Origin of the sequence: Micromonospora sp. NPDC047812 (assembly GCF_040704175.1) — a bacterium.
In the GTDB taxonomy this organism is placed as follows: Bacteria; Actinomycetota; Actinomycetes; order Mycobacteriales; family Micromonosporaceae; genus Micromonospora.
Genome location: NZ_JBEYRY010000007.1, coordinates 1 through 55,561 on the forward strand (window position 1 = coordinate 1; position 55,561 = coordinate 55,561).

Annotated in this window: 55 protein-coding genes, 1 tRNA gene and 1 riboswitch (1 of these 57 cut by a window edge); of the genes, 38 read left to right on the forward strand and 18 right to left on the reverse strand. The window is 74.1% G+C overall.

The features are described from left to right. Positions 1–445: 445 nt before the first annotated feature. The 9 genes from fdh (at position 446) to AB0883_RS23540 (ending at position 11,022) form a co-directional block, all read left to right on the forward strand. Positions 446–3,745: a formate dehydrogenase gene (gene fdh / locus AB0883_RS23500; RefSeq protein ID WP_366643368.1), complete on the forward strand. Its 3,300-nt coding sequence runs from the start codon at positions 446–448 to the stop codon at positions 3,743–3,745. Then, complete coding sequence (locus AB0883_RS23505; RefSeq protein ID WP_366643369.1) at positions 3,735–4,850, forward strand: 4Fe-4S dicluster domain-containing protein; 1,116 nt, start codon at positions 3,735–3,737, stop codon at positions 4,848–4,850. The genes fdh and AB0883_RS23505 overlap by 11 nt, the downstream gene beginning before the upstream one ends. Next, on the forward strand, positions 4,847–6,022 hold the full coding sequence (gene nrfD / locus AB0883_RS23510) for an NrfD/PsrC family molybdoenzyme membrane anchor subunit (RefSeq protein WP_366643371.1): 1,176 nt from the start codon (positions 4,847–4,849) through the stop codon (positions 6,020–6,022). The genes AB0883_RS23505 and nrfD overlap by 4 nt, the downstream gene beginning before the upstream one ends. 45 nt (positions 6,023–6,067) lie before the next feature. Beyond that, a tRNA-Sec gene (locus AB0883_RS23515) sits at positions 6,068–6,163 on the forward strand. Between the two features lie 19 nt (positions 6,164–6,182). Further along, the gene (gene selA / locus AB0883_RS23520) at positions 6,183–7,487 is read left to right on the forward strand and encodes an L-seryl-tRNA(Sec) selenium transferase (RefSeq protein ID WP_366643585.1); all 1,305 of its coding nucleotides are present in this window, start codon (positions 6,183–6,185) and stop codon (positions 7,485–7,487) included. A 3-nt stretch (positions 7,488–7,490) separates the two neighbouring features. Beyond that, entirely contained in the window at positions 7,491–9,254 is a 1,764-nt protein-coding gene (gene selB / locus AB0883_RS23525; protein ID WP_366643372.1) for a selenocysteine-specific translation elongation factor, read from the forward strand. Positions 9,255–9,294: 40 nt separating this feature from the next. Next, on the forward strand, positions 9,295–9,492 hold the full coding sequence (locus AB0883_RS23530) for a hypothetical protein (protein WP_089000292.1): 198 nt from the start codon (positions 9,295–9,297) through the stop codon (positions 9,490–9,492). A 1-nt stretch (position 9,493) separates the two neighbouring features. Beyond that, a complete protein-coding gene (locus AB0883_RS23535; protein ID WP_366643373.1) occupies positions 9,494–10,783 on the forward strand; it encodes a hemolysin family protein in 1,290 nt (429 codons plus the stop codon). Between the two features lie 68 nt (positions 10,784–10,851). Further along, entirely contained in the window at positions 10,852–11,022 is a 171-nt protein-coding gene (locus tag AB0883_RS23540) for a hypothetical protein (protein WP_165947846.1), read from the forward strand. Positions 11,023–11,027: 5 nt separating this feature from the next. Here the strand turns inward: AB0883_RS23540 and AB0883_RS23545 are convergent, their stop codons facing one another. After that, positions 11,028–11,678 carry a hypothetical protein gene (locus AB0883_RS23545; RefSeq protein ID WP_366643374.1) on the reverse strand — a complete coding sequence of 217 codons (651 nt, stop codon included), beginning with the start codon at positions 11,676–11,678 and terminating at the stop codon, positions 11,028–11,030. Positions 11,679–11,798: 120 nt separating this feature from the next. On the opposite strand from AB0883_RS23545, the gene AB0883_RS23550 reads away from it, so the two are divergent. Then, positions 11,799–12,002 (forward strand): hypothetical protein, encoded by a 204-nt coding sequence (locus AB0883_RS23550; protein ID WP_334608178.1) that lies wholly within the window; start codon positions 11,799–11,801, stop codon positions 12,000–12,002. On the opposite strand, the gene AB0883_RS23555 is transcribed toward AB0883_RS23550, so the two are convergent. The 3 genes from AB0883_RS23555 to AB0883_RS23565 all read right to left on the reverse strand — a co-directional run bounded on the left by AB0883_RS23555 (position 11,999) and on the right by AB0883_RS23565 (position 13,692). Next, entirely contained in the window at positions 11,999–12,478 is a 480-nt protein-coding gene (locus AB0883_RS23555; RefSeq protein ID WP_366643376.1) for a hypothetical protein, read from the reverse strand. The two genes, AB0883_RS23550 and AB0883_RS23555, sit on opposite strands and share 4 nt — an antisense overlap. Continuing rightward, the gene (locus AB0883_RS23560; protein WP_101409922.1) at positions 12,475–12,687 is read right to left on the reverse strand and encodes a phosphatidylethanolamine-binding protein; all 213 of its coding nucleotides are present in this window, start codon (positions 12,685–12,687) and stop codon (positions 12,475–12,477) included. Before AB0883_RS23560 ends, AB0883_RS23555 begins: the two co-directional genes overlap by 4 nt. A gap of 123 nt (positions 12,688–12,810) precedes the next feature. Then, positions 12,811–13,692 (reverse strand): universal stress protein, encoded by an 882-nt coding sequence (locus AB0883_RS23565; protein WP_366643377.1) that lies wholly within the window; start codon positions 13,690–13,692, stop codon positions 12,811–12,813. Positions 13,693–13,811: 119 nt separating this feature from the next. Here AB0883_RS23565 and AB0883_RS23570 point away from each other — a divergent pair, with 119 nt between their 5' ends. The 15 genes from AB0883_RS23570 to AB0883_RS23640 all read left to right on the forward strand — a co-directional run bounded on the left by AB0883_RS23570 (position 13,812) and on the right by AB0883_RS23640 (position 26,527). Then, positions 13,812–14,558: an SAM-dependent methyltransferase gene (locus tag AB0883_RS23570; protein ID WP_366643379.1), complete on the forward strand. Its 747-nt coding sequence runs from the start codon at positions 13,812–13,814 to the stop codon at positions 14,556–14,558. A 330-nt stretch (positions 14,559–14,888) separates the two neighbouring features. Continuing rightward, on the forward strand, positions 14,889–16,067 hold the full coding sequence (locus tag AB0883_RS23575) for a PP2C family protein-serine/threonine phosphatase (protein WP_366643380.1): 1,179 nt from the start codon (positions 14,889–14,891) through the stop codon (positions 16,065–16,067). Positions 16,068–16,120: 53 nt separating this feature from the next. After that, complete coding sequence (locus AB0883_RS23580) at positions 16,121–16,591, forward strand: MarR family transcriptional regulator (protein ID WP_366643381.1); 471 nt, start codon at positions 16,121–16,123, stop codon at positions 16,589–16,591. A gap of 376 nt (positions 16,592–16,967) precedes the next feature. Then, entirely contained in the window at positions 16,968–17,546 is a 579-nt protein-coding gene (locus AB0883_RS23585) for a CDP-alcohol phosphatidyltransferase family protein (RefSeq protein ID WP_366643382.1), read from the forward strand. Then, positions 17,543–18,487: a DUF881 domain-containing protein gene (locus tag AB0883_RS23590; RefSeq protein WP_366643383.1), complete on the forward strand. Its 945-nt coding sequence runs from the start codon at positions 17,543–17,545 to the stop codon at positions 18,485–18,487. Before AB0883_RS23585 ends, AB0883_RS23590 begins: the two co-directional genes overlap by 4 nt. Beyond that, positions 18,484–18,816, forward strand: coding sequence for a small basic family protein (locus AB0883_RS23595; protein WP_089000302.1), 333 nt, complete (start codon positions 18,484–18,486; stop codon positions 18,814–18,816). The genes AB0883_RS23590 and AB0883_RS23595 overlap by 4 nt, the downstream gene beginning before the upstream one ends. Positions 18,817–18,826: 10 nt before the next feature. Then, the gene (locus AB0883_RS23600; protein ID WP_366643384.1) at positions 18,827–19,804 is read left to right on the forward strand and encodes a DUF881 domain-containing protein; all 978 of its coding nucleotides are present in this window, start codon (positions 18,827–18,829) and stop codon (positions 19,802–19,804) included. A gap of 55 nt (positions 19,805–19,859) precedes the next feature. Next, positions 19,860–20,240 (forward strand): glycine cleavage system protein GcvH, encoded by a 381-nt coding sequence (gene gcvH / locus AB0883_RS23605; protein WP_357873949.1) that lies wholly within the window; start codon positions 19,860–19,862, stop codon positions 20,238–20,240. Between the two features lie 214 nt (positions 20,241–20,454). Next, complete coding sequence (locus AB0883_RS23610; protein ID WP_089000305.1) at positions 20,455–20,907, forward strand: FHA domain-containing protein; 453 nt, start codon at positions 20,455–20,457, stop codon at positions 20,905–20,907. Between the two features lie 50 nt (positions 20,908–20,957). Beyond that, positions 20,958–21,659, forward strand: a complete 702-nt coding sequence (locus AB0883_RS23615; RefSeq protein ID WP_199729468.1) for a MerR family transcriptional regulator — start codon at positions 20,958–20,960, stop codon at positions 21,657–21,659. A 176-nt stretch (positions 21,660–21,835) separates the two neighbouring features. Continuing rightward, positions 21,836–22,300: a bifunctional nuclease family protein gene (locus AB0883_RS23620; protein WP_101409915.1), complete on the forward strand. Its 465-nt coding sequence runs from the start codon at positions 21,836–21,838 to the stop codon at positions 22,298–22,300. 188 nt (positions 22,301–22,488) lie between these two features. Then, a complete protein-coding gene (locus AB0883_RS23625; protein ID WP_121398360.1) occupies positions 22,489–23,073 on the forward strand; it encodes a MerR family transcriptional regulator in 585 nt (194 codons plus the stop codon). Positions 23,074–23,411: 338 nt separating this feature from the next. Beyond that, on the forward strand, positions 23,412–24,626 hold the full coding sequence (locus tag AB0883_RS23630) for a nitric oxide synthase oxygenase (protein WP_366643385.1): 1,215 nt from the start codon (positions 23,412–23,414) through the stop codon (positions 24,624–24,626). Positions 24,627–24,629: 3 nt separating this feature from the next. Continuing rightward, positions 24,630–25,901 (forward strand): globin domain-containing protein, encoded by a 1,272-nt coding sequence (locus AB0883_RS23635; RefSeq protein WP_366643387.1) that lies wholly within the window; start codon positions 24,630–24,632, stop codon positions 25,899–25,901. Then, positions 25,898–26,527 carry a hypothetical protein gene (locus AB0883_RS23640; RefSeq protein WP_366643389.1) on the forward strand — a complete coding sequence of 210 codons (630 nt, stop codon included), beginning with the start codon at positions 25,898–25,900 and terminating at the stop codon, positions 26,525–26,527. Before AB0883_RS23635 ends, AB0883_RS23640 begins: the two co-directional genes overlap by 4 nt. A gap of 25 nt (positions 26,528–26,552) precedes the next feature. On the opposite strand, the gene AB0883_RS23645 is transcribed toward AB0883_RS23640, so the two are convergent. Beyond that, on the reverse strand, positions 26,553–27,212 hold the full coding sequence (locus tag AB0883_RS23645) for an NAD(P)H-binding protein (protein ID WP_366643390.1): 660 nt from the start codon (positions 27,210–27,212) through the stop codon (positions 26,553–26,555). 116 nt (positions 27,213–27,328) lie between these two features. On the opposite strand from AB0883_RS23645, the gene AB0883_RS23650 reads away from it, so the two are divergent. Beyond that, positions 27,329–28,183, forward strand: a complete 855-nt coding sequence (locus AB0883_RS23650; protein ID WP_366643391.1) for an NAD-dependent protein deacetylase — start codon at positions 27,329–27,331, stop codon at positions 28,181–28,183. A 107-nt stretch (positions 28,184–28,290) separates the two neighbouring features. Continuing rightward, a riboswitch (glycine riboswitch) is annotated at positions 28,291–28,389 on the forward strand. Between the two features lie 74 nt (positions 28,390–28,463). Next, positions 28,464–31,310 (forward strand): aminomethyl-transferring glycine dehydrogenase, encoded by a 2,847-nt coding sequence (gcvP, locus tag AB0883_RS23655; protein WP_366643392.1) that lies wholly within the window; start codon positions 28,464–28,466, stop codon positions 31,308–31,310. A 126-nt stretch (positions 31,311–31,436) separates the two neighbouring features. Here gcvP and AB0883_RS23660 read toward each other — a convergent pair whose 3' ends face one another. Beyond that, positions 31,437–31,637 carry a DUF5999 family protein gene (locus AB0883_RS23660; protein WP_089000314.1) on the reverse strand — a complete coding sequence of 67 codons (201 nt, stop codon included), beginning with the start codon at positions 31,635–31,637 and terminating at the stop codon, positions 31,437–31,439. Between the two features lie 96 nt (positions 31,638–31,733). On the opposite strand from AB0883_RS23660, the gene AB0883_RS23665 reads away from it, so the two are divergent. The 3 genes from AB0883_RS23665 (at position 31,734) to AB0883_RS23675 (ending at position 35,538) form a co-directional block, all read left to right on the forward strand. Continuing rightward, a complete protein-coding gene (locus AB0883_RS23665; RefSeq protein ID WP_366643393.1) occupies positions 31,734–32,957 on the forward strand; it encodes a chorismate-binding protein in 1,224 nt (407 codons plus the stop codon). A gap of 142 nt (positions 32,958–33,099) precedes the next feature. Further along, positions 33,100–34,707, forward strand: a complete 1,608-nt coding sequence (locus AB0883_RS23670; protein ID WP_366643394.1) for an L-lactate permease — start codon at positions 33,100–33,102, stop codon at positions 34,705–34,707. A 174-nt stretch (positions 34,708–34,881) separates the two neighbouring features. Continuing rightward, the gene (locus AB0883_RS23675) at positions 34,882–35,538 is read left to right on the forward strand and encodes a dihydrofolate reductase family protein (RefSeq protein ID WP_366643396.1); all 657 of its coding nucleotides are present in this window, start codon (positions 34,882–34,884) and stop codon (positions 35,536–35,538) included. Between the two features lie 13 nt (positions 35,539–35,551). Here the strand turns inward: AB0883_RS23675 and pip are convergent, their stop codons facing one another. Next, positions 35,552–36,511, reverse strand: coding sequence for a prolyl aminopeptidase (gene pip, locus AB0883_RS23680; RefSeq protein WP_366643397.1), 960 nt, complete (start codon positions 36,509–36,511; stop codon positions 35,552–35,554). Between the two features lie 53 nt (positions 36,512–36,564). On the opposite strand from pip, the gene AB0883_RS23685 reads away from it, so the two are divergent. Next, positions 36,565–37,044: a helix-turn-helix domain-containing protein gene (locus AB0883_RS23685; RefSeq protein WP_366643398.1), complete on the forward strand. Its 480-nt coding sequence runs from the start codon at positions 36,565–36,567 to the stop codon at positions 37,042–37,044. A 108-nt stretch (positions 37,045–37,152) separates the two neighbouring features. Here AB0883_RS23685 and AB0883_RS23690 read toward each other — a convergent pair whose 3' ends face one another. From AB0883_RS23690 to AB0883_RS23705, 4 genes are all read right to left on the reverse strand, one after another. After that, positions 37,153–37,926 (reverse strand): SWIM zinc finger family protein, encoded by a 774-nt coding sequence (locus AB0883_RS23690; RefSeq protein WP_366643399.1) that lies wholly within the window; start codon positions 37,924–37,926, stop codon positions 37,153–37,155. Beyond that, positions 37,923–40,661: a DEAD/DEAH box helicase gene (locus tag AB0883_RS23695; RefSeq protein WP_366643401.1), complete on the reverse strand. Its 2,739-nt coding sequence runs from the start codon at positions 40,659–40,661 to the stop codon at positions 37,923–37,925. The genes AB0883_RS23690 and AB0883_RS23695 overlap by 4 nt, the downstream gene beginning before the upstream one ends. Before the next feature lie 77 nt (positions 40,662–40,738). Then, on the reverse strand, positions 40,739–41,557 hold the full coding sequence (locus tag AB0883_RS23700; RefSeq protein WP_366643402.1) for an ABC transporter permease: 819 nt from the start codon (positions 41,555–41,557) through the stop codon (positions 40,739–40,741). Beyond that, complete coding sequence (locus AB0883_RS23705) at positions 41,554–42,537, reverse strand: ATP-binding cassette domain-containing protein (protein ID WP_366643403.1); 984 nt, start codon at positions 42,535–42,537, stop codon at positions 41,554–41,556. The genes AB0883_RS23700 and AB0883_RS23705 overlap by 4 nt, the downstream gene beginning before the upstream one ends. A 73-nt stretch (positions 42,538–42,610) precedes the next feature. Between AB0883_RS23705 and AB0883_RS23710 the strand changes: the two genes are divergently transcribed. Both AB0883_RS23710 and def read left to right on the forward strand, forming a co-directional pair. Next, positions 42,611–43,399, forward strand: a complete 789-nt coding sequence (locus tag AB0883_RS23710; RefSeq protein ID WP_366643405.1) for a TetR/AcrR family transcriptional regulator — start codon at positions 42,611–42,613, stop codon at positions 43,397–43,399. Between the two features lie 10 nt (positions 43,400–43,409). Beyond that, positions 43,410–43,919: a peptide deformylase gene (gene def, locus AB0883_RS23715; protein ID WP_366643406.1), complete on the forward strand. Its 510-nt coding sequence runs from the start codon at positions 43,410–43,412 to the stop codon at positions 43,917–43,919. A 63-nt stretch (positions 43,920–43,982) separates the two neighbouring features. On the opposite strand, the gene AB0883_RS23720 is transcribed toward def, so the two are convergent. Together AB0883_RS23720 and AB0883_RS23725 are read right to left on the reverse strand one after the other, a co-directional pair. After that, positions 43,983–44,759, reverse strand: a complete 777-nt coding sequence (locus AB0883_RS23720; RefSeq protein ID WP_366643407.1) for a GNAT family N-acetyltransferase — start codon at positions 44,757–44,759, stop codon at positions 43,983–43,985. 57 nt (positions 44,760–44,816) lie between these two features. Beyond that, a complete protein-coding gene (locus AB0883_RS23725) occupies positions 44,817–45,176 on the reverse strand; it encodes a helix-turn-helix domain-containing protein (protein ID WP_366643408.1) in 360 nt (119 codons plus the stop codon). 100 nt (positions 45,177–45,276) lie between these two features. On the opposite strand from AB0883_RS23725, the gene AB0883_RS23730 reads away from it, so the two are divergent. Beyond that, positions 45,277–45,888 carry a malonic semialdehyde reductase gene (locus AB0883_RS23730; protein ID WP_366643410.1) on the forward strand — a complete coding sequence of 204 codons (612 nt, stop codon included), beginning with the start codon at positions 45,277–45,279 and terminating at the stop codon, positions 45,886–45,888. A gap of 29 nt (positions 45,889–45,917) precedes the next feature. Here the strand turns inward: AB0883_RS23730 and AB0883_RS23735 are convergent, their stop codons facing one another. After that, on the reverse strand, positions 45,918–46,697 hold the full coding sequence (locus AB0883_RS23735) for a TSUP family transporter (RefSeq protein WP_366643411.1): 780 nt from the start codon (positions 46,695–46,697) through the stop codon (positions 45,918–45,920). Between the two features lie 192 nt (positions 46,698–46,889). On the opposite strand from AB0883_RS23735, the gene AB0883_RS23740 reads away from it, so the two are divergent. Together AB0883_RS23740 and AB0883_RS23745 are read left to right on the forward strand one after the other, a co-directional pair. After that, on the forward strand, positions 46,890–47,669 hold the full coding sequence (locus tag AB0883_RS23740) for an endonuclease/exonuclease/phosphatase family protein (RefSeq protein WP_366643413.1): 780 nt from the start codon (positions 46,890–46,892) through the stop codon (positions 47,667–47,669). Positions 47,670–47,767: 98 nt separating this feature from the next. Then, complete coding sequence (locus tag AB0883_RS23745; protein WP_366643414.1) at positions 47,768–49,348, forward strand: NAD(P)-binding domain-containing protein; 1,581 nt, start codon at positions 47,768–47,770, stop codon at positions 49,346–49,348. A gap of 28 nt (positions 49,349–49,376) precedes the next feature. Here the strand turns inward: AB0883_RS23745 and AB0883_RS23750 are convergent, their stop codons facing one another. Next, positions 49,377–50,522, reverse strand: coding sequence for a glutamate--cysteine ligase (locus AB0883_RS23750; RefSeq protein ID WP_366643586.1), 1,146 nt, complete (start codon positions 50,520–50,522; stop codon positions 49,377–49,379). A 245-nt stretch (positions 50,523–50,767) separates the two neighbouring features. Between AB0883_RS23750 and AB0883_RS23755 the strand changes: the two genes are divergently transcribed. Continuing rightward, positions 50,768–51,634, forward strand: a complete 867-nt coding sequence (locus AB0883_RS23755; RefSeq protein WP_366643415.1) for a tetrahydrofolate dehydrogenase/cyclohydrolase catalytic domain-containing protein — start codon at positions 50,768–50,770, stop codon at positions 51,632–51,634. 131 nt (positions 51,635–51,765) lie between these two features. Here the strand turns inward: AB0883_RS23755 and AB0883_RS23760 are convergent, their stop codons facing one another. After that, on the reverse strand, positions 51,766–52,776 hold the full coding sequence (locus AB0883_RS23760) for a tyrosine-type recombinase/integrase (protein WP_366643416.1): 1,011 nt from the start codon (positions 52,774–52,776) through the stop codon (positions 51,766–51,768). A gap of 60 nt (positions 52,777–52,836) precedes the next feature. Here AB0883_RS23760 and AB0883_RS23765 point away from each other — a divergent pair, with 60 nt between their 5' ends. Beyond that, positions 52,837–53,202, forward strand: coding sequence for an AAA family ATPase (locus tag AB0883_RS23765; protein WP_366643417.1), 366 nt, complete (start codon positions 52,837–52,839; stop codon positions 53,200–53,202). 290 nt (positions 53,203–53,492) lie between these two features. Here AB0883_RS23765 and AB0883_RS23770 read toward each other — a convergent pair whose 3' ends face one another. Beyond that, on the reverse strand, positions 53,493–53,876 hold the full coding sequence (locus AB0883_RS23770; protein WP_366643418.1) for a peptidase inhibitor family I36 protein: 384 nt from the start codon (positions 53,874–53,876) through the stop codon (positions 53,493–53,495). A gap of 366 nt (positions 53,877–54,242) precedes the next feature. Next, a protein-coding gene (locus tag AB0883_RS23775) for an excinuclease ABC subunit UvrA (protein ID WP_366643420.1) crosses the window boundary here: on the reverse strand, positions 54,243–55,561 show its 3' portion. It continues 1,069 nt past the right edge of the window; 1,319 of the gene's 2,388 nt are visible here — the last part of the coding sequence; its start codon lies beyond the right edge, outside the window; its stop codon occupies positions 54,243–54,245.

Below are 55,561 nucleotides of genomic sequence, written 5' to 3' on the forward strand. Positions count from 1 at the left end.
GGAACAGCTGACCCGCACAACAACTGACACAGACCTTCCACCACAAGGGGGATCGCCGGCCGGCACCGTTGACTCGGTGCCGGCCGGCGGCACATTCGCCGCGGTGGAACATCGCAGGCAGTTGGCTGGTTGAATGAGGTGTCGGTGTGTCCAGTGTCCCCGGGCCTCACCTAATTGCCTTCGCGGAATACCGTCCGGCTGGAGCCGCGTCGCGCCACTCGCCGAGAGGCGACCTGCACACCGACACCGGCGCCGCCCCCGAGCCCTCCGGGCCCGGGGGCGGCGCTGTCTTCGCCCGCCGGTCCCGCGCAGCGGCAACACGCAGCGCGGGGGAGCGGGCGGCGACCGCCGGGGTGGCGATCCGTGGCACGGGTCGCGGTCCCGCGCGGCCTGGCCTATGTTCATGTTGGCGGTGTCGGACGGGCCGGGAGAGGGGGTGCCGCGCGTGGGCCTGCGGACCTTCATCCAGGGCTGGCCGGTCTACCGGCAACTCACCGGCACCGACCCGCTGGGCCGGGGCGCCGCGGCGCAGTCCGGCCGCTCGGCGGAGTTGACCGCCCGCACCGAGACCGCCGACAGCGTGGCGCGTTCGGTCTGCCCCTACTGCGCTGTCGGCTGCGGCCAGCGCGTCTTCGTCAAGGACAACGAGGTCACCCAGATCGAGGGCGACCCCGACAGCCCGATCTCCCGGGGCCGGCTGTGCCCGAAGGGATCGGCGAGCAAGAGCCTCGTCACCAGCCCTCTGCGGCAGACGAAGGTCCGCTACCGGCGGCCCTACGCCACCGAGTGGGAGGATCTGGAGCTCGACGTCGCGCTCGACATGATCGCCGACCGGATCCTCGCCGCGCGCGCGGAGACCTGGGAGGACGTCGACGCGCAGGGCCGGCCGCTCAACCGCACGCTCGGCATCTCCAGCCTGGGCGGGGCGACGCTGGACAACGAGGAGAACTACCTCATCAAGAAGCTGTTCACGGCGATGGGGGCGCTCCAGATCGAGAACCAGGCGCGCATTTGACACTCCGCCACCGTCCCCGGTCTGGGGGCCAGCTTCGGTCGCGGTGGCGCGACGGACTTCCAGCAGGACGTCGCCAACGCTGACGTCATCGTCATCCAGGGCTCGAACATGGCCGAGGCCCACCCGGTGGGCTTTCAGTGGGTGATGGAGGCCAAGCGGCGCGGCGCCAAGGTGTTCCACGTCGATCCGCGGTTCACCCGCACCAGCGCGGTGGCCGACACGTACCTGCCGATCCGTGCGGGCTCCGACATCGCGCTGCTCGGCGGCGTGGTGCGCTACATCCTGGAGAACGAGCTGGACTTCCGGGAGTACGTGCTGGCCTACACCAACGCCGCGACGATCGTCAGCGAGCGTTTCGTCGACACCGAGGACGGCGACGGCTTCTTCTCGGGGTTCGACCCGGAGACGGCCAGCTACGTCCAGGACTCCTGGCAGTACGCGGGCCACGAGTCCGACTCCGGCAGCGGGCACACCGCGAAGGAGCGGGACACCGCCGCCGGGCTGCGCCACGAGTCGCACGGCGCCGAGGTGGGCGGGCAGGTCGAGCGGGACGAGACGTTGCAGCATCCGCGCTGCGTCTACCAGATCCTGAGGCGGCACTTCGCCCGCTACACCCCGGAGATGGTGGAGCGGGTCTGCGGCATCCCCCGGGAGAAGTTCCTGGAGCTGGCGCGGGCCTGGACGCAGAACTCGGGCCGGGAGCGCACCGGCGTGCTGATCTACTCCGTGGGGTGGACGCAGCACAGCGTCGGCGTGCAGTACATCCGTACCGGCGCGATCATCCAGCTGCTGCTGGGCAACATGGGCCGCCCCGGCGGGGGCATCCTGGCGCTGCGCGGGCACGCCAGCATCCAGGGCTCCACCGACATCCCGACGTTGTTCAACCTGCTCCCCGGCTACCTGCCGATGCCGCACCACGCCGACCACCCCACCTTCGACGAGTGGGTGGACAGCATCCGCCACCCGGGCCAGAAGGGCTTCTGGGGCAACGCCCGCGCCTACGCGGCGAGCCTGCTCAAGGCGTACTGGGGGGACGCGGCGACGCCCGAGAACGACTTCTGCTACGGGTACATGCCCCGGATGACCGGCGACCACGGGACGTACCAGCAGGTGCTGAACATGATCGACGGGAAGGTGCGGGGCTACTTCCTGCTCGGGCAGAACCCGGCGGTCGGCTCGGCGCACGGCCGGGCGCAGCGCCTGGGCATGGCGAACCTGGACTGGCTGGTGGTCCGCGACCTGTTCATGATCGAGAGCGCCACGTTCTGGCGCAACAGTCCCGAGGTCGCCACCGGCGAGATCGTGCCGGAGCAGTGCAAGACGGAGGTGTTCTTCCTGCCGGCCGCCTCGCACGTGGAGAAGGAGGGCACCTTCACCCAGACCCAGCGGCTGCTGCAGTGGCGGGAGAAGGCCGTCGACCCGCCGGGCGACGCCCGCTCCGAGCTGTGGTTCTTCTACCACCTCGGGCGCCGGCTGCGGGATAAGCTGGCCGGCTCCGACCTGCCGCGCGACCGGGCGCTGCTCGACCTGGCCTGGGACTATCCCACGCACGGCCCGCACGCCGAGCCGAGCGCCGAGGCGGTGCTGCGCGAGATCAACGGCTACGAGGTGGCGACCGGCCGCCCGCTGTCCGCGTTCGCCGAGGCCCGCGACGACGGCTCCACCGCCGTCGGCTGCTGGATCTACTCCGGGGTGTACGCCGACGGCGTCAACCAGGCGGCGCGGCGCAGGTCGCGCCACGAGCAGGACTGGGTGGCCGCCGAGTGGGGCTGGGCGTGGCCGGCGAACCGGCGCACCCTCTACAACCGGGCCTCGGCGGACCCGCAGGGCCGGCCGTGGAGCGAACGCAAACGCTACGTCTGGTGGGACCCGGACGCCGGGGAGTGGACCGGCTACGACGTGCCGGACTTCGAGCGGACCAAGCCGCCGACGTACCGGCCGCCGGAGGGCGCCTCCGGCCCGGAGGGGATCGCCGGCGACGACCCGTTCGTCATGCAGGGCGACGGCAAGGGCTGGCTGTACGCGCCCAGCGGCGTGTTGGACGGCCCGCTGCCGACGCACTACGAGCCGGCCGAGTCGCCGGTGCGCAACCCGTTCTACCGGCAGCAGGCCAACCCGACCCGCAAGGTGTACGCGCACCCGGTGAACTCGGTGAACCCGAGCCCGCCGCAGGAACACAGTCAGGTCTTCCCGTACGTGTTCACGGTCAGCCGGCTCACCGAGCACCACACGGCGGGCGGGATGAGCCGCACGGTGCGGCCCCTGGCGGAGCTGCAACCGGAGATGTTCGTCGAGGTGTCCCCGGAGTTGGCCGCGGAGGCGGGCCTGGCGCACCTGGGCTGGGCGCACCTGGTCAGCGGGCGGGCGGTCATCGAGGCGAAGGTGCTGGTCACCGACCGGCTCAGCCCGCTGCGCGTGGACGGCCGGGTGATCCACCAGGTGTGGCTGCCGTACCACTTCGGGTTCGAGGGCCTGGTGACCGGCGACTCGGCAAACGACCTGTTCGGGATCACCCTGGACCCGAACGTGCTGATCCAGGAGAGCAAGATCGGTACCTGTGACGTGCGGCCCGGTCGGCGGCCCACCGGCCCGGCCCTGCTGGACCTGGTGGCGGACTACCAGCGGCGGGCGGGCATCGTCCCCGGCCACCCGGCCCCGACGCTCACCCCGGGGGCGGTTCCCCCGCCGGCTCCCGCCGACGGCGCCGGGGAGGGCCGCGATGCTTCCTGACCCGCACAGCCTGTCCGGGCCGCTGGATCCCGCCCCGGAGGCCGGCTGGACCGACGCCCCGCCCCGGATGGGCTTCTTCACCGACACCAGCGTCTGCATCGGCTGCAAGGCGTGCGAGGTGGCCTGCAAGGAGTGGAACGACGTTCCCGGCTCGGGGCTGGACCTGCTCGGCATGTCCTACGACAACACCGGGGCGCTGACCGCGAACTCGTGGCGGCACGTCGCGTTCGTCGAGCAGCCCCGCCCGGCCGGGCACCGCAGCCCGCCGTTCGCCGGCACGCCCACGGGCGGCTCGGTCAGCGCCTCGTCGGCGGCCGTGGCCGCCGGCGTCGGTAATCCGACCGGCACCGAGCCGGGGGTGCCGCCGGGCGCGGCGGCCGCGGCCGCGCGGATGGCCGACGGTACAGGCTCGGGGACCGGCGCCGGCGGCGCGAGCGGCACCGGCACGGGCACGGCCGGCCGGACCGGCGGGCCGGAGTTCCTGGGGATGCCGGGGGCACAGCCGCCGGGGCGCGTGGGGGGCGCGGAGGGGCGCACCGACTTCCGCTGGCTGATGATGTCCGACGTCTGCAAGCACTGCACCCACGCGGCCTGCCTGGACGTCTGCCCGACCGGCTCGTTGTTCCGCACCGAGTTCGGCACGGTGGTGGTGCAGGAGGACATCTGCAACGGCTGCGGCTACTGCATCTCCGCCTGCCCGTACGGCGTCATCGACCAGCGCAAGGGCGACGGCCGGGCGTGGAAGTGCACGCTGTGCTACGACCGGATCGGCGCGGGCGGCACTCCCGCCTGCGCGCAGGCGTGTCCCACCGAGTCCATCCAGTACGGTCCCCTCGACGAGCTGCGGGAGCGGGCCGCGGCCCGCGTGGCGACCCTGCACGAGCGGGGCGTGCCGGAGGCGCGGCTCTACGGGCACGACCCGGGCGACGGGGTCGGCGGCGACGGCGCGTTCTTCCTGCTGCTCGACGAGCCCGAGGTGTACGGGCTGCCGCCGGACCCGGTGGTCACCACCCGGGACCTGCCGAAGATGTGGAAGCGGGCGGGCCTGGCCGCGCTCGCGATGGCGGCGGCGGCCGTGGCCGCGTTCGTGGGAGGTTCCTCGTGACCGCGGATCGCCCGGTCGGCGACCTGTTCCGCCGCTTCCGCGACCGCCTCGACGCCGGCACCGGGGCTGGCGGCGCGCGGCTGTCCGGCGACGGGACGGACGCGCCGGGCGTGGGCCGCCCGGCCGTGGGCGACGCCCCCGGGGCGGTCGCGCCGCGGGGCGACGCGCCCGGGCCCGGGACGTCCGCCAGCCGCGGGCGGCGGCGGGCCCGGCGTGGCGGCGAGGAGCTGGCCGTCCCGGAGGCCGAGTTCACCTCCTACTACGGCCGTCCCATCCTCAAGGCCCCGGTCTGGAAGTGGGACATCGCCGCGTACCTGTTCACCGGCGGGCTGGCCGCCGGTTCGTCGCTGCTCGCGGCGGGCGGGCAGCTCACCGGCCGGCCCGCGTTGCGCCGCGCCGGCCGGGTCGCCTCGCTGGCGGCGGTCACCGCCAGCACCGTCTTCCTCATCAAGGACCTGGGGCGGCCCGCCCGGTTCCACCACATGCTGCGGGTGGCCAAGCCCACCTCGCCCATGTCCGTGGGCACCTGGATCCTCAGCGTCTTCGGCCCGGCCGCCGGGATCGCGGCGGTGGCCGAGGGCGCGTCGTGGCTGCCCGGGCGCGGCCTGCCGGGGCTCGTCCGCCGGGTGCTGCCGCCGGTCGGGCACGCCGCCGGGCTGGCCGCCGCGGCGACCGCGCCGGCGCTGGCCACGTACACCGGGGTGCTGCTGGCCGACACGGCGGTGCCGTCCTGGCACGAGGCGTACCCGCAACTGCCGACCATCTTCGCGGGCAGCGCCCTGGCCAGCGGCGCCGGAGTGGGACTGATCGCCGCGCCCGCCGCGCAGGCCGGGCCCGCCCGCCGGATGGCGGTGGCGGGCGCGGCCCTGGAGCTGTACGGCGCGCACCGCGTGGAGACCCGCCTCGGGCTGCTCAGCGAGCCCTACCGCACCGGTCGGGCCGGTCGGCTGCTGCGCGCCGGGCGGGCCCTGACGGCGGTCGGGGTGGCCGGCGCGCTGCTGGGCCGGCGCAGCCGGGCGCTCTCCGCGCTGTCCGGGGCGGCCCTGCTGGGCGCCTCGGTGGCGACCCGGTTCGGCATCTTCGAGGGCGGCGTGGCCTCGGCGAAGGATCCGAAGTACACGGTGGTGCCGCAGCGCGAACGCCTCGACCGGCGGCGCGCCGCCGAGGGCTGACGCCCTCCCGCGCACGCCCGCCGGGCCTGTGGTTCACTGCTGCGTGGAGGCGTTCAGGCGGCTGGTGCCCCTCCCGGTCTTCAAAACCGGTGTGGTCCGGGATCCGGGCCAGGCGGGTTCGATTCCCGTCCGTCTCCGCCATGCTGCGGAAGTGAGGACCATGGGGGACGTCGCGGCCGATCCGCGCCGACGGGTGCCGCGCACCGACGCGCTGCTCGCCGACCCCCGGCTGGCCGCCGCGGCCGGCACCGTGGGACGGGAGCGGGTCAAGGCCGCCGTCCACCGCGCCCAGGAGCGCGCCCGCCGGGGCGAGATCACCCCCGAGGCGGTACGCGACGCCGCGTTGGCCGCCCTGCCCGCGCCGGCGCCCCGGGTGGTGCTCAACGCCACCGGGGTGGTGCTGCACACCAACCTGGGTCGCGCCGCGCTGTCGCCCGCCGCCGTCGCGGCGGTCGTCGCGGCCACCGGGCACACCGACGTCGAGCTGGACCTGCGCACCGGGCGGCGGGCCCGGCGCGGACGCGACGCCCTCGACGCCCTCGCGGCGGCGGTGCCCGACGCGGGCGCGGTGCACGTGGTCAACAACGGAGCCGCCGCGCTGGTGCTCGCCGCCACCGCGCTGGCCGCCGACGCCGAGATCGTCGTCAGCCGGGGCGAGCTGGTGGAGATCGGCGACGGGTTCCGCCTGCCCGACCTGCTGGAGAGCACCGGCGCCCGGCTGCGCGAGGTCGGCACCACCAACCGCAGCACGCTCGACGACTACGCCGCCGCGATCGGTCCCCGCACCGGCTTCGTGCTCAAGGTGCACCCGTCGAACTTCCAGGTCACCGGCTTCACCTCCGCCGTGCCGGTGCGGCGGCTGGCCACCCTCGGCGTCCCCGTGGTCGCCGACATCGGCTCCGGGCTGCTCGCGCCCGATGAGCTGCTGCCCGCGGAGCCGGACGCCGCCAGCACCCTGCGGGCCGGGGCGGCGCTGGTCACCGCCAGCGGCGACAAGCTGCTCGGCGGCCCGCAGGCCGGGCTGCTGCTCGGTGCCGCCGACCTCGTCGAACGGCTGCGCCGGCACCCCCTGGCCCGGGCGTTGCGGGTGGACAAGCTGACCCTCGCCGCGCTCGCCGCCACCCTCGGCGATCCGGCCACCCCCACCCGGGCCGCGCTGCACGCCGACCCGGGCGCGCTGCGGGCGCGCACCGAGCGGCTGCGCGCCGCGCTCGCCGCCGACGGGTGCGAGGCGCAGGTGGTGCCCGCCGGGGCGGTCGTCGGCGGCGGTGGAGCCCCCGGCGTCGAGCTGACCTCGTGGGCGCTCAGCCTGCCCGAGCGGTACGCGTCTCCGCTGCGCGTCGGCGACCCGCCGGTGCTGGGCCGGGTGGTACGCGGGCGGCTGCTGCTGGACCTGCGCTGCGTGCCCGCCGACGCCGACGCGGCGCTGCGCGCCGCCGTGCTGCGCGTACCCGGGGAGGGCTGAGGCGTGTTCGTGGTGGCCACCGCCGGGCACGTCGACCACGGCAAGTCGACCCTGGTCCGGGCGCTGACCGGGATGGAACCCGACCGGTGGGCCGAGGAACGCCGCCGGGGCATGACCATCGACCTCGGCTTCGCCTGGAGCACGCTGCCCTCGGGCGGGACGGTCGCGTTCGTCGACGTGCCGGGGCACGAGCGGTTCGTGCCGAACATGCTCGCCGGCGTCGGCCCGGTGCCCGCCGCGCTGGTCGTCGTCGCCGCCGACGAGGGCTGGATGCCGCAGTCGGCCGAGCACCTGGCGGCGCTGGACGCGCTCGGGGTGTCGTACGGCCTGCTGGTGGTGACCCGCGCGGACCTGGCGGATCCGGGGCCGGCGACGGCCCGCGCCCGGGCGGAGCTGGCCGCCACCTCCCTGGGCGCGGTCGACGCGGTCGCCGTCAGCGCGGTGACCGGCGCCGGCCTGCCGCAGCTGCGTGCGGCGCTGGACCGGCTGGCCGCCCGGCTGCCCGCCCCACGGGCCGACGCCCCGGTGCGGCTGTGGATCGACCGCGCCTTCACCGTGCGCGGCGCCGGCACCGTGGTGACCGGCACCCTCGGCGCCGGCCGGCTGCGGGTGGGCGACGAGCTGGAGCTCGCCGGCAGCGCGGAGGCGGTGCGGGTACGCGGCCTGCACTCCCTCGGCGTGGCCCGACCCGAGGTCGACCCGGTCGCCCGGGTGGCGGTGAACCTGCGCGGCACGCCCCGGGACCGCCTGGGGCGCGGCGACGCGCTGCTGACCCCCGGCCGGTTCCACCGCACGGACCTGCTGGACGTCCGGCTGGCCGGCGACCCGACCGGGGACCTGCCGGCCACCCTCACCCTGCACATCGGCGCGGCGGCGGTGCCGGCTCGGGTCCGGCCGCTCGGCCCGGACACGGCCCGGCTGCGGCTGGCCCGGCCGCTGCCGCTGCTGGTCGGGGACCGGGCGGTGCTGCGTGACCCGGGCCGGCACCACGTCGCCGGCGGGGTGACCGTGCTGGACGTGGCGCCGCCGCCGCTGGACCGCCGGGGCGCGGCGGCGGCCCGCGCGGCCGTGCTGGCGACGGTGGACGGCCGCCCCGATCTGGCCGGCGAGCTGCGCCGGCGGCGGCTGGCGCGCGCCGGCGACCTGATCCGCACCGGCGTCGAGGTCACCGGCCGGCCGGTCGCCGGCGACTGGCTGGCCGACCCGGAGCACTGGCGCCACCTCGGCGCCCGGCTGGTCGAGGAGGTCGCCCGGCACGCCCGGGAGCACCCGCTGGAGCCGGGCGCCCCGGTCGAGCTGCTGCGCCAGCGCCTCGACCTGCCCGAGCGGGCGCTGGTCGAGGCGCTGGTCCGGCCGCCGCTGCGGCTGCGCGCCGGCCGGGTCGGCGCGTCGGCGGTCGACGCGCTGCCGGAGCCGGTGGCCCGGGCCGTGGCCCGGGTGCGCGCCGAGTACGCCGACCGCCCGTTCCGCGCCCCCGAGGCCGAGCACCTCGCCGACCTGGGGCTAGGTCCCCGGGAGATCGGCGCGGCCGTACGGGCGGGGGCGCTGCTGCGGCTCGCCGAGAACGTGGTGCTGCTGCCCGGCGCGGCCGACGACGCCGTGCGGGTGCTGGCCGGGCTGCCCCAGCCGTTCACGCTCAGCGCCGCGCGGCGGGCGTTGGACACCACCCGCCGGGTCGCGGTGCCGCTGCTGGAGCTGCTGGACCGCCGCGGCGTCACCCGGCGGCTGCCCGACGACGCGCGGGTCGTGGTGACGGCCGGGTCCTGAAGCCGCCCCGGCGGGGCCGGCGGTCGCCTAGCGTGGCGCCATGGACCCTTCCGCGGTCTGGCGGGACAGGCAGCACAAATGGCGGATCGAGGCGTACCGGGCGCCGGACCTGCGGTTCGCGATCTTCGCCACCAACGGCACCACCGAGTCCGCGCCGCTGTGGCTGTTCGGGATGTCGGCGCTGGCCCGGTGGCTGATGACGCACAAGATCTCCCTCGACGACCTGGAGGTCGACTGACATGGGGGCGCAGTTCGGTCAGCTGGCGTTGGTGGCGGTGCTGGTGCTGGTCAACGCGGCCCTGTCGGGCAGCGAGATGGCGTTGGTGACGCTGCGCGAGGGGCAGGTGCGGCAGTTGGGCCGGCGCAGCGGGTCGGGGGAGCGGCTGGCCCGGTTGGTCCGCGACCCCAACCGGTACCTGGCGACCATCCAGCTCGGCATCACCCTCGCCGGGTTCCTCGCCTCCGCCGCCGCCGCGGTCTCCCTGGCCGAGCCGCTGGTGGGGCCGCTGGGCTTCCTGGGCGGGGCCGCGCGCGGCGTCGCGGTCGTCCTGGTCACCGTGCTGCTGACCTTCGTCACCCTGGTCGTCGGCGAACTGGCTCCCAAACGGTTGGCGATGCAGCGCGCGGAACGCTGGGGGCTGGTCAGCGCCGGCCCGCTGGACCTGCTGGCCCGGCTGTCCCGGCCGGCGGTCTGGCTGCTCAGCAAGGCCACCGACGTGGTGGTCCGGCTCGCCGGCGGGGACCCACGCGCCAGCCGGACGGAGATGACCGAGGACGAGCTGCGGGAGATCCTGGTCAGTCAGCGGGGCCTGTCCGCGCAGCAGCGGGAGATCCTCACCGGCGCGTTCGACATCGCCGGCCGGACGCTGCGGGACATCCTGGTGCCCCGGCTGGACGTGACGGTGCTCCCCGCGACGATGCCCGCCGCCGACGGGCTGCGCCGGCTCGCCGCCGCCGGCCGCTCCCGCGCCCCGGTCGTCGGGCCGGGTGGGCTCGACGAGGTGCGGGGCGTGGTGCACATCCGTGAACTCGTCGGGGCGGACGTGGCGACGGTCGCCGACCGGGCCCGTCCGCCGCTGCTGCTGCCCGGCACCCTGCCCGTCTCCGACGCGCTGCGCGAGCTGCGGCAGTGCCACCAGCAGCTCGCCCTCGTCGTCGACGAGCACGGCGGGGTCGACGGCATGATCACCTTGGAGGACCTGCTGGCGGAGGTCGTCGGGGAGCTGTACGACGAGACCGACCGGGACGTGACGGGGGTGACCCGGGAACCGGACGGCTCGCTGCTGGTGCCCGGCGACTTCCCGCTGCACGATCTGGCCGACGTCGGCGTGCGCCTGCACTTCCGGCCGTCGCGGGAGTACACGACGGTGGCCGGGCTGGTCCTGGCCGGGCTGGGGCACCTGCCGACCGGAGCGGGGGAGACCGTGCACCTGCCGGGGCTGACCGTCGAGGTGGTGGAGGTGTCCGGCCGCACGATCCGTCGGGTGCGGCTGCGCGGCTTCTCCGCCGGCCCCGACCCGGTCGGGTGACGGCGGGGTCGAACCACCACGAACGGCGCGCAGCCGGACGTACGGTCCGGTACGTGAAGGACCGAGGGATGCGGACGTTCGTCACCGTGCTGGCCGGGCTCGCGGTGATCTACTTCGGCACCACCGGCCGCAGCGAGGAGGACGGCCGCGGCGTGTCGGGCGGCCTCGTCGTGCTCGCACTGCTGGCGGCGCTGCTGGTGTGGCACCTGACGAAGCCGGGCGACAAGACGGCCAAGTAGGCCGGTCAGGTGGCGGCGGCGCGGGTGACCTCACCGGCGGACTCCTCGCCGAGGGCCACCCGGACCAGCGCCGAGGCGAGCCGGCCGAAGTCGGCCGGGTCGACCAGCCCGGCCAGCCGCTCCGCCGAGCCGGGCAGGCCGAGGCGTTTCGCGCCGGCCAGGGCGCGCCGGTCGGCGTACGGGCGCAGGTCCGGCCAGGCCACCTGGGCCTCGCGCAGGAAGATGTCGGCGCCGGTGGGGCCGATGCCGGGGAACTCCGTCAGCAGCCGGCGCAGCCCGGCCGGTTCACCGGCGGCGTCGCGGTGCAGCCGGCGCAGGTCGCCCCGCCAGCGGTCCAGGCACAGCCGGGCGCCGGTGCCGAGCATCGTCGAGGTCCGCTCGTCGTAGCGGCGGTAGTGGCCCCGGCCCAGCGCGTCGACCCGGTCCTGCCAGCTCGCCGCCTCCATCGCCTGCGGGGTCCGGTAGCCGGCGGCGAAGAGTTCGCGGGCGGCCGCCACGGCCACCCCGGCCCGGATCCGGGTGCTCAGCAGCGTGGCGAGCACCAGCAGCTGGTAGAGCGGGGCGGGCCGGTCGGCGAGCGTGATGCCCGCCTCCTCGGCGTACGTGCGGCCCCGCCGGTCCAGCAGGACCCGCGCCACCCTCCGGTCGTCGCCCATCCTCGGGGTGTACCCGCCCTGCGCCCGGCCACCCCTGCGACCGTCCGCCCCGGCGGGTATGCCGCCGGGGCGGACGGGTAACCGATGCCGGACACGGTCGGACCCCGGAAGGAGAGACCCGTGGTGAACCCGCAGCAGGAGGAGTTCCGCCGCAACAACAAGGGCGCCACCAGCCAGGACAGCAAGGGCCCCAACCCGGCGGGGCATCCGCGCAACCGCGGCTCGTCGCGCGGCGACGAGGGGCGCCCGGTGCCCCGGGGGCAGGTGTCGCCGTACGGTCCGGCCACCGAGCCGGTCGCCGACGACGAGAGCGCCCGGGGCTAACAGCCCCGGCCCGACACGGGCGGCCGCAGCCGGTTCCAGGTGGCTGCGGCCGCCACGCCGTACGCGAGGTGCGGCACGAGGTCGGCCAGCCAGTCCGACCGGCGCCACGTGCGCGGATCGGTCACCCCCAGCACGGTCATCGACCCGTCGGACATCGTCATCACGGCACCGCCGAGCACTCCGGCGGCCAGCGGCAGCGGCATCCGGCGGCCCCGGCTGAGCAGGGCGTACCCGACGCCCGCCGCCACCCCGATCCCGTAGCCGAGCAGGGGCCCGAGGCCCGCGCGGCGGTTCGCCGCCCGGTCCTCGGGCCCCAGGTCCACGTGCGCCACCTGGGCCACCCGCCCGGCGCTCTCCTCGGGGGTGCTGCTCGCCGGCCGCGCCCGCAGCACCATGTCGAGGTAGCTGACCACGTTCAGGGCGGTGCTGCCGACCGCGCCCGCGATCGCCCCGTCGGCCAGGTTCGTCGCCCTCACTTCGGGTCGCCCGGTTCGCGCTCGCCCTTGGGGCCGTAGACCCGCTCGCCGCGGACGACCCCCCGCTGCCCCCGGTCGGACTGCAGGATCCGGTTGGCCACGTCGTTGGCCTTGTCGTCCGGCACCCGCCGTCCCGAATCGTCGATCGCGTTCCGGATGCGTGCCCGCTGCTTGTCGTACGCGTTGCTGCCCGGCCGTGGTCCTGGCATCACTGCCTCCTCCGGTCGTCGTCGCCGTTGGCGTACCGCGGTCGTCTACCCGCCTGCGCGGGGACCAACCCCGCGACCGGTTCGCCGCGGCGCCCGTTCGGCGCGGCCCGCGAGGGTGCCCGTTCAGCGCGGCGCGCGGATCACCGCGACCGGACAGTCGGCGTGGTGCAGCAGCGACTGGCTCACCGAGCCCAGCAACAGCCCGGTCAGCTCCCCGCGCCCCTGCCGGCCGACCACCAGCAGCTGGGCCCGCCGGGACGCCTCGGCGAGCACGGTGGTGGGGCGGCCCCGGGTGGTCTCCCGGCTGACCGGCACGTCCGGCCACCGCTGGGTGAGCCCCGCCAGCGACTCGGCGACCACCCGCTCCTCCTCGGAACGCAGTTCGGTGTCGTCGTACACCAGCGGTCGCATGTCCCCGGGGCCGGTGGAGGCCGGATGCCGGTAGGCGTGCACCGCGACCAGCGCCGCGCCGCGCACCGACGCCTCCTCCAAGGCGAACTCCGCGGCGAGCCGGGCCGTCTCGGAGCCGTCCACGCCGACGACCACGGGCCCGTCGGGGTGGTCGCTGCCCCGGGCGACCAGCACGGGACAGTCGGCGTACGCGGCGACCTGCACCGCGACGGACCCGACCACCAGGGCGGAGAAGCCGCCGAGCCCCCGGTCGCCGAGCACGATCATCGCGGCGGCCGGTGACTCGCCGAGCAGCACCGCGGCGGCCTCGCCGTCGATGATCTCGCCGGAGATCCGCAGCCCGGGTACCGCCGCCTCGGCCTCGTCCGTGGCGGCGGCGACGACCTGCTCCGCCTGGTGCCGCAGGCCGGCGCCGGGTGGGCCGGCGGCGGGGGCGTCGACCGGGACGCGCAGCAGGGGCCAGATGAAGGCGTGCACGATCCGCAGCGGCCGGTGCCGGCGGGCGGCCTCGACGGCGGCGAGCCGCACGGCGCGCAGCGCCGAGTCCGAGCCGTCCACGCCGACGACCACCGCCGCGCCGTTCGCCGAGTTCACCGCCCACCTCCCGCCGGTTCCCGGCCAGTATCGCGGTCGGGAAGCTGTCGGCGGGCCGATACCGCGCAGGCCGACCGGTGGGTACGCTGTCCACGCCCACCGGGGAGGGAGCGTCGTCGATGGTTGAGCCGGACCAGCCGAGCACCGCGCGGATGATCGACTTCTGGCTCGGCGGGGAGCACCACTACCCGGTCGACGTGGCGGCCGCCCGAGACTTCGAGCAGGCGTACGGGCCGTGCGCGCCGGTCTTCCGTGAGCTGCGCGCCTTTCTCGGCCGGGCGGTCCGGGCGATGGCCGCGCGGGGGGTGGACAGCTTCCTCGTCTTCGGCGCCGGGGTGCCCACGATGGGCAACGTGCACGAGGTCGCCCCGGAGGCCACCGTTCTCTACACCGACGTCGACCCGGTCACCATCCGCCTCGGCCAGCGCCTGCTGGCCGGCAGCGACCGGGCCGGCTACGGCTACGGTGACGCCACCGACATCGGCACGGTCGACCGCGCCCAGCTGCACCGGTTCGTGCCGGGGTGGGGGAGGAGACCGGTCGGGGTGGTCTTCCTCGGTCTGGCCGCGTTCCTCGACGACGAGACGCTGGCCCGCACCCTCGACGAGCTCTACGAGGCCACCGCGCCGGGCAGCCTGCTCGCCGTCGACTTCGACACGGAGGAACTGGCCGGTTTCCCGGAGGCCCTCGCGATGATGGGCCCGGCGTTCCGGATGCGCCCGCCGGCCGCGTTCGTGCCGCTGCTGGGCCGCTGGACGCCCACCGAGGACGGCATCGTCCCGATCACCCGGTGGCGTCCGGACGGTGCGCCGGCCCAGCTGCCCGACGCCTTCCACGGCGGGCTCGCCGTCCGCTCGCCGGCCTGACCGACGCCGCCGCGCGATCTGGATGGTGAGGAGCACGGCGGCCACGGCCACCAGCCCTCGGCCGACGCCGGGCCCCCGGCCGCTGCGGCGGCCACCGGCCGCCTTCTGAGCACCGGGTCACCGGCCGCAGCCCCCGGTCGCCGCGCCCGCGCCGCCCGAGGCGGCCTGGGCCCCCGCGCCGCCCGGACGACCTGGGCCGCCGCGCCGTGCGTCCGTGCGTGCCCGGGGTGCGGCGGGCGGCCCCTGCCGTGCGCCCGCCCGCCCGCCCGGAGGACGGGCGAGGGGCCTCCGTATGATGCTTGCCCTACGGCAAGCTTCCGGAGGATGATCATGTTGGAGGCACCGGGCCAGGTCTCGCGTGCGCTTCGTGCGGCCCCGCCCGACCAGGTGGTGGAGGCGGCGGACCGGGCGATCCGGTCCGTCCTGGGCGCCTCGCGTACGGACGTGTTCATCGCGGACTACCGGATCACCGGGCTCTGGCCGGTGCTCGACGCTGACCTCTCCGACGGCGGCTTCCTCGCCTGTCACGACGCGGCGCAGCGCTGCTTCAGCAGCCAGCAGCCGATGACCGACGCCGACGATGAGGGCCGGTGCCGGCTCTACCTGCCGCTGTCGGTGTGGGGGGAGCGGCTGGGCGTGCTCCTGGTCGAGCTGCCCGCTCCGCCCGGTCCGGACGTCGTCGAGCGGGCCGCGGACATCGCCGGTGAGTTGGCGGTCGTGCTGCGCGCGGCGGACCGGGAGACCGACCGCTACCGCCGGGTCCGGCGGCGGGAACGGCTCAGCATGGCCGCCGAGATGCAGTGGGAACTGTTGCCGGGGCGCGGCGTGAGCCACTCGGCGTTCGAGCTCGCCGGCCAGCTGGAGCCGGCGTACACGGTGGGTGGGGACCACTTCGACTGGTCCGTGGACGACGACCGGCTCACCGTGACGGTGCTCAACGGCGCCGGCATCGGCCTGGCGGCGGCGCTGCTGACCGCCGTCACCGTGAACGCGCTGCGCAACGCCCGGCGCTCCGGAGGCAGCCTCGTGGAGCAGGCCGAGTTGGCCTCGGACACGGTCTTCTACCAGCACCGCGGCCGCCGGTACGTGGCCACGCTCCTGCTCGAACTGGACACCGTCACGGGCCGGGTGCGGGCGGTGGACGCCGGCTCCCCGCACCTGCTGCGGGTGCGCGGCGGCACGGTGACGCCCATCCGTCTGGAGCAGCAGCTGCCGCTGGGCATGTTCGCCGAGGCCCGTTACGACGTGCAGGAGTTCGAGCTGGAACCGGGGGACCGGCTCTTCGTGGTCAGCGACGGGGTGTGGGCCGCCGACCCCGGTGACCGCGGGGCCTACGGCGAGCGGATGATGGCGCGGGCGATGCGGTCAACACGGCTGCAACCGCCCGCGGAAGCGGTTGGTACGGTGATGCGCGAACTGCACGCCTGGCACGCGGACGCCGACCTGCGCGACGACGCGGTCGTCGTCTGCCTGGACTGGCGTGGTTCCGCCGGGCGGGGCGACGGATGAGAGCCGTCGTCGCACCGGCAGGACACGAGCGGGACGATCGCAGGGGACACCGGGTGGAGCGACCTCCGAATCTCGCCGCGGCGATCGACGCCGCCGCCGAGGCGCTCGTCGGCGTGCTCGACTCGGCGGTGTCCCGGCACCAGATGGCCGTCTCCCCGACGCAGCTGCGCGTGCTGTCGCTGATCAGCAGCCGGCCGGAGACCAACGTCAACGGCCTGGCCGAGTTGTTGGACGTCGTGCCGTCCTCGGCGAGCCGGCTCTGCGACCGGTTGGAGGCCATCGGCCTGCTGCGCCGCGTGCCCGATCCCCGCGACCGGCGGGAGGTGCGGCTGAGGCCGACGGCCGCCGCCGAGACGCTGCTACGTGAGCTGCAGGAGCGCCGGCACCGGGCGGTGCAGGCCGTGCTGGACCGGATGCCCGGTCGGGCGCAGCACGAGCTGCTGCTGGCGTTGGTGGCCTTCGAGCGCGCGGCCACCGCCGCCCCGACCGAGTCGCCGGCGGACTCCCGGGCCCGCACCGCCTGACGGCTCGTCCCCCCTCGCGCACGCACTTCCCCCGCTCCACTAGTGTCCTAGGATGCCTTACGGGTGGTGACGCACCACACCCGACGACACCGCCGCCGGCAGAGCCGGACGCCTGAGGCCGGAGGAGGCGCCGAGGGCCCGATATAGTGGCAGCGCAACCGGCCCGTGATCGTGACGATCGCGGGCCGATGTCAGGCGAAGGTCCCGTACGGGGGCCGCAGGGGACGCCGGCGGTAGCCGGCCCGACAGCGCCCACGTTCTCCACGCCGCCGGTCCTCGGCCGGGCGGCGGAGCGTGTCGCGGAGGAGGTTCGGTGTCGCGTCCGCCGGCTCGGGAAGAGCACCCGGGGGCCACCGCCGGCACGAGCGGATCGGCCGTGGGCGACCGGATCCTCACGCTGCCGAACGTCATCAGCTTCGTCCGGTTGCTCGGCGTGCCGCTCTTCCTCTACCTGCTGCTCGTCGCGCACGCCGACGTGGCCGCGGTCGTGGTGCTGGCCATCGGCGGCACCACGGACTGGGTGGACGGCTGGGTCGCGCGCCGGATGCGCCAGGTCAGCCGGCTGGGGGAGCTGCTGGACCCGCTCGCCGACCGGCTCTACATCCTCGCCACGCTGCTCGGCTTCACCGCGCGCGACGTGGTGCCCTGGCAGTTCACGGCGGCGCTGCTGGCCCGGGAGCTGCTCCTGCTCGGTTCGCTGGCGGTGCTGCGTCGGCACGGGTACGGCCCGCCGCCGGTGCACTACGTGGGCAAGACCGCGACCTTCCTGTTGCTGGCCGCCTTCCCGGTACTGCTGCTCGCCGCGGCGGTGCCGGACGCCGCGACCGTGGCCGGGGCGATCGGCTGGGGCCTGGCCTGGTGGGGCCTGGTGCTCTACTGGGTGGCCGGCGCGCTCTACGTCGTGCAGGCCGGCCGGCTGGTCAGGGCGGTTCGGGCCGGGGGAGCGCCGGCATGACGGGCACGCCGGGCGACGGCCGGGGGCGCGGCGACCGGGTGTACGCCCCGGACTTCCTCACCGAGCTGTTCCGCAACCCGCTGGATCCCGGGTACGCCGACGCGGCGGCCCGGCGTCGGGAGCGGCAGACGCCGTACCCGGGGTGGCGGCGCTGGTCGGCGCGTTCCGTGACCCTGGTGGTGGCGCTGCTGCTGGGTTTCCTGTTCGCGGTGGCGTACCGGCAGACGCTGGAGGCCGAGCCGGGACGCAGCCAGGCCCGGTCCGGCCTGGTCGAGCAGATCAAGCAGCGGGAGACCGAGACGGACCGGTTGTCGGTGCGGGCCGACGAGCTGCGGGCGGAGGTGGCGCGGCAGCGGGCGGCGGCGCTGGGTGGCTCGGAGGCGGCGCGGTTGCACAACCTGGAGGCGGGCACCGGCCTGGGGCGGGTGCGCGGTGACGGCGTGGTGGTGCGTCTGGCGGACGCGCCGCAGAACCAGGACGCGGTGACCGGCGCGGACGTGGGGCCGTCGCGGGTGATCTACAGCGATCTGCAGGGTGTGGCCAACGACCTGTGGGCGGCGGGGGCGGAGGCGATCGCGATCAACGGTCAGCGGTTGACGGCGATGTCGACGATCCGTTCGGCGGGGCAGGCCATCCTGGTGGACTTCCGGCCGGTGACGGGGCCGTACGAGGTCTCGGCGATCGGTCCGGGGTCGATGCGGGACCGGTACGAGGACAGCCGCAGCGCGTTGACGATGCGGAAGGTGGCTGAGGACACCGGGTTGTCGTTCGGGGTGCGCGAGGCGGAGGACCTCACCCTGCCGGCGGCTCCGGACCCGCGGCTACGCTACGCGCAGCCCTCGGTGAGCCCGACGCCGTCGCCGTCGGGGGCCGACCGTTCCGTCAGTCCTGGGCCGACCGGTTCGAGGACGTCTCCCAGCCCCTCCGGAGGTGGTCGATGATCGCGGTGCTGGCGTTGCTCGCCGGTGTGGTCCTCGGGGTGTGGCTCGACCCCACGGTGCCCACGGCGTTGCAGCCGTACCTGCCGATCGCGGTGGTGGCCGCGTTGGACGCGGTGTTCGGTGGGGTGCGGGCGAAGCTCGACCGGATCTTCGACGACAAGCAGTTCGTGGTGTCGTTCATTTCGAACGTGCTGGTGGCGGGTCTGATCGTGTATCTGGGTGACCAGTTGGGGGTGGGCGGTCAGCTCTCCACCGGCGTGGTGGTCGTGCTCGGGGTGCGGATCTTCGGAAACGTGGCGGCGATCCGTCGGCATCTGTTCCGGGCGTAGGTTGGTGGCGATGAGCAGCGACGAGCACACCGAGACGGGCACGGGTTGGCCGCAGCCGGCGGGTCCGGGGCGGCCGGCGGGGCCGGCGGGGGAGCCCGATCCGCGGCCGGACGCGCCGGATCCGGACGAGTTGAGCCCGTTGGCGCCGGAGCGGTCGGCGCCGCCGGTGGAGCCGCCCGTGCAGGAGCCTACGGTGGTGGAGCCCGACGACGGCGCGACGGTGGATCTGAGCCGGGCCGCCGAGGCGGGTGGGGTCGCGCCGGCGGTGTCCGGGGGTGACGGGGCGCCGCGGCGGCGGGTGAGTTCGGCCGGGGTGATGATCGCGGCGTTGCTGGCGTTGCTGGGGTTCACCCTGGTGGTGCAGTTCAAGTCGACGTCGACGGATCCGACGGTGGCGGCGACGCGGCAGGAGGACCTGGTGCGGATCCTGTACGACCTGAATTCGCGGGAGGTCCGGCTGCGACAGGACATCGCGACGCTGGAGGAGAGCCAGCGGCAGTTGCGTTCGGGTCAGCAGGGGCGGCAGGCGGCGTTGGAGGAGGCGACGCGGCGGGCCGACGAGTTGGGGATCCTGGCGGGGACGCTGCCGGCGACGGGGCCGGGGTTGTCGGTGCGCTTCGAGGCGGGTGAGAAGCCGATTTCGGCGTCGCGGGTGTTGGACGCGGTGCAGGAGCTGCGGGGCGCGGGCGCGGAGGCGATGCAGATCTCGGGTGGTGACCGGGCGACGGTGCGGATCATCGCGTCGACGTTCTTCCTGGACGGGGAGGGCGGGTCGTTGGTGGTGGACGGGCGTCGGTTGACGGGTCCGTTCACGATCACGGTGATCGGTGATCCGGCGACGATGCGTACGGCCTTGAACATTCCTGGCGGGGTGGTGGCGTCGGTGACGGGTGACGGCGGTAAGTTGATCGTTGAGGATCGTGAGGCTGCCGAGGTTTCGGCGCTGCACGCGCCGATCAAGCTGGAACACGCCCGTCCGGTCTCCTGACCGGCGCGGCTCGCACCGGGTCTGCCGGTGCGCCGATGGATGAAGGACGCGTCTGGTGATTCCTGAGGATCTGCGGTATACCGCCGAGCACGAGTGGGTGGCGGGTGACGGCGGCGGCACTGTCCGGGTCGGCATCACGCACTTCGCGCAGGACGCCCTGGGTGACATCGTGTACGTCCAGCTGCCCGAGGCGGGTGCGGTGGTGGCGGCCGGTGAGTCGTTGGGTGAGATCGAGTCGACGAAGAGCGTGTCGGAGATCTACGCCCCGCTGAGCGGTACGGTGGCGGCGCGCAACGAGGCGCTCGGCGACACCCCTGAGGTGATCAACACCGATCCGTACGGTGCGGGTTGGTTGCTGGAGATCACCCCGGACGATCCGGCGGCGGTCGACGGTCTGCTGTCCGCGGACGCGTATCGTGAGCTCACCGAGAGCTGAGTGCGTCCCCTCCGGGCGTGGCGGGTGTTCCGCGCGTCCGGTTGCCCTGCATTTCGGCGCTGGCTAGGCTCGCCCAGTCGACCGAGAACCAAATAGTTCAGCGTTGCGGAATTGCCTTTCCGGGCACGGGGAGCCAGCCGCCGGGTGTTGGAGTGCCCGGCGGCCAGACCCGCCATTACCCGACGCCGACCGAACAGATCCGTGAGGTGGTCCCATGACGCGCCCAGACGACGAGTTCCCCCCACTCGACGTCACTTCGACGCTCAATCTCGGTTCGCTCGACGAAGTGCTGGAGGGGCCGGACACCGATGTGGTGCCGAGCCGGATGTCCGGTTCGTTGCCGCCGGGTATGGCGCTGCTGGTGGTTCGCCGGGGTCCGAATGCGGGTGCCCGGTTCCTGTTGGATCACGACGTGACGACGAGCGGTCGTCACCCGGACAGTGACATCTTCCTCGACGACGTGACGGTGTCGCGGCGGCACGCCGAGTTCCACCGTGACGGTGGGACGTTCACGGTGCGGGACGTGGGAAGCCTTAATGGCACGTACGTGAACCGGGAGCGGGTCGAGGCGGCCACGTTGAGCAATGGTGACGAGGTGCAGATCGGCAAGTTCCGGGTGGTGTTCATCGCCGGTCCGCGTCCCGAGGAGGGGGCCGGCCGGGGGTGAACGAGCCTGCGGCCTCCACGCCGCCCGAGGCGGCCCGCGCCCGTCCGCTGATGAGCATCGGCGAGGTGCTGGGTCAGCTGCGGGTCGATTTCCCGGACGTGACCATTTCGAAGTTGCGGTTTCTCGAGGCTGAGGGCCTGGTGGAGCCGCAGCGGACGGCGGCGGGTTACCGGAAGTACAGCTGGGACGATGTGGCGCGGTTGCGGTTCGTGCTGACCGCGCAGCGGGACCAGTATCTGCCTTTGCGGGTGATCCGTGACCAGTTGGCGCAGTGGGACGCGTCCGGGGAGTCGCCGGGTCGGCAGCGGCCGACGTTGGTGGCGGTGGGTCCGGACGGTGAGGTTCCGGGGCGGGTGCCGGAGGAGCCGGTCGGGTCGCCGCAGGTGCGGCTCGGCCGGTTGGATCTGGTGGCGCGTAGCGGGATCGACGAGTCGACGCTGGGCGAGTTGGAGCGCCTCGGTGTGGTGGTGTCGGATCCGCCGGGTTGGTACGACGACGATGCGTTGATCATCGCGCGGGCGGTGGCGGGTCTGGCGGCGTACGGGTTGGAGCCGCGGCATCTGCGGGCGTTCCGGACGGCGGCGGATCGGGAGGTTGGTCTGTTCGCGCAGTTGGTGGCGCCGTTGGCGCGGCAGAGTGATCCGGCGGCGCGGGCGCGGGCGGCGGAGACGGCGCGGGAGTTGGTGGCGCTGTCGCAGCAGTTACATGCGGCGTTGGTGCGGGTGGGGTTGCGGTCGACGTTGGGTCGGTGATCCGGCGGGGGCCGTGCGGAAAGATCTTCCCCGGGAAGCGTGTCGTAGGCTTGCCGGGGTAACCCCTTTCTGGCGCGGGCGTGTGCGGGTAGCGCATGGGACGGCCGTGTCGCGGTCCGTGTACCGTGCAGGGAAGGGTGCGGTGCGGCGTAGGTGACAACGACACGGAGGCGGCGGTGCGCGAGCTGAGCGTGGTCGGAGTTCGGGTGGAGCTGCCCAGCAACCAGCCGATCGTCCTGCTCAGGGAGGTCGAGGGGGACCGCTATCTGCCGATCTGGATCGGTGCGGTCGAGGCGACGGCTATCGCCTACGAGCAGCAGGGGGTCAAGCCGGCCCGGCCGCTGACCCATGATCTTCTGCGGGACGTGTTGGCGGCGTTGAAGGCGCCGTTGCGGGCGGTGGAGATCACCGAGTTGAAGGAGAACGTCTTCTACGCGGATCTGTTGCTCGGGGACGGGGTGCGGGTGTCGGCCCGGCCGAGTGATTCCATCGCGTTGGCGTTGCGGGTCGGTGCGCCGATTCGTTGTGCCGAGGAGGTCCTCAGCGAGGCGGGGATCGTGATCCCGGACGAGCAGGAGGACGAGGTGGAGAAGTTCCGCGAGTTCCTGGACCAGGTGCGTCCGGAGGACTTCGCCGGCTGAGTCCGGTCTTCTGCGGGGGTGTCACGTTCGGTGATGTCCCGGTGCTGTGGGTGATCTTCGTTGTCGTGTCGCGGCGTGTCGCGGCGGCTTCTGCGGGGCAATTCCTCAAGGCGGCTATAGGGTTGCCGTGTCGAGGGGTGCACGTCCCGGAAACGACGTGTCACCGCACTGGCGGGGAGGTTGTCCGGATGCACGAGCCGCGAGATTCCGATCCGGGTACGGAGCTGGACGAGCCGGGTGTGGCGCCGCCGGGGTGGGCGACCGAGGGTGACGGTGCCGTGGGGTACCGGGGCGTGACGGCCTGCCACGCGGTGGGGATCAGCTACCGGCAGTTGGACTACTGGGCCCGTACGGGGTTGGTGGTGCCGAGTGTGCGCGACGCTTCGGGTTCGGGCACGCAGCGGTTGTATTCGTTCCGGGACCTGGTGGTCCTGAAGGTGGTGAAGCGGCTGCTGGACGCCGGGGTGTCGTTGCAGAACATCCGGAAGGCGATCGAGGCGCTGCGCTCGCGTGGGGTGGAGGACCTGGCGGGCATCACGTTGATCTCCGACGGCACGACCGTGTACGAGTGCCGGTCGCCGGAGGAGGTGGTCGACCTGTTGCAGGGTGGCCAGGGCGTGTTCGGTATCGCGATCGGTGGGGCGTTCAAGGAGATCCAGGGTTCGCTGTCGCACCTGCCGTCGGAGCCGGCGACGTCGGTGGAGCCGCAGGTGGCGGCGGAGCCGGTGGGTGACGAGTTGGCGGCGCGTCGGGCGCGGCGCCGGGCGGGTTGATCTCCGACGGCTGGCCGGGGTGCCCTTCGTGGTGTTCCGGGGAACCGGGAGCCGCCGCGGTGATGTCCAATGTGGCCTGCCTGTGGGCAAATGCCGACTGTGGACGCCTTGGGCAGGAGTCGCCTTGTTGACAGTCATTGCGTCGCCGTGAATCCTGTGTGCGGCGTTCGCGGCCTTCGCGCGCATATCACCGTTCGTGATGTGCCGTGTCGGTTCGGCGAACCTGTACGGGACGACGCAGAAGGCGGCGCTGACGCCTGCCCGACGATCGGATTTGAACGAGAGTGCAGACTGACTATCACGTCGACGCAATGGTTTTGGGTGCCGGTGAGCGTGCCGTGGACGGCAACGCGTCGGGTTGTCCGGTGGCTCATGCCTCCGGGCCACAGGAACCCCTGGTGGAGGACGTCGCGGCGGAGGCCGTCGAGTTCTTGCAGCTCTACCACGCGGAGCGGCGGTTACCGGGCCTGATCGGGCGGATCGCGGAGGTCCGGGAGGAGATCGCGCTGACCGGCACGTACCGGCACACCACGGAGGAGTTGACGTACGGGGCGAAGGTCGCGTGGCGGCAGTCGGTGCGTTGCGTGGGGCGGGTCCGGTGGGCAGGGCTGAAGGTCCGGGACCGGCGCGGGGTGACGACGGTGGCGGGCATCTCGCAGGAGTTGGCGCAGCACCTGGCGGTCGCGGACAACGGTGGGCGGATCCAGTCGGTGATGACGGTGTTCGCGCCCGACCGGCCGGGGGTGGGTCCGCGGGCGCGGATCTGGAACGACCAGTTGATCCGGTACTGCGGGTATCGGACGGCCGACGGGTCGGTGCGGGGCGATCCGGCGCAGGTGGAGATGACCGATGCGGCGCGGCGTCTGGGGTGGCGTCCGCCGGCGGTACCGGGCCGGTTCGACCTGCTGCCATGGGTGATCGAGACGGCGTACGAGGATCCGACGGTGGTGGAGGTGTCCCGGGACCTCGTTCGGGAGGTCGCCCTGGTGCATCCGGAGTATCCGTGGTTCGAGGATTTGCGGCTGCGCTGGCATGCCCTGCCGGTGATCAGCAACATGCGCTTGCGGATCGGTGGGGTGGACTACAGCTGTGCTCCCTTCAACGGTCATTACCTGAGTGACGAGATCGGTACCCGCAACATGGGTGACCGGGGCCGCTACGACCAGTTGCTGCCGGTGGCCCGGGGGCTGGGGTTGGACACCTCCCGCGAGGACAACCTGTGGCGCGAGCACGCCGTGCTGGTGATCAACCAGGCGGTGTTGCACTCGTTCCGGCTGGCCGGTGTGCGGGTGTCGGATCCGCATACCGAGTCGGAGCAGTTCATGAGGTTCTGCGAGTTCGAGGAGCGGGCGGGTCGGCCGGTGCATGGTGACTGGTCGTGGCTCAACGGCAGTGTGGGGTGGGCGGCGTTGCATGCCGTGCACCACCGCTACTACGACGAGGGGATCCCGAACCCGAACCTGTGGCAGACGGACCGGGCGTACGGGGCGTCGGGCGTGCGGCAGCCGACCCTGCGGCAGCGTCATGACGTCGCCCGCCGGCAGGAGGGCTGAGGCATGGATGTCGCGGCGTTACGCCAGAGTTGGGCCCAGTTCTGCGTGGCCGGTCCGGAGGCGGCGAAGCACTTCTACGCGACGTTGTTCGTGATCGCGCCCGAGGTCCGCACGATGTTCCCGACCAACATGGAGTATCAGCAGGACAAGTTGCTCGCGGCGTTGGGGCACGTCATCACCCACATCGACGACGAGCGGGTGGTGACGTCGTTCGCGCAGCGGTTGGGGGCTGACCACCGCCGGTTCCGGGGGGAGGACCGGCAGGGCCGGCCGGTGCCGATGGCGGAGTGGCACTACAGCCAGGTCGGGCAGGCGTTGCTGTTGACGTTGGAGCGGTTCCTCGGGCCACGGTGGACGCCGGCGCTGCGCGCGGAGTGGGCTGCGGCGTACGAGTTGGTGGCGCGGTTGATGCTGACCGGTGCGGCGGAGGCGGTGCGGTCGTCGCCGCCGTACTGGGAGGCGGAGGTGCTGCGGGTGCAGAGGCGGCGGTCGGACGTGTGCGTGTTCACGGTTCGCCCGAACTATCTGTGCGAGTACCTGCCGGGGCAGTCGTTGCCGGTGCAGGTGCCGCAGTTGCGGACGTGGCGTTATCTGTCGCCGGCGAACGCGCCACGTCCGGACGGGACGATCGAGTTCCACGTCCGCGCCACGGGACGGTTCTCCACCCACCTGGTGCGCAAGGTCCGCGAGGGCGACCAGTTGCTGTTGGGGTTGCCGGTGGGTGAGGCGTTGGCGTCGTACGACCGGTCGCCGCATCTGCCGCTGCTGCTGGTGGCCGGGGGCACGGGGCTGGCGCCGTTGCGGGCGGTGGTGGAGGCGTTGCAGCGGGGGCCGGGGCGTCCGACGACTCTGGTGGTGGGCGGCAAGACGCCCGACGACCTGTACGACGACCGGGCGTTGCGGGAGTTGGCGGCGATGCCGCCGGCGGGTGCGTGGCGGTCCGGTGAGGTCGGTGGGTGGCTCCGGTACGTGCCGACGGTGGAGAGCGGCTGGCAGTGGCAGGGTGCCGTCGGTACGGCCGGTCACACCGCGGCGCGGTTGGGTCCGTGGCGCGACACCGAGGTGCTCGTGTGCGGCAGCCCGGAGATGACCCGGGAGACGATCAGCGCCCTGGCGGCGTCGGGGGTGACGCCGGAGCGGATCCTGACCGAAAGTTACGATCACTCCCTCTACCCACCCCTGGCGAGCGCGGCGGCAGCCGCGCAGTCCGATGTGACTTGGACCGGTGCGGCTCCCGCCGCTCCGCGCGACTTGAGTTGGACAGGTGCGCGATGAGCATCGACCACGGCGACCGGATGGTCGTCGATCCGCACGGTGAGTTGACACGGGCCGTGGCCGCGCTGGAGGCGCGTCGGTTCCGGGGCAGCCGGTGGCTGTCGGCCGACGAGGTCGCCGGCCTGGCCCGGTCGGCGGACGAGCGGGTGGCGTTGCTGGGTGGTGAGGTGGAGCGGCTGCGGCGGGAGAACGAGGCCCTGGCGCGGCAGGTGGAGATGTTGCGTCACGGCGCGTTGCCCAGCACCGCCCCGCAGGGCCCGGATCCGATGCTGATCGAGTTGGCGGTGCGGGCGCAGGACGAGGCGAACCGGACGATCGGTGAGGCCAGCGCGGAGGGCGCGGAGATCATCGCGGAGGCGCGGCGGCAGGCCGACGAGATCATCGCCGAGGCGCACGTGCGGGCCGGTGGTGTCGCCGGCGCGCCGGGGGCGGGAGGCGAGGAGTTGCGGCGGCAGGTGCGGGAGTTGGAGGGCCGGCACGCGGCGTTGGTGGCGGCGGTGGCGGCGGCGCAGCAGCACGTGGGCCGGTGGCAGGCGTATCTGTCGGAGCAGTCGGAGCAGCTGCGCGCCGACGCGGAGGCGGCCGGGGCGGTGGGCGCGCAGCTGCGTGCCGTGCTCGGCGAGTAGCGGCGTCGCGTCTCCGTCCGGGGGGTCAGCGCCGGTCGACGGCGGCGACGGCGTCGGCGATGGGGGTGTCGCCGGCGACGACTTCCAGGATCGCGCCGGCGCTGGCCGGGTGGTAGAGCAGGGCGACCAGCACCCGGGCGACGTCGGTGCGGGTCACCGCACCCGAGGGGGCGTGTCGGGCGAGGGTGATCCGCCCGGTGGGCGCGTCGTCGGTGAGCCGGCCGGGTCGCAGGATCGTCCAGCCGAGGTCGCGGCCGGTGAGGTCGTCCTCGGCGGCCTTCTTGGCCCGCAGGTACGCCGCGAACACCTCGTCGGTGCCGGCGGGTGGTGCGTCTTCCACGCCCACCGAGGAGACCAGCAGGTAGCGGCGCACGTCGGCGCGTTGCGCGGCGTCGGCGAGCAGGGCGGCGCCGGCCCGGTCGACGGTGTCCTTGCGGGCGGCGCCGCTGCCGGGGCCGGCGCCGGCGGCGAAGAGGACGGCGTCGGCGCCCCGCAGGTGCGCGGCGAGTTCGTCGACGCCGACGTGTTCGAGGTCGGCCACGACGGGCTGGGCGCCGGCGGCCCGCAGCGCGGCGGCGTGGTCGGGGTTGCGGATCAGGCCGACGGCGGTGTCGCCGCGTCCGGCGAGTTCGCGGTGGGTCAGCTGGGCGATCTTGCCGTGTCCTCCGGCGATGACGACGCGCATACCGCCAACCTAGCCGCCGTCCCGCCACGGCGTGGCCGGTCGACGGGGGCCGGGTCGGGACGACGTCGGGGCCCGGGTGTTCGCCGGCGGGTGGTTGCCTGAGGCAGCATGGACGGGTGACGGAGACGGTCGACGCGCTGGCCGGCCTGGTGGCCGGTGGTGGTGTCGTGGTGTTGAGCGGGGCGGGGCTGTCCACCGAGTCGGGCATCCCGGACTACCGGGGGCCCAGTGGCGCGGCGCGGCGGCACACCCCGATGACGTACCAGGCGTTCACGCGTGACGCGCAGGCGCGGCGGCGCTACTGGGCGCGCAGCCATCTGGGGTGGCGCACGATCGCGCGGGCGGCCCCGAACGAGGGGCACCGGGCGGTGGCGCGGCTGCAACGCGGCGGGCTCATCGAGGGGATCATCACGCAGAACGTGGACGGGCTGCACACCGCCGCGGGCAGCCCGCGGGTGGTGGAGCTGCACGGCCGCCTCGACGAGGTGGTGTGCCTGGACTGCGGCAACCAGACCTCGCGGGAGGAGTTGGACCGGCGGCTGCGGGAGGCGAACCCGGACTTCGACGCGCGGGTCGCGGCGGTCAACCCGGACGGTGACGTGGATCTCGCCGACGATGAGGTGGCCCGCTTCCGTACGGTCGACTGCACGTTCTGTCGTGGCGGCATGCTGAAGCCGGACGTGGTGTTCTTCGGGGAGACGGTGCCGGCGGCCCGGGTGGCCCGCTGTTTCGCGCTGGTGGCGCGGGCGCGGCTGCTGCTGGTGCTGGGCTCGTCGTTGACGGTGATGTCGGGTCGCCGGTTCGTGGTGCGCGCGGCGAAGCTGGGCGTTCCGGTGGTGATCGTCAACCAGGGGCCGACGCGGGGCGACGGGTATGCGGCGTTGACCGTCGACGCGCCGCTGGGTCGGGTGCTGCCGGCGTTGGCCGACCGGACGGCCGCCGCCGCGGGGCTGACGGGAGTCGGCCGGTAGGGGTTTTGGCGGGGTACGGGCCTGGTGGGTGATCCACCGTCGCCCGCGCTCCCGGGGGTACGACCTCCGGTGGGCGATCCGGCGCTGGTAGCGTTGACCATGCCGGCAGCACCCACGTGGGAGAGACCGCCCAGCAGCACCTCGGGCGGCGCCGAAGGGGCAAATCCTCCCCGGAACCTCTCAGGCAAAAGGACCTCGTGGGCAGGCACTGTGGAGCGCCTCGCGGGCGCGACAGAGGGGGAGGCCGACCTGTCGACCTCGCCCCCCGGGAGCGCCGCCCATGACCGTAGAGCAGTTCGCCGCCCGCCACATCGGCCCCGATCCGGACGACGAGCGCCGGATGTTGGAGGCCGTCGGTTACGGCTCGGTCGAAGAGCTGATGGACGCGGCGATTCCCGAGGTGATCCGCTGGCACGGCACCCTGGACCTGCCGGAGCCGGCCAGCGAGCACGACGCCCTCGCCGAGCTGCGGGCCCTGGCGGCCCGCAACACGGTCGTGGTGTCGATGATCGGTCTGGGCTACCACGGCACGCACACCCCGGCGGTGATCCGCCGCAACGTGCTGGAGGACCCGGCCTGGTACACGGCGTACACGCCGTACCAGCCGGAGATCAGCCAGGGGCGGTTGGAGGCGCTGCTGAACTTCCAGACCATGGTCACCGACCTGACCGGGCTGGCCACGGCGAACGCGTCGATGCTCGACGAGGGCACCGCCGCGGCCGAGGCGATGACGCTCGCGCGCCGGGCGTCGAAGAGCAGGAGCCCGGTGTACGTGGTCGACGCCGACACCCTGCCGCAGACCATCGCGGTGATCACCAGCCGGGCTGAGCCCCTCGGCATCGACGTGCGGATCGTCGACACCGAGCGCGACGAGTTGCCGGCGGAGTTCTTCGGGCTGCACCTGCAGTACCCGGGGGCGTCCGGGGCGGTGCGTGACCAGGCGGGTCTGGTCGAGGCCGCGCACGCCGTCGGGGCGTTGGTCACCGTGGCGGCGGACCTGCTGGCCCTGACGCTGCTGCGTGCGCCGGGGGAGATCGGCGCCGACATCGCCGCCGGCACCACCCAGCGTTTCGGCGTGCCGATGGGCTTCGGTGGGCCGCACGCCGGCTACCTGGCGGTACGGGCGGGGCTGGAGCGGATGCTTCCCGGCCGGCTGGTGGGGGTGTCGCGCGACGCGGACGGCAACCCGGCGTACCGGTTGGCGTTGCAGACCCGGGAGCAGCACATCCGGCGGGAGAAGGCGACCAGCAACATCTGCACCGCGCAGGTGCTGCTGGCGGTGATGGCCGGCATGTACGCCGTCTACCACGGTCCGGACGGGCTGCGGGGGATCGCCCGCCGCACGCACGACATGGCGGTGCGGTTGGCGGCGGCGCTGCGGGGTGTGGACGGCGTCGAGGTGGTGCACGAGGCGTTCTTCGACACCGTCCTGGTGCGGGTGCCCGGCGGCGCCGAGGCGGTCGTCGCCGACGCCGCCGCCCGGGGCGTGAACCTGCGGCTGGTCGACGCCGACCACGTGGGGGTGTCCTGCGACGAGACGACCACCGTCGCGCACCTGCGGAAGGTGTGCGACGCGTTCGGGACCACCGTCGCCGGTGGGCCGGTGGCCGTGGCGGACGCGCCGGTCGAGGGCGCGTTGCCGGCGGCGCTGGCCCGTACGTCGGACTTCCTCACCCACGCGGTGTTCCGCAGTCACCACTCGGAGACGGCGATGCTGCGCTACCTGCGGCGGCTGTCGGACTTCGACTACGCCCTGGACCGGGGCATGATCCCGCTCGGGTCGTGCACGATGAAGCTCAACGCCACCACCGAGATGGAGCCGGTGAGCTGGCCGGAGTTCGCCCACATCCACCCGTTGGCGCCCGACGCGCAGACCGCCGGCTACCGGGAGATGATCTCCCAGTTGGAGGGGTGGCTGGCGGAGGTGACCGGTTACGACGCGGTCAGCGTGCAGCCCAACGCCGGTTCGCAGGGTGAGCTGGCGGGTCTGCTGGCGATCCGGGCGTACCACCGGCAGCGGGGCGAGGCGCACCGGGACGTGTGTCTGATCCCGTCGTCGGCGCACGGCACCAACGCGGCCAGCGCGGTGATGGCCGGCATGCGGGTCGTCGTGGTGGGTTGCGACGACGGGGGCAACATCGACCTGGTGGACCTCGACGCGAAGATCGACAAGCATCGGGACGCCCTCGCGGCGATCATGGTGACGTATCCGTCGACGCACGGGGTGTACGAGACGGGCATCGCGTCGCTGTGCGCGAAGGTCCACGACGCCGGCGGTCAGGTGTACGTCGACGGGGCGAACCTCAACGCGCTGGTCGGGTTCGCCAAGCCGGGGAAGTTCGGGGCGGACGTGTCGCACCTGAACCTGCACAAGACGTTCTGCATCCCGCACGGCGGCGGCGGTCCGGGGGTGGGTCCGGTGGCGGTGCGGGCGCACCTGGCGCCGTTCCTGCCGGGTGATCCGCTGGGCGTGCACGTCGACGGCCGGCCGGCGATCTCGGCGGCCCGCCACGGGTCGGCGGGGATCCTGCCGATCCCGTGGGCGTACCTGCGGATGATGGGCGCGGCGGGGCTGGTGCGGGCCACCGGCGTGGCGGTGCTGGCGGCGAACTACGTGGCGGCGCGGCTGCGCGGGCACTTCCCGGTGCTGTACGCGGGCAACAAGGGCCTGGTGGCGCACGAGTGCATCCTGGATGTGCGGCCGCTGACGAAGGCGACCGGGGTGAGCGTGGACGACGTGGCGAAGCGGCTGATCGACTACGGGTTCCACGCGCCGACGATGTCGTTCCCGGTGGCGGGGACGCTGATGGTGGAGCCCACCGAGAGTGAGGACCTGGCCGAGCTGGACCGGTTCTGCGACGCGATGATCGCCATCCGGGCGGAGATCGACAGGGTGGCCTCGGGGGAGTGGCCGGCCGGCGACAACCCCCTCGCCAACGCCCCGCACACCGCGGCGATGGTGTCCGCGGACGAGTGGCCGCACCCGTACCCGCGGTCGGTGGGCGCGTACCCGGCCGGGGTGCAGCGGGCCGGGAAGTACTGGCCGCCGGTGCGGCGCATCGACGGCGCGTACGGCGACCGGAACCTGGTGTGTTCCTGCCCGGCGCCGGAGGCGTTCGAGAGCTGACGACGCGTGACGCCGGGGCGGTCGTGGTGCCGCCCCGGCGGGTGCGCCGACCTGGGCGAGGGGTGTCCCGACCGGGGGACTAGCCTTGATCGACGCGTCTGGAAGGCGTTACGCAGCGTGACAGAGTCAGGCGACGAGGGCGTGTCGGGCCGGCCCGCGGTGCGGGGCGATGCTGCTGCCGTCGGGGAGGAGTTCGCCGGTGTCCTCGAAGACGATGACACCGTTGCAGAGCAGGCTCCAGCCCTGCTCAGGGAAGCAGGCGAGGACCCGGGCGGCTTCCCGGTCGGTCGCTTCGGCGGAGGGGCAGGTGGGTTGGTGCTGGCACATCGGGATCTCCGGACTGTGGGGGCACTGTGTCATGGTTCACATGACCAGTGACGCACAGTACCAAGCGAAACCGGCCAACATCGAGCACGTACGGACATGGATTCTCCGAAATCCACTGAACGGATGAGGGATGATGGGCCGGATGGCGTGGAAACGCTCCCAGGGGTAGGGGTCGGCACACCGGGTGCGCCGGCCGCCTGCCGCCGTACGCTCGTCGAGCGGGCCCGGTGGCAGTGGCGGCCCGCCGACGGCGGGGACCCGGCGGCGCGGGCCGAGGAGTTCCTCGCCGCGCACGGCCTGCCGCTGCACGAGCTGGCCCGCCCCGCCGGGCGCCACGACCCGGCCGGGGTGTGCGGGGCCGCCCTCTACGTCTCCGCCGCCGCCGGCGCGGCCCTCGTCGGCGCCCCGGCCGGCGCGGCCAACCCCGTCCCCGCGCTGCCGGAGGTCGCCGTGGTCGTCTACGGCCACGCACCGGCCGCGCCGCGCCCCGCCGCGGCGCCCGACACGCGCTGGTGGCGCGGCGACTGGGCCGAGAGCTGGACGCCCCGCCAGCACGCCGACGCCGTGACGGCGGTGCGCGCGGCGATCGGCCGCGGCGACGTCTACCAGGTCAACGTCGTCGGCCACGCCGCCGCCCGCTACAGCGGTGACCCGCTGCCGGCCCTGCGCCGGCTCGCCGCGCTGCCCGGCGCCCGCTACGGCGGCACCCTCGCCGGGGCGGGCTGGGCGATCGGCTGCGCCAGCCCCGAGACCCTGGTGGAGCTGGCCGACGGCCGGTTGATCACCAGGCCGATCAAGGGCACCCGGCCGGCCACCGCCGCCGGCCGCGCCGAGCTGCTCGCCTCGGCCAAGGAACGCGCCGAGCACGTGATGATCGTCGACCTGGAACGCAACGACCTGGCCCGCGTCGCCCGCACCGGCAGCGTGCGCGTCGACGAGCTGTTCGCCGTACGCCGGTGGTGCGACCTGTGGCAGGCGGAGTCGACGGTGTCCGCGGCGGTCGCCGACGGGCTCGGCCTGGCGGACCTGCTGCGCGCGGTCTGCCCCGGCGGCTCGGTCACCGGCGCCCCGAAGCGCGCCGCCCTGGAGCACATCGCCGCGCTGGAGCCGATCGGCCGGGGCGCCAGCATGGGCGCGCTCGGCTGGGTCGCCCCGGGACGCGTCGACCTGGGCCTGACCATCCGCACCGCCGCCGTGGACGCCGACCGGGTGCACGTGTGGGCGGGCGGGGGCATCACGTGGGGCAGCGATCCCGACGCCGAGGTCGCCGAGGCCGCCGCGAAGGCCGCCCCGGTGCGCGCCGCGCTCGCCGGCGGCTGAGCGGCCACCACCCGGCCGGCCCCGCACCCACCGGCGCGCCGGCCTGCGCACGGTGGAAGAGGCGTCGCGCAGGCCGCGTCGGGTGAGATGAGCCGTACTGCCCGCCACCCGGGCCAGGGCGTCGGCAGCCGAGGCGGTCCCGATGTACCAGCAACCCCTGCAACCCGTCGGCGGGTCGCTCGCGCTCAGCGCCGCCTGCGCGGCGCTGCCGCTGCTGACCCTGTTCGTGCTGCTCGGAGTCGTGCGTACGCGGGCCTGGGTGGCGGCGTACGGCGCGTTGTCCGTGGCGGTCGTGCTGGCCTGGGGGCTGTGGCGGATGCCGCTGCCGCAGACGCTGCTGGCCGCCGCCCAGGGCGCCACCTTCGCCCTCTTCCCGCTCGCCTGGACGTTCGGCACGGCGATCTGGATCCACCGCCTGACCGTGCACACGGGGCACTTCGACACCCTGCGGCAGGGTTTCGCCCGGGTCAGCGACGACCGCCGCGTGCAGGCCATGGTGATCGCGTTCTGCTTCGGCTCGCTGCTCGAGGCCCTGGCCGGGCAGGGCACGCCGGTCGCCGTCACCACGGTCATGCTGCTGGCCCTCGGCTTCACCCCGCTGCGCGCGGCCGCCGTGGCGTTGGTCGGCAACACGGTGCCGGCGGCCTTCGGACCGCTCGGCCTGCCGATCACCACGCTGGCCGGCGTGAGCGGGCTGCCCGCCACGGAACTGGGCATGATGGCCGGCCGGCAGGTGCCGGTGATCGCGGTCGTCGTCCCGCTGATCGTGCTCGCCGCCGCCGACGGCCGGCGCGGCGTACGCGAACTGTGGCGTCCGGCGCTGGCGTGCGGCGGTGCGTTCGCGGTGGCCCAGTTCGTCACGGCGAACTGGGTGTCGGCCGCCCTCGCCGACATCACCGCCGCGTTCGCGGGGATGGGCGTCCTGCTGCTCGTCGTCCGCCGCAACGTGGTGCGGCGCACGGCTGCCGTGCCGGTCGGCGGGGGGCCGCCGGAGCCCGACGCGCCGGCGCCGGCGGGAGCGCGGTGGCGGGCGTACGCGCCGTACGTGACGATCGTGGTGGTCTTCGCCGTCTCCCAGGTGCCGGTCGTCAAGCGGTTGCTCGACGCCGGCACGCTCGCGGTCTCCTGGCCCGGGCTGCACGTCGTCACCGCGTCCGGCGACCCGTCGCCCCTGACGACGTTCCGTTTCGCGTGGCTCGCGGCCCCCGGGTCGTTGCTGCTGGTGGCCGGCCTGGTCACGGTGGCGCTGCTGCGGGTGGCACCGCGCGAGGCCGTCGGGCTCTACGGGCGCACCCTGTTCGAGCTGCGGTGGGCCGTGCTGACGGTGGTCGGGCTGCTGGCGCTGTCGTTCACCATGAACGCCGCCGGGCAGGTCGCCACGCTGGGCGTCTGGATGGCGGGCGCGGGCGGCCTCTTCGCCGTGCTGGCGCCGGTCCTCGGCTGGCTCGGTGTCGCCCTGACCGGTTCGGACACGTCGTCCAACTCCCTGTTCGGCGCGCTTCAGGTGGCCGCGGCGCAGCGGGCCGGCCTCGATCCGGTCCTGTTGGCCGCGGCCAACGCCTCCGGCGGCACGCTCGGCAAGATGATCAGCCTGCAGAACCTCACGATCGCGGCCGCGGCGGTCGGACTCACCGGCCGGGAGGGCGACCTGTTCCGGCGGATGTTCGGCCCGAGCGTGCTGCTGCTCGCCCTAATGTGTGTGCTGGTCGGGTTGCAGGCGACGCCCGTGCTGTCCTGGATGGTGCCGTAGCCCGGGCCGCCGCCGCTACCGTCCCGGTGGTCCTGTCGCGCCGACCGACAATATTTTTTGTCTTGACAGTTCCGGTCGTCGGCGGCAGGCTTCGGGTGGCGGCGCTCCGCCGGAGGAAAACACACCGCATCCGCAGCCTGCGCGTCCCGCAGGCTCCTGCCAGGGAGACATCGCGTGCAGATCAGCGTCCACACCTTCGTCAGCCTCGACGGCGTCATGCAGGGCCCGGGCGGGGCCGAGGAGGACACCAGCAACGGCTTCACACGCGGGGGCTGGCTCGTGCCGCACAGCGGCGACGGTCAGCTCGACGTCGTCGACGGGTGGTTCCGGCAGGCCGACGCCTTCCTGCTGGGACGCCGCACCTTCGAGATGATGCGCGGCTACTGGCCGCAGGTCACCGACCCCGACAACCTGGTGGCCACCGCCCTCAACACGGGATCGAAGTACGTCGTCAGCAACACCCTCTCCGACGCCGACGCGGCCTGGGGGAAGACCACCGTGCTGCGCGGCGGCGACATCCTCGCGCAGGTGCGGCGACTCAGGGAGCAGCCGGGCGGCGAACTCCAGGTGCACGGCAGCTGGCAGCTGGCCCGCGCCCTGCACGACGCGGGGCTCGTCGACACCTACCGGCTGCTGCAGTTCCCCGTCGTCGTCGGCGAGGGCAAGCGCCTGTTCGCCGACGGCGCGGCCCCGGCCTCCTACCGGATCACCGACTCGACGGTGGCCGGCGGCGGCGCGGGGGCCGTCGCGCTGACCCTGCGCCGGACCGGATTCGGGGCCACCGCCGCCGGCGAGTTCGTGGTGCGCGACGGCAAGGAGGCCGTGGCGTAGCGGCGTCGACTCGTCAGCGGCGCGCGGCGAAGTCGTCCAGCGCCGCCACGACCCGCTGCGCCATGCCGTTGCCCGCCCCGTGCCCGGCGTCCTCCAGCAGCTCCAGCCGGGCGTCGGGCCAGGCCTGCGCCAGCTGCCACGGCACGTCCGGCGGACTGCTGATGTCGAGCCTGCCGTGCAGCAGCACGCCGGGAATGCCGGCCAGCCGCCCCGCCTCGCGCAGCAGCTGCCCCTCGGGCAGGAAGCACCCGTGCCGCCAGTAGTGGGTGACCAGCCGGGCGAACACCATCCGGAACACCGGGTCGTCGTAGCGGGGGTCGGGCCGGTGCCCGGGGACGGTGCCGACGTGGGTGTCCTCCCACGCGCACCACTGCCGCGCCGCCCGCTCTCGCACCGCCGGGTCCGCGTCGGCCAGCAGCCGGGCGTACGCGTCGGCCAGGTCGCCGTCGCGGTCGGCCGGCGGCACCCCGTCGCGGAAACGCGCCCACTCGGCCGGGAAGACCCGCCCCATGTCCCGGGTGATCCACTCGATCTCCCGCCGGGTGCCGGCGGTCACGCTGAACAGCACCAGCTCACTGACCCGCTCCGGGTGCCGCTGCGCGTACGCCAGGGCGAGGCAGGAGCCCCAGGAGGCGCCGAGCACCAGCCAGCGGCGCACCCCGAGGTGTTCGCGCAGCAGTTCGATGTCGGCGATCAGGTGCCCGGTGGTGTTGGTGGACAGGTCCACGCCCGGGTCGGCGGCGTGCGGGGTGCTGCGTTCGCAGCCGCGCTGGTCGAACAGCGTCACCCGGTAGCGGGCCGGGTCGAACAGGGTCCGCCAGCCGGGCGAGCAGCCGGAGCCGGGCCCGCCGTGCAGCACCACGGCGGGCTTGCCGTCGGGGTTGCCGCAGGTCTCCCAGTACACGCGCTGGCCGTCACCCACGTCGAGCATCCCGTGCGCGTACGGCTCGACCAGGGGATATCGCTCGGCCATCGCCCACTCCTGTCTCTCGGCATCCAATGCAACAGCGCTGTTACATTAGCGGGGTGAGTGACGCGCCGGAACGCGAGGCACTGGGCACGCTGCTGCGGCACGTCCTCGACGTGCTCGACGGCGACGTCGCCGCGGTCTACGCCGAACGGGGCCTGACCGACTACCGGCCCCGGTTCTCACCGCCGCTGCGGGTGCTGCTCGCCGAGGGTCCGCTGCCCATCCGCGACCTGGCCCGCCGGGTCGGGGTCACCCACTCGGCGGCCAGCCAGACCGTCGCGCAGATGACCCGCGCCGGCCTGGTCGAGCTGACCCCCGGGGCGGACGCCCGGCAGCGCATCGTGCGCCTGAGCGGCCGGGCCCGCGAGCTGCTGCCGCTGATCGAGGCGGAGTGGGCGGCGACGACCGCCGCGATCCGTGAACTGGACGCGGAGCTGGCGGTGCCGCTGGCCGACCTGCTGCACGAGGTGCTCGCCGCGGTGCGCCGGCGGCCGCTGCGCCAACGCATCGCCGACGCGGGCCTGCCCCCGCCCTGACGGGCCCCGACCCCGTGCCCGCCGGTCGGCCGCGTGGCGCGGGGCGGTGCGCCAGCGCGCCGGTGCGGGCCGGGGGAGGCCGACGCGGCGCGAAGCCGGTGCGGCACCTCATGGCCGCTTCAGCAGGGCCGCCGCCCGGCCGGCCGCCACGGCCACCGCCGCACGCAGCGCGTCGACGTCCACGTCGGGGCCGGGCGGTAGCAGCGGCAGCGTGGGCGCGCCCGGCACCGGTGCGGGCGGAGGCGGCAGCGGCGCCACCGTGCGGGCGTACGCCTCGGCTGCGGCCGTGCCCGCCTCGGCGGCCCGCACGGTGGCGGTCGCCGGTGCCGGCACGTCGTCGTGGTGCGCGGCGGTCGGCACGAGCGTGCGGGCGTCGCGGCCCCGGACCAGCAGCAGCAGGGCCGGGTCGGTGTCCAGCAGCCAGGACACCTGGTGGCACAGCGCGGCGGCGTGCCGGCACGGGTGGTCCCACTCCGGGCAGTCGCACTCCGGAGCGACCTCGCCCAGCCCCGGTAGCAGCGGCACCCCGGTCACCTCGGCCAGGTCCCGGGGCAGCTGCCCGGCCAGCAGCGCCGCCTGGTGTCCTGCGCGGGCGGCCACCTCGCCGGCCAGCCGGTCCCAGTCGTCGTCGGCCAGGGTCGCGACGCGTACCCGGGTGGCGTACGCCTGCTCGGTGTCGCCGTCGTGCACGGCCGCGGCGAGCCGGCCGGGGCTCACGGTGATCGCGCCGACGTGCCCGGCGGCGGCCAGCCGGCGCCCGGCGCGCAGCGGCCGGGCGTCCAGGGCGTCGGCCTCCCATGCCCGGTTCCAGGCCGTGCCCCACCAGGTACGGGGCCGCCGCGCCCGGCCGGGCGGGAAGGCGGGAAAGCCGCGCGGGGTCATCGGTGGCCTCCGAGGGTCACCAGATCGGCCAGCGCGGCGTCGCTGAGCGCGGCCAGTGCCGCCGGCCCGGCGTCGAGGACGGCCTCGGCGAGTTCCCGCTTGCCGGCGAGCAGCGCGGCGACGCGGTCCTCGACGGTGCCCTCGGCGACGAGTCGGTGCACCTGCACGGGCCGGGTCTGCCCAATCCGGTACGCCCGGTCGGTCGCCTGGTCCTCCACGGCCGGGTTCCACCACCTGTCGTAGTGCACGACGTGGTCGGCGCGGGTGAGGTTCAGGCCGGTGCCGGCAGCGCGCAGCGACAGCAGGAACACCGGGGCCTGCCCGGCGTCGAAGCGGCGGACCAGGTCGTCGCGGGCGGCGACGGGCAGCGCGCCGTGCAGCAGCAGCGCCCCGACGCCCCGGTCGCTCAAATGCCGGTGCAGCAGCCGGGCCATCGCCACGTACTGGGTGAAGACCAGCACCGCGCCGCCGGCGGGCAGGATCGCCCCGAGCAGTTCGTCGAGCAGGTCCAGCTTGCCGGAGCGGCCGGCCAGCCGCGGCGCGCTCTCCCGCAGGTACTGGGCGGGATGGTTGCAGATCTGCTTGAGCGCGATGAGCAGCTTGACCACCAGCCCGTGCCGGGCGAGACCGTCGGCGCCGGCGATCGCGTCGAGCAGTTCGGCGACGCAGGCCTGGTAGAGGGCGGCCTGTTCGGCGGTGAGCGCGACCGGCTGGTCGGTTTCGGTCTTGGCCGGCAACTCGGGGGCGACGCCCGGGTCGCTCTTGCGTCGGCGCAGCAGGAACGGCCCGACGAGGCGCGCCAGGTCCCGGCCCGCCTCGGGGTCGCGGTCGGTCTGCACCGGCTTGACCCAGCGGGCCCGGAACTCGCCGAGGGTGCCGAGCAGCCCGGGAGTGGTCCAGTCCAGGATCGCCCACAGGTCGGTCAGGTCGTTCTCCACGGGGGTGCCGGTCAGGGCGACACGGGCGGTGGCGGGAATCGTGCGCAGCGCCGTGGCGGTCTCCGAGTGCGGGTTCTTGACATGTTGGGCCTCGTCGGCGACGAGCAGCGCCCACCGTCGGGCGGCGAGCCGGGCGGCGTCGCGGCGCAGGGTGGCCCAGGTGGTGAGCACGAACCCGTCGTCGGGCCCGTCGAGGGTGCGCTCGGGGCCGTGGAAGCGGCGCACGTGGGTGCCGGGGGCGAAGCGCCGGATCTCCCGTTCCCAGTTGCCCAGCAGCGACGCCGGGCACAGCACGAGGGTCGCGCCGGCGGTGGCCGGGTCGCCCTGGCGGTGCAGGTGCAGGGCGATCAGCGTGACGGTCTTGCCGAGCCCCATGTCGTCGGCGAGGCAGCCGCCGAGGCCGAGGGCCGTCAGCCCGGCCAGCCAGCGCAGCCCGTGGCGCTGGTAGTCGCGCAGGGTCGCGGCCAGCGTGGCCGGTACGTCCACCGGGGGTGCGGCGTCGCCGTCGGTGAGCCGCCGGGCGGCCTCGGCCAGCCAGCCCTCGGCGTGCACGTCGACGCGTTCGCCGTCGACGTGCGTCGCGCCGGTCAGCGCGGCGCGCAGGGCGGGCATCGCCGCCAGCGACCCGGCGCGCGGTTCGCGGGCGCGACGGGCCAGTTCCGGAGGCACCAGGACCCACCGCTCGCGCAGCCGCACCACGGGCCGGTGCGCGTCGGCGAGCCGGGTCAGCTCGGCGGGGGTGAGGGGAGTGTCGTGCAGGTGCAGCCGCCAGTGCAGCGCCAGCTCGCCCGGCTCGGCGAGCAGCCCGGCGCCGCCGGCGCGGCGGGCCGGGGCGCGCAGCACGGCCGAGGCGGTGAGGCCACGATCGAGTCCGGCCGGCCAGTGCACGTCGACGCCGTCGGCGGTGAGCCGGGCCGCCGCGCCGGTGGCGAGTTCGACGACCTGCGCGTCGGTCGGCGTGAGCGCGTCGGGCACCGCCGTGTCGAGCAGTCGCGCCAGGGGCGGCCACACCCGTGCGGCGTGGCGTACGGCCAGCAGGGTGGCGTCGCGGGACCCGGGTGGGAATCCGGGGACGGGGGCACCCCACAGCGCGGCGGCGTCGACGAGCAACCCCGGCGTGGCGCGGCGGTGCACCTGCGCCACCAGCCGCCACGATTCGTCCGGGGTGTCGCGGTGCTCCAGGCGCAGCGACAGTCGTACCGCCGCGTCGGCGTCGGCGGCGACCCGGGCGACCCAGTCGCGTAGCCGCCCGACCGGGGCGGGTGGCAGCGCCGACCAAGCCCCGGTGGCCGCGTCGTCGCGGGGCAGGGTGTCGGCGACCGCGTCGAGGAAGTCGCGCAGCAGCCGCGCCGGGTCGGGCAGCCACGGCGGGGTGCGCCCGGGTACCGGTGTGGCGCGCGCGGTGGCGGGCATCGCGGCGGCGAGGCGCGCCTGCCGGGTCTCGTCGTCGGCGGTGAGGGGTCCGACCCGCCAGGTGTCGTGCCCGGCGGGGGTCACCGCGGGCAGCAGCAGGCCGCGGGCGGCCAGGTGCAGGGCCTCGCGGGCCGCCGCGGCCCAGAACGCCGCCGCCGGGTCCGTGGCCTGCCCGGCCAGCAGCAGCGGTACGCCGGCGGCGACGCTCATCCGCCGGGCGGGTACCGGCGTCGGGTGCCCGCCCGGCGGCGTCGCCAGGGTCACCCGCACGGCGTCGCCGGGTCCGTCGGGCGGGCCGTCGCCGTCAGGGGACCAGACGAGCAGCGTCCCGGCGCGGGGCGGGTCGGCGGGGGTGAACGTGACGGCGTGGGAGCCGATCGGCACGGGCGTCCTTCCGGGTGGGTGGTCAGGTCCTCGTCGGGCGCGCAGCCGCTGGTGTCCGTCGCGGGGGTCGGCGTCGGTCACCGGCCGAGCCTGCGGTACCGGCGTACCGCCAGGGGTCCGAACACGGCGATCAGCAGCAGCGGCCACGCCACGGCGAGCGCGACGGCGTGCTGCGCGGCGAACGACTCGCCGCCCCAGCCGGGGTTGCCGAACAGTTGCCGGCAGGCCCCGACGGTCGCCGACAGCGGGTTCCACCCGGCGATCGTGGCGAGCCAGCCGGGCATGGTGTCGGGGGAGACGAACGCGTTGGAGGCGAACCCGACCGGCCACACCAGGATCTGCAGCATCACCACCGACTCGGGCCTGCGCAGCAGCAGCGCCAGGTGGATGCCGACCCAGATCAGGGCGAAGCGCAGCAGCAGGAGCAGCCCGACGGCGGCCAGCGCCGCCGGGGCCCCGGCCCGCCACTGCCAGCCGACGGCGACGCCGCAGGCGAGCATGACGGCCAGGCCGGCGGCGCTGTGCAGCAGGTCGGCGGCGGCGCGGCCGGTGAGCACCGCCGAGGACGTCATCGGCAGCGACCGGAACCGGTCGGTGACGCCGCGCGCGGCGTCGGTGGCCACGGCCGCGTACGTCGACTCGATGCCGAAGAGCACCGTCATGGCGAACATGCCGGGCAGCAGGAACTCGCGGTAGTCGCCGCCGCCGGGCACACTCATCGCGCCGCCGAACAGGTAGCCGAACATCAGCACCATCAGCACCGGGAAGAGCAGCCCGACGACGAACTGCCCGGGTTGGCGCCGCCAGTGCGCCAGCGCCCGGCCGGTGAGGGTGACGCCGTCGGCGACGGCCCAGCGCAGGCGCCGCGGCGCGGGGTGCACGCTCGTCGCGCTCATGCGCCCACCTTCTCCCCGTCGGCGCGGGCGGTGGGGGAGTCGCCGCCGGTGAGCCGCAGGAACACCTCGTCGAGGGTGGGGCGGCGCACCGCGACGTCGGCGGCGGTCAGCCCGGCGTCGTCCAGGGCCCGCAGCACGGCGGCCAGCGCGGTCACCCGCCCGGTGACGGCGACGCTCAGGCGCAGGCCCGCCGCGTCGACGAGCGGGGTCGCGGCGACGGCGGCGCCGACGACGCGTACCGCCTTCTCCAGGTCGTCGGCGCGGGTCAGCACGACCTCGACGCGGTCGCCGCCGAGCGCGGACTTCAGCTGCTCCGGGGTGCCGTCGGCGATCACCCGGCCGGCGTCGACGACCCGGACGCTGTGGGCGAGCTGGTCGGCCTCCTCCAGGTACTGCGTGGTCAGCAGCACGGTGGTGCCGTCGGCGACGAGCCGACGCACCGCGTCCCACACCTGGGCGCGGGCGCGCGGGTCGAGGCCGGTGGTGGGCTCGTCGAGGAAGAGCACCGGCGGGTCGAGGATCAGGCTCGCCGCGAGGTCGAGGCGGCGGCGCATCCCGCCGGAGTACGTGCCGACCGGTCGGTCGGCGGCGTCGCTCAGGTCGAAGCGGGCGAGCAGGTCGGCGGCCCGGGCGCGGGCCCGCGCGCCTGCGAGGTGGTGCAGCCGGCCGAACAGCACCAGGTTCTGCCGGCCGCTGAGCACCTCGTCGAGCGCGGCGTGCTGGCCGACCAGGCCGATGCGGGCGCGGACCCGCTCGGGGTGGCGCAGCACGTCGGCGCCGGCCACCCGGGCCGTGCCGGCGTCGGGCCGCAGCAGGGTGCTCAGCACCCGTACCGCCGTGGTCTTGCCCGCCCCGTTCGGGCCGAGCAGGCCGCACACGGTGCCGGCGGGCACCGTGAGGTCCAAGCCGGCGAGGGCCTGGGTGCCGCCGTAGCGTTTGCGCAGGCCCTCGGCCTCGATGGCCGGTCCGTCGTCGAGCATCGGCGCCCCCGTCCCACTCGTGTCGTACGGCGTACCGTACAGCATACGGTACGGCGCACGCTACAGTGCCGGGATGACGACCGAGTACAGCGGCACCGGCGACCCCGCGCGCAGCCTCGCCCTGCTCTGGCGCACCCGCGAACGCACCAGCCGCAAGGGCCGGCCCGACCTGTCCGTGGACCGCATCGTGCGCGCCGCCATCGACGTGGCCGACGCCGAGGGCCTCGCCGCCCTGTCCATGCGCCGCGTCGCCGAGCGGCTCGGCGTGGGCACCATGTCCCTCTACACCTACGTCCCCGGCAAGGGCGAGCTGCTCGACGTCATGCTCGACACCGTCTACGGCGAGACCGCCCGCCCCGACGACGTGCCCGGCGGCTGGCGCGGCCGGCTCACCCACATCGCCCGCGAGACCTGGGCGCTCTACCTGCGCCACCCCTGGCTGCTGCAGGTCGCCACCACCCGCCCCCCGCTGGGCCCCAACGTCATCGCCCGCTACGAGTACGAACTGCGCGCCGTCGACGGCATCGGCCTGACCGACCTGGAGATGGACGCCGTCGTCACCCTCATCTCCGGCTACGTGCACGGCGCCGTACGCAGCGCCGTGGAGGCCGCCCAGGCCGCCGCGCGCACCGGCATGACCGAGCAGCAGTGGTGGCAGGCCCACGCCCCCTACCTGGAGAAGGCCCTCGACCCGCGCCGCTACCCCCTCGCCGCCCGCGTCGGCACCGCCGCCGGCCAGGAGTACCAGGCCGCCGCCGACCCCCACGGCGCCTTCGAGTTCGGCCTGGCCCGCATCCTCGACGGCATCGAGGTCCTCGTCGCCGCCCGCCCGGACGCCGCCGGCGCCACCGGCGACCGATAACCTTGCCGGCATGACGATGCGCCCCATCAGGATCATCGGTGACCCCGTGCTGCGCACCCCCAGCGAGCCCGTCACCAGCTTCGACGCCGAGCTTCGCGCCCTGGTCACCGACCTGATGGACACCCTGCTCGGTGCCCCCGGCCGCGCCGGCGTCGCCGCCCCCCAGATCGGCGTCAACGCCCAGGTGTTCGTCTACGACGCCGACGGACACCGCGGCCACCTGGTCAACCCGACGCTGGAGCTGTCGGAGGAGCTGCAGGACGACGACGAAGGCTGCCTGTCCATCCCCGGCCTCTACTTCCCGACGCCGCGCGCCCTGCACGCCACGGCCCACGGCTTCGACCAGCACGGCGAACCGCTGACCATCTCGGGCAGCGGATTCCTCGCCCGCGCCCTGCAACACGAGACCGACCACCTCGCCGGCCGTCTCTACGTCGACACCCTGCGCGGCGACACCCGCCGCAGGGCGCTGCGGGAGATCCGCGCCGGCCGCTTCGACTCACCCAGCCGCCGCGGCTGAGCACCGCGCCCGCGCGGGGCGCCGGCCGGGACGTCGCCCGCGACACCCGGCCGGCGCCGACGCTCACCGGCCGTGGGCGCTCAGCGCGTACTCGCCGTAGTCGGCCACCCGGGTGAAGCCCAGCCGCCCGTAGAGCCGCAACGCCGCCGCGTTGTCCGCCTTGACGTTGAGCGTGACGTGCGCGACGTGCCCGCGCAGCCGCCGGCACAGCGCGGCCACCACCGCGCCGGCCAGCCCCCGCCCACGCAACCGGGGATGGGTGGTCACGTTGCCCAGCGCCGCCACCCGGTACGCCGGGGAGAACACGTGCACCCCGGCGACCGCCACCAGCTCACCGCCGTCGCGCACGCCCACGTACTGGCCGGTGTCCAGCATCCGCGGGTCGAACCAGTTGCCCGGGTAGGCGACGTCGTACAGCCGGCGCAGCGCCGGCAGGTCGGCGGCGTCCAGCACGGTTCCCGCCGGGGTCACCGTGTCCAGCCGCGCCGGATCGGTCAGCGCCATGCGGTGGTGCGGGCCGGCCGCGTCCATCCGGAACGCCCCGGCCAGAGCCGGCTCCAGGCCGGGGGACAGGTGCGCCCACAGGCGGGCCGGCAGCACCGGCGCGAGCTGACGCAGCAGCGCCGCCAGCCGGTCCACCCGTGGCGGGGCCGCGAACGCCAGCAACGTGGGCGGGTCCGCGCCGTGGTAGAGCAACGCGACCTCCTCGTCGCAGCGGAACCAGGAGGTGTACGGCCAGAAGAAGTCGTCGAGGTCACCCAGCTGGTACGCGTGCAGCACCGGGTCCCGCCCGAGCAGCGCGGCCAGGACGGTCCGGTCGTGTTCGGCGCGTACCGGCATCCGCCGATGATCACACATCCGGCCCGGCGCGAAACGCGCCGCCCGGCGGCGGCGCCTTCAGCAGCTCGGCGTCGCCGGCTCGGCGGGAAGGTTCTCGTGCGCCCACCGGCCCAACGCGTCGAGCACCGGCAGCAGTGCCGCGCCCGCCCCGGTCAGCTCGTAGCTCACCCCCACCGGGGGACCCTGCCGGACCGTCCGGGTGACCAGCCCGAGCCGCACGAGCTCGCCCAGCCGGTCCGACAGCACCGACTCGCTGATCCCGGGCAGGGCACGGGTCAGCTCCGCGAACCCGGCCGGCCCGTCGGCGAGGGTGCTCAGGAGCATGCCGTTCCACCGCTTGCCGAGAAACGCGAAGGCCCGGGCGACGCCCCCGTCACACGTGCGGGGCGTGTCGCCCACCTGCGGCCTGACCGTCATGATTCCAGGATACGGGGGACACCCCCCGAACAAGGGACTACTAAAAACCTAGCTGCTACCGTTACCGAAGCAGACCAGCCGATTCGATGGAGACGCCCCGATGACCGACGTCCACTCGCCCCTGATCAACCTCGACCCCGAGGCCCAGGCGCTGCTGTTCACCGACGCCCGCACCGCCAACACCTTCACCGACGAGCCGGTCACCGACGAACACCTCCAGGCGATCTTCGAACTCGCCAAGTTCCCGCCCACCGCCGCCAACACCCAGCCCCTGCGCATCCTCTACGTACGCCCCGGCGAGGCCCGCACCCGCCTGGTCGCCCACATGAACGAAGGCAACCAGGCCAAGACCGCCAGCGCCCCCATGGTCGCCGTGCTCGCCGCCGACACCGACTTCCACGAGTTCATCCCGCAGGTCTTCCCCATCCGACCCCAGATGCGCGACAGCCTCGCCGGCAACCCCGAGGCACGCGAGCGCATGGCCCGCTTCAACGCCACCCTCCAGATCGGCTACTACCTGCTCGCCGTGCGCGCCGCCGGCCTCGCCGCCGGACCCATGGCCGGCTTCGACGCCGCCGCCATCGACCGCGAGTTCTTCGCCGACACCACCTGGAAGACCCTGCTCGTGGTCAACATCGGCCGCCCCGGCGAGAACGCCTGGTTCCCCCGCCTGCCCCGCCTCGACTACACCGACGTCGTCCGGCACGCCTGACCCACCCACGACCAGTGGGTGGCGACCCGTCAGGCCGCCACCCACTGGTCGAAGCCCAACTTGCCGACCAACGCCACCACCACCACCAACAACACCACCCGCACGAAACCCGAGCCGCGCCGCAACGCCATCCGCGCCCCCACCGCCGCCCCGGCGATGTTGCACACCGCCATCGCCGCCCCCAGCAACCACCACACGTGCCCCGTCGCCGCGAACACCGCCAACGCCCCCAGGTTCGTGCCCACGTTCACGACCTTCGCCATCGCCGAGCCGTGCACGAAGTCCGCCCCCACCAGCGCCGTGAACGCCACCACCAGGAACGTCCCCGTACCCGGACCCACCAGCCCGTCGTACAGGGCGATGCCCACCCCGGCCACCACGACCGCCACACCCACCCGCACCCGCGTACGCCGATGCGGCTGCGCCACCACCCCCAACCGCGGACGCAACACCACGAACGCCGCCACCGCCACCAACACCACCAGCACCACCGGCCGGTACGCCGACGCCGGCACCGCCCCCGCCAACGCCGCACCCACCCCGGCACAACACATCGCCAACCCCGCCGCCGGCCCCGCCACCGCCCAGTCGATCTTCGTACGCCGCGCGTACGTCACCGCCGCCGTCGCCGTACCCGCGATCGCCGTCAACTTGTTCGTCCCCAACGCCGACGCCACCGGCATCCCGGGCGCGGCCACCAGCAACGCCGGCAACAACAGCAGCCCACCACCACCCACCACCGCGTCGATCCAACCGGCCATCGCGGCCGCGGCGAGCAGGGTCGTCAACGACAGGGGATCCACATCCACGGGCCGCCATTCTGCCCACCACCACCCGCCCCACGACCCGGCCTGTGGCCAGCCTCACCGGCGCCGCCGGTCACCGACCCCGCGCCCGACGCAGCCACAACCCCACCGCCGCCAACGCCACGAACAACAGCACCGAACACAACAACACCTTCAACACCGGGCAACCCTCCCACGGCCACGTAGGGTGCAAGCGTGCGCCTGGCCACCTTCAACCTGCTACACGGCCGGTCCCTCGCCGACGGACTCGTCGACCCCGACCGGCTCACCGCCGCCGTCACCGCCCTCGACGCCGACGTCCTCGCCCTGCAGGAGGTCGACCGCGACCAGAGCCGCAGCGGCAAACTCGACCTCACCGCCATCGCCGCCCGCGCCCTCGACGCCGGCGAACACCGCTTCGCCGCCGCCGTCGTCGGCACCCCCGGCGAACAGTTCCGCCCCCTCACCCACGACGACGACGGACACGGCGAACCCTGCTACGGCGTCGGCCTCGTCACCCGCCACCGCGTCCACACCTGGCAGGTCACCCGCCTGCGCCCCGCCCCCGTACGCTCACCCGTCTACGTCCCCGGCCCCCGCGGCGGACTCATCCTCCTGCGCGACGAACCCCGCGTCGTCCTCGCCGCCGTCCTCGACACCCCACACGGCCGACTCACCGTCGCCGCCACCCACCTGTCCTTCGTCCCCGGCTGGAACGCCCACCAACTCCGCCAGACCGTCCGCGCCCTACGCACCCTGCCCGCCCCGCGCATCCTCCTCGGCGACCTCAACCTGCCCGCCGGCCCCGCCCGACTTCTCACCGGCTGGCACCCCCTCGGCCGCCGCCCCACCTACCCCGCCGGGCAACCCCGCGTCCAACTCGACCACATCCTCGCCGACCGCCACGGCCTCGACCAGCTACCACCCGTCACCGCCGTGCACACCCCCGTGTCCACCATCTCCGACCACCGCCCCCTCCTGGTCGACCTCGGCTGACACAGCAGCGGGGGAGAGGACACCCTCACCAGCGGTGGCGTCACCATCACCCCACCCAGCGTTGACACCACCGGGCCGCATCGGCGAAGGTCTCTGGCGTGACGGCACCCACCCCAGGCCCGACGAGCCACCACGACGCCACCACCGAACACCACCGGTACGTCATCATCGGAGCCGGACCAGCCGGCCTCCAACTCAGCTACTACCTCCAACAGGCCGGCTGCGACTACGTCACCCTCGAACGCGCCCCCGCACCCGCCGAGTTCTTCCGCCACTTCCCCCGCCACCGCCGGCTCATCTCCCTCAACAAGGTCCACACCACCAGCACCGACCCCGAGATCCGCCTGCGCTGGGACTGGAACTCCCTGCTGCACGAACCCGCCGACCTGCCCTTCGCCAAATACAGCAGCGAATACTTCCCCCACGCCGACGACATGGTGCGCTACCTCACCGACTTCCAGCGCTACCACCAACTCGCCGTACGCTTCGACACCCCCGCCGACCGGATCGAACGCCTCGACGACGGCTTCCTCGTCCACACCCCCGACCGCGTCCTGCACTGCCGCTGCCTCATCGTCGCCACCGGCTGGGGCCGACCCAACATCCCCGACATCCCCGGCATCGAACACGCCACCGGCTACGAGGACATGCACACCGACCCCGCCACCTACGCCGGCCACCGCGTCCTCATCCTCGGCAAGGGCAACTCCGCCTTCGAAACCGCCTCCGCGATCCTCGGCCACGCCGCCATGATCCACCTCGCCAGCCCCCGCCCACTGCGCCTGGCCTGGAACACCAAACACCCCGGAGACGTCCGCGGCCACCACGGCGCCGTCCTCGACAGCTACCAGTTCAAGACCCTGCACTCCGTCCTCGACTGCGTCATCGACGAGATCCGCCCCCTCGACAACCGCTACCAGGTACACCTCACCTACACCCACGCCGACGGCGAAACCGCCGTCATGGAATACGAAACCGTCCTGCGCTGCACCGGCTTCACCATGGACACCACCCCCTTCGACCCCACCTGCCGACCCGACATGGTCCCCAGCGGCCGCATGCCCACCACCACCGGCGACTGGCAGTCCACCAACATCGACGGCCTCTACTTCGCCGGCACCCTCGCCCAGGACCGCGACCTCAAGAAAGCCTCCTCCGCCTTCATCGACGGATTCCGCTACAACCTGCGCACCCTCACCGCCCTGCTACGCGAACGCTATGACGGCGTACCCCTGCCACACACCCTCGTCGACCGCGACGCCGACACCCTCACCACCCTCGTCCTCGACCGCGTCAACTGGAGCTCCGCCCTGTGGACCCAGTTCGAATTCCTCTGCGACGCCCTCGTCGTCGCCCCCCACGGGCAGCTACGCCACTACACCGACCTGCCCGAAGACCACGTCCGCGCCCGCTTCCACGACCACCCGCACTACTACACCGTCAGCCTGCGCTGGGGCCGCGACGACTACGGCGACGTCTTCGCCATCGAACGCCACCCCCAACCCGACCGCGCCGCCGAAAGCGCCTTCATCCACCCCGTCATCCGCCGCTACCACGGCGACACCCTCGTCGACGAACTCCACCTGCTCGAAGACCTGCTCGCCGAATGGCGCCGCCCCGACCGCCACGTCACACCCCTGCGCGACTACTTCACCCGCGAACTGCACCGCGACCGCTGACCCGACGAACCGGACCACCCCGCACCACCTACGCCGGCTGCCGCTCATCCACCACCGTCTGCGCCACCAGAAAATCCACCACATCCGTCAACCGACCCCGACGACCCGCCGCCGCCCGCTGCCGCACCGCACCACCACCCCCCGCCAACAACCGCTCCGACCAGCTGCGCACCAGAGCCTCGTCCCCACACGCCCGCAACACCGGCGCCAACCACCCCACCACCTCACCCAACACCTCCCGCACCGGACGCAACCGACCCGAACCGACCTCCGGCAGCCACCCCTCCAACCCGTCACGCGCCGCCCGCCAGTACGCCGCCCGCAACCACTCCCCGGCAACCTCCGGACCGTGATCACCCCGATCCACCGCCTCCAACCCCCGCACCACCAACGCCCGCACCAACGCCGCCACCAACGCGGACTCCTGCGCCGACACCGGCACGTCCGACACCCGCACCTCCAACGTCGGATGCGTCACCGACGGCCGGATGTCCCAGAACAACGTCCCCGCATCCACCACCGCCCCCGCCGCCGACAACATCTCCACCACCCGCTCGTAGTGAGCCAGCGACGTGAACCGAGGCGGCGGCCCCGCCACCGGCCACCGCGGCCAGATCATCGACCGCCAACTCGCATAACCCGAATCCCGCCCCTCCCAGAACGGCGAATTCGCCGTCAACGCGATCAACAACGGCAGATACGCCCGCAGATGATTGCTCACCAGCAACGCCCGCTCCCGATCCGGCAGCTCCACGTGCACGTGCAACGCACAGATCGCCAACTCGTCGTGCAACCCCCGGAACGTCGCCGTACCCCGATCCTGCCGCGGCCCCCGCGTCACCGGCGGCGCCGTCGCACCCGGCAACACCGGCGTACCGGTCGCCACGATCCGCAACCCGTCGACCGCCGCACACTCCGCCACCACCCGACGAGCCTCCACCAACTGCGCCAACAACCCCCGCACCGACGACGTCGGATCCGTCCTCGTCTCCACGTGCAGCGACGTGATCTCACCCGACACCCGCGCACCCAACCGCGCCACCGCCCGATCCACCACCGCACCCGCACCCGGCACCACACACCGACTCACCGGATCGACCAGCAGGAACTCCTCCTCCACCCCCAACCGCGGACCCGACGCCACACCATCCCCGCCGACCTGCACCGGCACCATGGCCTCCACTCACGACACCCCGGGCGACCGCCCGACACGGACAGGCCGACAGGGTAGCCCGAACCAGTGACCAACGGGACACCCACAGTCAGTACGCCGACCCGACCGCACCGGGACACACCACACCGACCCCCTGTGGCAAGCTGAACCCAGACGCGACTGGCGGCCAGAGGATGGGCACCAAACCATCGGGGAGCTCCACGCGCGGAGGTCGACCGCCTGGGCCCCGCCGGTAGAGGAGCACCATGCCCACCGCCCGACTCCTGCCCGGCACCCCCGTCGCCGAACGCATCCTCACCGACGTCGCCGCCGGCGTCACCGCGCTGCGCGCCGCCGGCACCACCCCCGGCCTCGCCACCATCCTCGTCGGCGACGACGACGCCAGCGCCGGCTACATCCGCATCAAGCAGCGCCACGCCAACGAACTCGGCTTCGCCTCACCCCACGTACACCTGCCCGCCACCGCCACCCAGACCGACCTGCACCACGCCATCGCCGACTTCAACACCGCACCCGACGTGCACGGCCTGCTCATCCAGCACCCCATCCCCGCGCACCTCGACTACGACCGGGCCCTGCAGACCATGGACCCCGACCTCGACGTCGACGGCATGCACCCGCTCAACATGGGGCGCCTCGCCCTCGGCCTGCCCGGACCCCTGCCCTGCACACCCGCCGGCATCGAGGCCCTGCTCGCCTTCCACGACATCCCCGTCGCCGGCCGCGACGTCGTCATCCTCGGCCGCGGCGCCACCCTCGGCCGCCCCCTCGCCCTGCTGCTCACCCAGAAACGACCCACCGCCAACGCCGCCGTCACCGTCGTACACACCGGCGTCCCCGACTGGGCCACCCACACCCGACGCGCCGACATCCTCATCGCCGCCGCCGGCGTCCCCGGCATCATCCAACCCGAACACGTCCGCCCCGGCGCCGTCGTCATCGGCGGCGGCGTGCGCTACGAAGGCCGACGCCTCCTACCCGACGTCGCCGAGACCTGCGCCGACGTCGCCGGCGCCATCACCCCCCGCGTCGGCGGGGTCGGCCCCACCACCGTCGCCATGCTCTTCCGCAACGCCCTCGACGCCGCCCGGCGCGCCACCGGCCACGCCTGACCGTCCCCGGCCCGGCGTCGGGGACCCCGACGCCGGGCCACCCTCGGCGGCCACGCCCGACACCGCACGGGCCATGAGTACGCGGCCCACCGGCCGGGCACCGCGCCCCGCGACGCCCGCCGCGTACCGCCTCACGACCGCGCGTCGCCCTCCGCCGCCACCAACCCCGCCAACGCCCGATTGGTACGGTTGGACCGCACCGCCGCGCGCTGCTGCCCGGCCGTCACCTCGATGTACGTCTGCGACGACGCCAACGACGCGTGACCCAGCAACCGCATGATCTCCGCCGCACTCGCCCCGTCCTCCGCCAACCGGGTCGCGAAGGTGTGCCGCAACGCGTGCAACCGTGCCCCCCGCGGCACCCGGTCGGTGATGCCCGCCCGCCGGTAGCAGGACTCCACCAGGTACTGCAGCCCACCCCGACGCAGCGGCTCACCCTGCCGGTCCACCAGCAGCGGCGCGTCCGGCCGCACCGTGCGCGACCCGAACCGGCGCACCCGGCTGTCCAGGTAGCCCACCAGCACCCCGTCGAGTTCCGGCTCGATCGGCACCACCCGCGGCCGGCCGCCCTTGCCCGCCACGTCGACCCGCCGCTCGCCCGCGCGGCCCGTCAACGACCCCACCCGCAGCGCCAGCAGCTCCGACAGCCGCAACCCCGCGCAGAGCGCCAACGCCAGCACCGCCAGGTCGCGCTCGGGCCACGGGTCGCGCTGCCGGCCCTCCTGCCGGGCCACCGAGGCGAGCAACTGCTCGGGGGTGTCCGCGCCGCGTAGCGGCTTGGGCTGGGGGAGGGGCGCCCGGGGGCGACCGACCGCCGGCATCGGGTTGCCGGCGACCACCCCGTCGGCGACCAGGAAGGAGAAGAAGCTGTTCCAGGTGGACCACGCCCGGTGCACCGACGCGGCCGCGCGGGGAGCGGCGAACCGGGCGAATGCCGCGCGCATGACGCGGGCGGTGAGGGAGGCGACGGGCAGCGCGTCGAGGGGGAGGGGAGGGGTGCACTCCTCCGCCGCCAGCGCGGCGACGGCGCGCAGGTCCCGCCGGTACGCCTCCAGCGTGTGGGGGGAGGGCTTGCGGGTCGCGCGGGCCGTCAGGAACTCCTCGATCAGCCGCTGTACCGATTCGTCCTGTTTGTCATGCATAAGGGATATTATGCATGACTTTCGGGTTGGCGGACAACCGTGGAAGAAGGGGGAGAGAGCATGCGGCGGTACGTGCTGACGGGTGCGCCGGGGGCCGGCAAGACGACACTCGCCGACGCGCTGCGCCGACGCGGGTGGGACGTCGTGGCCGAGGCGGCCACCGACGTCATCGCGGCGGAGCAGGAGCAGGGAGGGGCCGAACCGTGGCGGAAGGTGACGCCCAGCGCCGCCCGCCGGATCGGCTACGCGGAGTCGCTGGCGTTCGCCCGCGTGCACGAGGAGGTCTACCGGGCGCACGGCCATCGTCTGATCGCGGTGCCGCCGCGCCGGTACGCGCACGGGTCGCGCTGGTGGAGGCGCACCTGCGCCGCCTTGCCGACCTGCCGCCCGAGCGGGCCGAGGGAGTGCCCGATCCGGCTTACTTGACATAATGTACATTATCGAACCAGCGCATCATGTTGGGGTGTCCGCCTTGACGACGGGGCCGCATGGCGATGTCGGCGCTCCGCGCTGACCGCCGTCGCGTCGGCGGGTCCACACCCGTAGGGCTCGTTACGCCTGGGTGGTCTGGGGTCGTCGTGGCGGCCGACTCCCACCGCGAGGCCGCCACCCGCGCGGGTGAGCTGTGCGGGTGGCGGTCCGGTGGCGTCGCGGTCGGAGCTGGTGCACGGCTCAGGTGGGCGCACACGGAACAGCCGGAGCGCTTCAGCTCTCCCCTAGCACGGCTGGGCGTACCAGTATGGATCGAAGTCCACATACGGGGCGTCGCTCCGGTAGGCGAAGCCGTGGATCGGGTTGCGGTTCTGGTCCAGCAGGTCGGCCCACGTGCCCGGAGTCTGATTGTTGACGACGGATCCGTGGCCGTTCCAGTTGAACAGTGCGTAGTCGCCGCAGGCGTACATCACGAACATCTGCCCACCGAAGTAGGTGTCGGTGTAGAGGCAGAAGGCGGTGTAGGGGCAGGTTCCGGCGGCCTGTGGAGAGATTCCGGAGACGCTTGCGTTGAGGTTGTCGTTGGGGCCGGCGTGGGCGGCTGCGGGCGCTGCCAGCGTGGCGGCAGCGGCGGCGAACGCGGCGGTAAGGAACAGCCGTAGCTTCATGGGCTCACGGTGTCAGCGCGGTCGCGGTGCGTCAATCATGTCGAGCTGTGTCGATGGTAACTCAGAATGATCGCCACATCGCATTGCGTGATTGACCGCGACGGCGGATCGTGTCGGCACACGCCCAGCTTCCACGGCGTCGCCGCCGCCGGAGCATCCCGATGCCGGTGCGCCCCACGTTGGTCAGGGCCGGCCACCCCGGCGCCGTGGTTCGTGGACACCTCCCCCGCGCCCGGGCTCACCCGGTGGGCGCGGCGCACTCCCCTGGCCCGTTCTCCTGCCGCGGCACACCGGAACGTGCGGCCCGGTCGGTACCGTGCGAGCGCCGGCCGTCCGCCACGGTACCGACGACCGGGCCGCCTCCGGTCAGGTGCCGACGTAGGCCGCGAGGTGTTCGCCGGTGAGGGTGGAGCGGGCGGCGACGAGGTCGGCGGGTGTGCCCTCGAAGACGATCCGGCCGCCGTCGTGGCCGGCGCCGGGGCCGAGGTCGATGATCCAGTCGGCGTGCGCCATGACGGCCTGGTGGTGCTCGATGACGATGACCGACTTGCCGGAGTCGACGAGGCGGTCGAGCAGGGCGAGCAGTTGTTCGACGTCGGCGAGGTGCAGGCCGGTGGTCGGTTCGTCGAGGACGTAGACGCCGCCCTTGTCGGCCATGTGGGTGGCGAGCTTGAGGCGTTGCCGTTCGCCGCCGGAGAGCGTGGTGAGTGGCTGGCCGAGGCTGAGGTAGCCCAGTCCGACGTCGGCGAGCCGGTTGAGGATGGTGTGGGCGGCGGGGATGCGCGCGTCGCCGGTGCCGAAGAACTCCTCGGCCTCGGCGACGGACATGGCGAGTACCTCGGCGATGTTGCGGCCGCCCAGCGTGTACTCCAGGACGGCCGCCTGGAACCGTTTGCCGCCGCATTCCTCGCAGGTGGTCTCGACGGTCGCCATGACGCCGAGGTCGGTGTAGATGACGCCGGCGCCGTTGCAGGTGGGGCAGGCGCCTTCGGAGTTGGCGCTGAACAGTGCGGGCTTGACGCCGTTGGCCTTCGCGAACGCCTTGCGGATCGGGTCGAGCAGGCCGGTGTACGTCGCCGGGTTGCTCCGTCGTGAGCCGCGGATGGCGCCCTGGTCGATGACGACGACGCCGTCGCGGCCGGCGACGGAGCCGTGGATCAGCGAACTCTTGCCGGAGCCGGCGACGCCGGTGATGACGCAGAGTACGCCGAGCGGGATGTCGACGTCGACGTCGCGCAGGTTGTGTTCGGTCGCGCCACGGATCTCGAGTGCGGCGGTGGGCGTGCGCACGGTCTTCTTGAGGGCGGCCCGGTCGTCGAGGTGGCGGCCGGTGACGGTGTCGCTGCCTCGCAGTTCTTCCACGGTGCCTTCGAAGCAGATCGTGCCGCCGTGGGTGCCGGCGCCGGGGCCGAGGTCGACGACGTGGTCGGCGATGGTGATGGTCTCGGGTTTGTGTTCGACGACGAGGACGGTGTTGCCCTTGTTGCGTAGTTGCAGCAGCAGGGTGTTCATCCGCTCGATGTCGTGGGGGTGCAGGCCGATGGTGGGCTCGTCGAAGACGTAGGTGACGTCGGTGAGGGACGAGCCGAGGTGGCGGATCATCTTGGTGCGTTGTGCCTCTCCCCCGGACAGGGTGCCCGAGGGGCGGTCGAGTGAGAGGTAGCCGAGGCCGATCTGGGTGAACG

Bases quoted from the DNA above. Each gene is read 5' to 3' on its own strand.
- AB0883_RS23705 (WP_366643403.1), bottom strand. From the start codon at position 42,537: ATGCTCGACGACGGACCGGCCATCGAGGCCGAGGGCCTGCGCAAACGC.
- AB0883_RS23530 (WP_089000292.1), top strand. From the start codon at position 9,295: ATGGACCCTTCCGCGGTCTGGCGGGACAGGCAGCACAAATGGCGGATC.
- AB0883_RS23665 (WP_366643393.1), top strand. From the start codon at position 31,734: ATGGATTCTCCGAAATCCACTGAACGGATGAGGGATGATGGGCCGGAT.
- AB0883_RS23730 (WP_366643410.1), top strand. From the start codon at position 45,277: ATGACCGACGTCCACTCGCCCCTGATCAACCTCGACCCCGAGGCCCAG.
- AB0883_RS23535 (WP_366643373.1), top strand. From the start codon at position 9,494: ATGGGGGCGCAGTTCGGTCAGCTGGCGTTGGTGGCGGTGCTGGTGCTG.
- AB0883_RS23700 (WP_366643402.1), bottom strand. From the start codon at position 41,557: ATGAGCGCGACGAGCGTGCACCCCGCGCCGCGGCGCCTGCGCTGGGCC.
- AB0883_RS23625 (WP_121398360.1), top strand. From the start codon at position 22,489: ATGCACGAGCCGCGAGATTCCGATCCGGGTACGGAGCTGGACGAGCCG.
- AB0883_RS23575 (WP_366643380.1), top strand. From the start codon at position 14,889: ATGTTGGAGGCACCGGGCCAGGTCTCGCGTGCGCTTCGTGCGGCCCCG.
- AB0883_RS23770 (WP_366643418.1), bottom strand. From the start codon at position 53,876: ATGAAGCTACGGCTGTTCCTTACCGCCGCGTTCGCCGCCGCTGCCGCC.
- AB0883_RS23720 (WP_366643407.1), bottom strand. From the start codon at position 44,759: ATGCCGGTACGCGCCGAACACGACCGGACCGTCCTGGCCGCGCTGCTC.
- selA (WP_366643585.1), top strand. From the start codon at position 6,183: ATGGGGGACGTCGCGGCCGATCCGCGCCGACGGGTGCCGCGCACCGAC.
- AB0883_RS23640 (WP_366643389.1), top strand. From the start codon at position 25,898: ATGAGCATCGACCACGGCGACCGGATGGTCGTCGATCCGCACGGTGAG.
- AB0883_RS23635 (WP_366643387.1), top strand. From the start codon at position 24,630: ATGGATGTCGCGGCGTTACGCCAGAGTTGGGCCCAGTTCTGCGTGGCC.
- AB0883_RS23505 (WP_366643369.1), top strand. From the start codon at position 3,735: ATGCTTCCTGACCCGCACAGCCTGTCCGGGCCGCTGGATCCCGCCCCG.
- AB0883_RS23545 (WP_366643374.1), bottom strand. From the start codon at position 11,678: ATGGGCGACGACCGGAGGGTGGCGCGGGTCCTGCTGGACCGGCGGGGC.
- AB0883_RS23755 (WP_366643415.1), top strand. From the start codon at position 50,768: ATGCCCACCGCCCGACTCCTGCCCGGCACCCCCGTCGCCGAACGCATC.
- AB0883_RS23560 (WP_101409922.1), bottom strand. From the start codon at position 12,687: ATGCCAGGACCACGGCCGGGCAGCAACGCGTACGACAAGCAGCGGGCA.
- AB0883_RS23570 (WP_366643379.1), top strand. From the start codon at position 13,812: ATGGTTGAGCCGGACCAGCCGAGCACCGCGCGGATGATCGACTTCTGG.
- AB0883_RS23765 (WP_366643417.1), top strand. From the start codon at position 52,837: ATGCGGCGGTACGTGCTGACGGGTGCGCCGGGGGCCGGCAAGACGACA.
- AB0883_RS23660 (WP_089000314.1), bottom strand. From the start codon at position 31,637: ATGTGCCAGCACCAACCCACCTGCCCCTCCGCCGAAGCGACCGACCGG.
- def (WP_366643406.1), top strand. From the start codon at position 43,410: ATGACGATGCGCCCCATCAGGATCATCGGTGACCCCGTGCTGCGCACC.
- AB0883_RS23760 (WP_366643416.1), bottom strand. From the start codon at position 52,776: ATGCATGACAAACAGGACGAATCGGTACAGCGGCTGATCGAGGAGTTC.
- AB0883_RS23670 (WP_366643394.1), top strand. From the start codon at position 33,100: ATGTACCAGCAACCCCTGCAACCCGTCGGCGGGTCGCTCGCGCTCAGC.
- AB0883_RS23725 (WP_366643408.1), bottom strand. From the start codon at position 45,176: ATGACGGTCAGGCCGCAGGTGGGCGACACGCCCCGCACGTGTGACGGG.
- AB0883_RS23590 (WP_366643383.1), top strand. From the start codon at position 17,543: ATGACGGGCACGCCGGGCGACGGCCGGGGGCGCGGCGACCGGGTGTAC.
- AB0883_RS23710 (WP_366643405.1), top strand. From the start codon at position 42,611: ATGACGACCGAGTACAGCGGCACCGGCGACCCCGCGCGCAGCCTCGCC.
- pip (WP_366643397.1), bottom strand. From the start codon at position 36,511: ATGGCCGAGCGATATCCCCTGGTCGAGCCGTACGCGCACGGGATGCTC.
- AB0883_RS23690 (WP_366643399.1), bottom strand. From the start codon at position 37,926: ATGACCCCGCGCGGCTTTCCCGCCTTCCCGCCCGGCCGGGCGCGGCGG.
- AB0883_RS23600 (WP_366643384.1), top strand. From the start codon at position 18,827: ATGAGCAGCGACGAGCACACCGAGACGGGCACGGGTTGGCCGCAGCCG.
- AB0883_RS23615 (WP_199729468.1), top strand. From the start codon at position 20,958: ATGAGCATCGGCGAGGTGCTGGGTCAGCTGCGGGTCGATTTCCCGGAC.
- AB0883_RS23750 (WP_366643586.1), bottom strand. From the start codon at position 50,522: ATGGTGCCGGTGCAGGTCGGCGGGGATGGTGTGGCGTCGGGTCCGCGG.
- AB0883_RS23540 (WP_165947846.1), top strand. From the start codon at position 10,852: ATGCGGACGTTCGTCACCGTGCTGGCCGGGCTCGCGGTGATCTACTTC.
- AB0883_RS23595 (WP_089000302.1), top strand. From the start codon at position 18,484: ATGATCGCGGTGCTGGCGTTGCTCGCCGGTGTGGTCCTCGGGGTGTGG.
- AB0883_RS23645 (WP_366643390.1), bottom strand. From the start codon at position 27,212: ATGCGCGTCGTCATCGCCGGAGGACACGGCAAGATCGCCCAGCTGACC.
- gcvP (WP_366643392.1), top strand. From the start codon at position 28,464: ATGACCGTAGAGCAGTTCGCCGCCCGCCACATCGGCCCCGATCCGGAC.
- AB0883_RS23610 (WP_089000305.1), top strand. From the start codon at position 20,455: ATGACGCGCCCAGACGACGAGTTCCCCCCACTCGACGTCACTTCGACG.